This window comes from Duganella lactea, from assembly GCF_009857505.1.
Lineage (GTDB): Bacteria > Pseudomonadota > Gammaproteobacteria > Burkholderiales > Burkholderiaceae_D > Rugamonas > Rugamonas lactea.
The window spans coordinates 1-56731 of sequence record NZ_WWCP01000025.1; the positions used below are offsets into that span (position 1 = coordinate 1).

55 protein-coding genes and 2 tRNA genes (1 of these 57 cut by a window edge) are annotated in these 56731 nt (G+C 63.5%); 22 read left to right on the plus strand and 35 right to left on the minus strand.

Features of this window, described 5'->3' with window-relative positions; genetic code table 11:
* Positions 1-126 precede the first annotated feature (126 nt).
* The 9 genes from GTP44_RS18245 to GTP44_RS18285 form a co-directional block, all read right to left on the minus strand.
* Positions 127-1791, minus strand: coding sequence for a peptide chain release factor 3 (locus GTP44_RS18245; RefSeq protein WP_161020550.1), 1665 nt, complete (start codon positions 1789-1791; stop codon positions 127-129).
* Between the two features lie 57 nt (positions 1792-1848).
* On the minus strand, positions 1849-6426 hold the full coding sequence (locus tag GTP44_RS18250; RefSeq protein ID WP_161020551.1) for a pilus assembly protein: 4578 nt from the start codon (positions 6424-6426) through the stop codon (positions 1849-1851).
* Between the two features lie 9 nt (positions 6427-6435).
* Positions 6436-7014 carry a pilus assembly PilX family protein gene (locus GTP44_RS18255; RefSeq protein WP_161020552.1) on the minus strand — a complete coding sequence of 193 codons (579 nt, stop codon included), beginning with the start codon at positions 7012-7014 and terminating at the stop codon, positions 6436-6438.
* On the minus strand, positions 7011-8225 hold the full coding sequence (locus GTP44_RS18260) for a PilW family protein (RefSeq protein WP_161020553.1): 1215 nt from the start codon (positions 8223-8225) through the stop codon (positions 7011-7013). The genes GTP44_RS18255 and GTP44_RS18260 overlap by 4 nt, the downstream gene beginning before the upstream one ends.
* Positions 8226-8227: 2 nt before the next feature.
* Positions 8228-8653: a type IV pilus modification PilV family protein gene (locus GTP44_RS18265; RefSeq protein WP_161020554.1), complete on the minus strand. Its 426-nt coding sequence runs from the start codon at positions 8651-8653 to the stop codon at positions 8228-8230.
* Positions 8650-9276, minus strand: a complete 627-nt coding sequence (locus GTP44_RS18270) for a pilus assembly FimT family protein (RefSeq protein WP_161020555.1) — start codon at positions 9274-9276, stop codon at positions 8650-8652. Before GTP44_RS18270 ends, GTP44_RS18265 begins: the two co-directional genes overlap by 4 nt.
* A complete protein-coding gene (locus tag GTP44_RS18275) occupies positions 9264-9689 on the minus strand; it encodes a type IV pilin protein (RefSeq protein WP_160990168.1) in 426 nt (141 codons plus the stop codon). Before GTP44_RS18275 ends, GTP44_RS18270 begins: the two co-directional genes overlap by 13 nt.
* Before the next feature lie 101 nt (positions 9690-9790).
* Positions 9791-10777 (minus strand): sensor histidine kinase, encoded by a 987-nt coding sequence (locus GTP44_RS18280; RefSeq protein WP_161020556.1) that lies wholly within the window; start codon positions 10775-10777, stop codon positions 9791-9793.
* Complete coding sequence (locus GTP44_RS18285; protein WP_161020557.1) at positions 10774-11442, minus strand: response regulator; 669 nt, start codon at positions 11440-11442, stop codon at positions 10774-10776. Before GTP44_RS18285 ends, GTP44_RS18280 begins: the two co-directional genes overlap by 4 nt.
* 192 nt (positions 11443-11634) lie before the next feature.
* On the opposite strand from GTP44_RS18285, the gene GTP44_RS18290 reads away from it, so the two are divergent.
* Positions 11635-12414, plus strand: coding sequence for a Crp/Fnr family transcriptional regulator (locus GTP44_RS18290; RefSeq protein ID WP_160990165.1), 780 nt, complete (start codon positions 11635-11637; stop codon positions 12412-12414).
* On the opposite strand, the gene GTP44_RS18295 is transcribed toward GTP44_RS18290, so the two are convergent.
* The 12 genes from GTP44_RS18295 to GTP44_RS18350 form a co-directional block, all read right to left on the minus strand.
* On the minus strand, positions 12311-13915 hold the full coding sequence (locus GTP44_RS18295) for a CHASE3 domain-containing protein (protein WP_161020558.1): 1605 nt from the start codon (positions 13913-13915) through the stop codon (positions 12311-12313). The genes GTP44_RS18290 and GTP44_RS18295 overlap by 104 nt on opposite strands.
* A gap of 109 nt (positions 13916-14024) precedes the next feature.
* Positions 14025-14657, minus strand: a complete 633-nt coding sequence (locus GTP44_RS18300; protein WP_160990163.1) for a response regulator — start codon at positions 14655-14657, stop codon at positions 14025-14027.
* 175 nt (positions 14658-14832) lie between these two features.
* Positions 14833-15249, minus strand: a complete 417-nt coding sequence (locus GTP44_RS18305) for a MerR family transcriptional regulator (protein WP_161020559.1) — start codon at positions 15247-15249, stop codon at positions 14833-14835.
* 17 nt (positions 15250-15266) lie between these two features.
* Entirely contained in the window at positions 15267-15614 is a 348-nt protein-coding gene (locus GTP44_RS18310; protein ID WP_019919772.1) for an integration host factor subunit alpha, read from the minus strand.
* Between the two features lie 175 nt (positions 15615-15789).
* The gene (gene pheT / locus GTP44_RS18315) at positions 15790-18213 is read right to left on the minus strand and encodes a phenylalanine--tRNA ligase subunit beta (RefSeq protein ID WP_161020560.1); all 2424 of its coding nucleotides are present in this window, start codon (positions 18211-18213) and stop codon (positions 15790-15792) included.
* 32 nt (positions 18214-18245) lie between these two features.
* Positions 18246-19265 (minus strand): phenylalanine--tRNA ligase subunit alpha, encoded by a 1020-nt coding sequence (gene pheS / locus GTP44_RS18320; protein ID WP_160990160.1) that lies wholly within the window; start codon positions 19263-19265, stop codon positions 18246-18248.
* 81 nt (positions 19266-19346) lie between these two features.
* Positions 19347-19706: a 50S ribosomal protein L20 gene (gene rplT / locus GTP44_RS18325; protein WP_056156032.1), complete on the minus strand. Its 360-nt coding sequence runs from the start codon at positions 19704-19706 to the stop codon at positions 19347-19349.
* 25 nt (positions 19707-19731) lie between these two features.
* Positions 19732-19929: a 50S ribosomal protein L35 gene (rpmI, locus tag GTP44_RS18330; protein WP_056156036.1), complete on the minus strand. Its 198-nt coding sequence runs from the start codon at positions 19927-19929 to the stop codon at positions 19732-19734.
* A 195-nt stretch (positions 19930-20124) separates the two neighbouring features.
* Positions 20125-20667: a translation initiation factor IF-3 gene (gene infC / locus GTP44_RS18335; RefSeq protein WP_371867264.1), complete on the minus strand. Its 543-nt coding sequence runs from the start codon at positions 20665-20667 to the stop codon at positions 20125-20127.
* A 21-nt stretch (positions 20668-20688) separates the two neighbouring features.
* Positions 20689-22596: a threonine--tRNA ligase gene (thrS, locus tag GTP44_RS18340; protein WP_161020561.1), complete on the minus strand. Its 1908-nt coding sequence runs from the start codon at positions 22594-22596 to the stop codon at positions 20689-20691.
* 187 nt (positions 22597-22783) lie between these two features.
* Positions 22784-22860, minus strand: a tRNA-Val gene (locus tag GTP44_RS18345).
* Between the two features lie 31 nt (positions 22861-22891).
* Positions 22892-22968: transfer RNA gene (locus GTP44_RS18350), tRNA-Val, on the minus strand.
* A 148-nt stretch (positions 22969-23116) separates the two neighbouring features.
* Here GTP44_RS18350 and GTP44_RS18355 point away from each other — a divergent pair.
* Genes GTP44_RS18355 through GTP44_RS18365 form a run of 3 tightly spaced genes read left to right on the plus strand, consistent with a single transcriptional unit; the run spans position 23117 to position 25701 of the window.
* Entirely contained in the window at positions 23117-24046 is a 930-nt protein-coding gene (locus GTP44_RS18355; protein ID WP_161020562.1) for a cation diffusion facilitator family transporter, read from the plus strand.
* The gene (locus tag GTP44_RS18360) at positions 24043-25044 is read left to right on the plus strand and encodes a serine hydrolase domain-containing protein (RefSeq protein WP_202424138.1); all 1002 of its coding nucleotides are present in this window, start codon (positions 24043-24045) and stop codon (positions 25042-25044) included. The genes GTP44_RS18355 and GTP44_RS18360 overlap by 4 nt, the downstream gene beginning before the upstream one ends.
* 12 nt (positions 25045-25056) lie before the next feature.
* Positions 25057-25701, plus strand: coding sequence for a CatA-like O-acetyltransferase (locus GTP44_RS18365; protein ID WP_161020563.1), 645 nt, complete (start codon positions 25057-25059; stop codon positions 25699-25701).
* Here GTP44_RS18365 and GTP44_RS18370 read toward each other — a convergent pair.
* Positions 25696-26559, minus strand: coding sequence for a LysR family transcriptional regulator (locus GTP44_RS18370; protein ID WP_161020564.1), 864 nt, complete (start codon positions 26557-26559; stop codon positions 25696-25698). The two genes, GTP44_RS18365 and GTP44_RS18370, sit on opposite strands and share 6 nt — an antisense overlap.
* Positions 26560-26649: 90 nt before the next feature.
* Between GTP44_RS18370 and gstA the strand changes: the two genes are divergently transcribed.
* A complete protein-coding gene (gstA, locus tag GTP44_RS18375; protein ID WP_161020565.1) occupies positions 26650-27249 on the plus strand; it encodes a glutathione transferase GstA in 600 nt (199 codons plus the stop codon).
* 86 nt (positions 27250-27335) lie between these two features.
* Here the strand turns inward: gstA and GTP44_RS18380 are convergent, their stop codons facing one another.
* Genes GTP44_RS18380 through GTP44_RS18390 form a run of 3 tightly spaced genes read right to left on the minus strand, consistent with a single transcriptional unit; the run spans position 27336 to position 30839 of the window.
* Entirely contained in the window at positions 27336-29597 is a 2262-nt protein-coding gene (locus GTP44_RS18380) for a RelA/SpoT family protein (RefSeq protein ID WP_161020566.1), read from the minus strand.
* A gap of 7 nt (positions 29598-29604) precedes the next feature.
* Positions 29605-29955: a RidA family protein gene (locus GTP44_RS18385; RefSeq protein WP_160990153.1), complete on the minus strand. Its 351-nt coding sequence runs from the start codon at positions 29953-29955 to the stop codon at positions 29605-29607.
* Between the two features lie 5 nt (positions 29956-29960).
* On the minus strand, positions 29961-30839 hold the full coding sequence (locus GTP44_RS18390) for an alpha/beta fold hydrolase (RefSeq protein WP_161020567.1): 879 nt from the start codon (positions 30837-30839) through the stop codon (positions 29961-29963).
* Between the two features lie 105 nt (positions 30840-30944).
* Here GTP44_RS18390 and GTP44_RS18395 point away from each other — a divergent pair, with 105 nt between their 5' ends.
* From GTP44_RS18395 to GTP44_RS18405, 3 genes are all read left to right on the plus strand, one after another.
* The gene (locus GTP44_RS18395) at positions 30945-31739 is read left to right on the plus strand and encodes a 3-hydroxybutyrate dehydrogenase (protein ID WP_161020568.1); all 795 of its coding nucleotides are present in this window, start codon (positions 30945-30947) and stop codon (positions 31737-31739) included.
* Between the two features lie 131 nt (positions 31740-31870).
* Positions 31871-33178, plus strand: coding sequence for a dicarboxylate/amino acid:cation symporter (locus GTP44_RS18400; RefSeq protein WP_161020569.1), 1308 nt, complete (start codon positions 31871-31873; stop codon positions 33176-33178).
* Positions 33179-33342: 164 nt separating this feature from the next.
* A complete protein-coding gene (locus tag GTP44_RS18405; protein WP_161020570.1) occupies positions 33343-34392 on the plus strand; it encodes an HAF repeat-containing protein in 1050 nt (349 codons plus the stop codon).
* Here GTP44_RS18405 and GTP44_RS18410 read toward each other — a convergent pair.
* Positions 34367-35017, minus strand: a complete 651-nt coding sequence (locus GTP44_RS18410) for a CoA transferase subunit B (RefSeq protein ID WP_161020571.1) — start codon at positions 35015-35017, stop codon at positions 34367-34369. The genes GTP44_RS18405 and GTP44_RS18410 overlap by 26 nt on opposite strands.
* 20 nt (positions 35018-35037) lie before the next feature.
* Entirely contained in the window at positions 35038-35739 is a 702-nt protein-coding gene (locus tag GTP44_RS18415; RefSeq protein ID WP_161020572.1) for a CoA transferase subunit A, read from the minus strand.
* A gap of 136 nt (positions 35740-35875) precedes the next feature.
* Between GTP44_RS18415 and GTP44_RS18420 the strand changes: the two genes are divergently transcribed.
* On the plus strand, positions 35876-36436 hold the full coding sequence (locus tag GTP44_RS18420; RefSeq protein WP_161020573.1) for a PAS and helix-turn-helix domain-containing protein: 561 nt from the start codon (positions 35876-35878) through the stop codon (positions 36434-36436).
* Here GTP44_RS18420 and GTP44_RS18425 read toward each other — a convergent pair.
* Positions 36433-37209 (minus strand): SDR family oxidoreductase, encoded by a 777-nt coding sequence (locus GTP44_RS18425; RefSeq protein WP_161020574.1) that lies wholly within the window; start codon positions 37207-37209, stop codon positions 36433-36435. The genes GTP44_RS18420 and GTP44_RS18425 overlap by 4 nt on opposite strands.
* A 231-nt stretch (positions 37210-37440) precedes the next feature.
* Between GTP44_RS18425 and GTP44_RS18430 the strand changes: the two genes are divergently transcribed.
* The 3 genes from GTP44_RS18430 (at position 37441) to GTP44_RS18440 (ending at position 41262) form a co-directional block, all read left to right on the plus strand.
* Entirely contained in the window at positions 37441-39069 is a 1629-nt protein-coding gene (locus tag GTP44_RS18430; RefSeq protein WP_161020607.1) for an electron transfer flavoprotein-ubiquinone oxidoreductase, read from the plus strand.
* A gap of 253 nt (positions 39070-39322) precedes the next feature.
* On the plus strand, positions 39323-40207 hold the full coding sequence (locus tag GTP44_RS18435) for a flagellin N-terminal helical domain-containing protein (protein WP_161020575.1): 885 nt from the start codon (positions 39323-39325) through the stop codon (positions 40205-40207).
* A gap of 107 nt (positions 40208-40314) precedes the next feature.
* Positions 40315-41262, plus strand: coding sequence for a hypothetical protein (locus GTP44_RS18440; RefSeq protein ID WP_161020576.1), 948 nt, complete (start codon positions 40315-40317; stop codon positions 41260-41262).
* A gap of 30 nt (positions 41263-41292) precedes the next feature.
* Here GTP44_RS18440 and GTP44_RS18445 read toward each other — a convergent pair whose 3' ends face one another.
* The 7 genes from GTP44_RS18445 to GTP44_RS18475 are packed head-to-tail and all read right to left on the minus strand — an operon-like array spanning position 41293 to position 47690.
* Positions 41293-43359, minus strand: a complete 2067-nt coding sequence (locus tag GTP44_RS18445; protein ID WP_202412772.1) for a flagellar biosynthesis protein FlhA — start codon at positions 43357-43359, stop codon at positions 41293-41295.
* Positions 43360-43376: 17 nt separating this feature from the next.
* Positions 43377-44519 (minus strand): EscU/YscU/HrcU family type III secretion system export apparatus switch protein, encoded by a 1143-nt coding sequence (locus GTP44_RS18450; RefSeq protein WP_160990141.1) that lies wholly within the window; start codon positions 44517-44519, stop codon positions 43377-43379.
* Positions 44512-45303 (minus strand): flagellar biosynthetic protein FliR, encoded by a 792-nt coding sequence (fliR, locus tag GTP44_RS18455; RefSeq protein WP_160990140.1) that lies wholly within the window; start codon positions 45301-45303, stop codon positions 44512-44514. Before fliR ends, GTP44_RS18450 begins: the two co-directional genes overlap by 8 nt.
* Positions 45304-45309: 6 nt before the next feature.
* Positions 45310-45582 carry a flagellar biosynthesis protein FliQ gene (gene fliQ / locus GTP44_RS18460; protein ID WP_160990139.1) on the minus strand — a complete coding sequence of 91 codons (273 nt, stop codon included), beginning with the start codon at positions 45580-45582 and terminating at the stop codon, positions 45310-45312.
* A gap of 13 nt (positions 45583-45595) precedes the next feature.
* Positions 45596-46369: a flagellar type III secretion system pore protein FliP gene (fliP, locus tag GTP44_RS18465; protein ID WP_161020577.1), complete on the minus strand. Its 774-nt coding sequence runs from the start codon at positions 46367-46369 to the stop codon at positions 45596-45598.
* On the minus strand, positions 46366-46737 hold the full coding sequence (locus tag GTP44_RS18470) for a FliM/FliN family flagellar motor switch protein (protein WP_175472492.1): 372 nt from the start codon (positions 46735-46737) through the stop codon (positions 46366-46368). The genes fliP and GTP44_RS18470 overlap by 4 nt, the downstream gene beginning before the upstream one ends.
* Positions 46738-46739: 2 nt before the next feature.
* On the minus strand, positions 46740-47690 hold the full coding sequence (locus GTP44_RS18475) for a FliM/FliN family flagellar motor switch protein (protein WP_161020578.1): 951 nt from the start codon (positions 47688-47690) through the stop codon (positions 46740-46742).
* A gap of 596 nt (positions 47691-48286) precedes the next feature.
* On the opposite strand from GTP44_RS18475, the gene fliE reads away from it, so the two are divergent.
* The 10 genes from fliE to GTP44_RS18525 all read left to right on the plus strand — a co-directional run.
* Positions 48287-48637 carry a flagellar hook-basal body complex protein FliE gene (gene fliE, locus GTP44_RS18480; RefSeq protein ID WP_161020579.1) on the plus strand — a complete coding sequence of 117 codons (351 nt, stop codon included), beginning with the start codon at positions 48287-48289 and terminating at the stop codon, positions 48635-48637.
* 21 nt (positions 48638-48658) lie between these two features.
* On the plus strand, positions 48659-50431 hold the full coding sequence (gene fliF / locus GTP44_RS18485) for a flagellar basal-body MS-ring/collar protein FliF (protein ID WP_161020580.1): 1773 nt from the start codon (positions 48659-48661) through the stop codon (positions 50429-50431).
* Positions 50415-51455 carry a flagellar motor switch protein FliG gene (locus GTP44_RS18490; RefSeq protein ID WP_160990134.1) on the plus strand — a complete coding sequence of 347 codons (1041 nt, stop codon included), beginning with the start codon at positions 50415-50417 and terminating at the stop codon, positions 51453-51455. Before fliF ends, GTP44_RS18490 begins: the two co-directional genes overlap by 17 nt.
* Positions 51452-52168, plus strand: coding sequence for a flagellar assembly protein FliH (gene fliH, locus GTP44_RS18495; protein WP_160990133.1), 717 nt, complete (start codon positions 51452-51454; stop codon positions 52166-52168). Before GTP44_RS18490 ends, fliH begins: the two co-directional genes overlap by 4 nt.
* Positions 52165-53478, plus strand: coding sequence for a flagellar protein export ATPase FliI (gene fliI, locus GTP44_RS18500; protein ID WP_160990132.1), 1314 nt, complete (start codon positions 52165-52167; stop codon positions 53476-53478). Before fliH ends, fliI begins: the two co-directional genes overlap by 4 nt.
* A complete protein-coding gene (fliJ, locus tag GTP44_RS18505) occupies positions 53475-53906 on the plus strand; it encodes a flagellar export protein FliJ (RefSeq protein ID WP_160990131.1) in 432 nt (143 codons plus the stop codon). The genes fliI and fliJ overlap by 4 nt, the downstream gene beginning before the upstream one ends.
* A 99-nt stretch (positions 53907-54005) precedes the next feature.
* Positions 54006-55418, plus strand: a complete 1413-nt coding sequence (gene fliD / locus GTP44_RS18510; RefSeq protein WP_161020581.1) for a flagellar filament capping protein FliD — start codon at positions 54006-54008, stop codon at positions 55416-55418.
* 35 nt (positions 55419-55453) lie between these two features.
* On the plus strand, positions 55454-55846 hold the full coding sequence (gene fliS / locus GTP44_RS18515) for a flagellar export chaperone FliS (RefSeq protein ID WP_160990129.1): 393 nt from the start codon (positions 55454-55456) through the stop codon (positions 55844-55846).
* Positions 55839-56156, plus strand: coding sequence for a hypothetical protein (locus tag GTP44_RS18520; RefSeq protein WP_161020582.1), 318 nt, complete (start codon positions 55839-55841; stop codon positions 56154-56156). The genes fliS and GTP44_RS18520 overlap by 8 nt, the downstream gene beginning before the upstream one ends.
* Positions 56153-56731 carry the 5' end (the start) of a flagellar hook-length control protein FliK gene (locus tag GTP44_RS18525; protein ID WP_161020583.1) on the plus strand. Its footprint extends 981 nt past the window's final position, so only the first 579 of its 1560 coding nucleotides appear in the window; its start codon is at positions 56153-56155; its stop codon lies off the right edge, out of view. The genes GTP44_RS18520 and GTP44_RS18525 overlap by 4 nt, the downstream gene beginning before the upstream one ends.

Sequence of the window (56731 nt, forward strand, 5' to 3'; positions counted from 1 at the left end):
GTGATCAGTGCTGTCGTTCACAAACTGACGCATCTGATTTACGGTGTCATCCGTACTGGCAAGCCTTTCGACCCCAAATACTTATCGAAAAAGCTTGCCATTCAAGACGGTATCTGACACCGTTTTTTACAGCTTGGCGGAGTGCTCGCGGGTGGCGTGGAATTGCAGCTTCGGCCAGCGTTCTTGCGTCAGACGCAGGTTGACGCTGGATGTTGCCAGATAGGCCAGATTGCCGGCGGCGTCATAGGCGACGTTGTGGCCCAGCTGGTCTTCGAAATCCGACAGCGCTTTTTTGTCGTCGCTCGATACCCAGCGCGCGCTGCTGATGGTGGTGCTTTCGAAGACGGCGTCCACGCCGTATTCGTTCAGCAGACGGCTGGCCACCACTTCAAACTGCAGTACGCCGACCGCACCCAGTACCAGCTCGCCACCTTGCACCGGCTTGAAGACCTGTACCGCGCCCTCTTCGCCCAGCTGCTGCAAACCTTTGTGCAACTGCTTGATTTTCAGCGGGTTGCGAATCCGTACCTGGCGGAAGAAGTCCGGCGCGAAGAACGGGATGCCGGTGAACGTCAGTTGTTCGCCTTCGGTGAACGAGTCGCCGATTTGCATGTTGCCGTGGTTCGGCAGGCCGATGATGTCGCCGGCATACGCTTCTTCCACTTGCTCGCGGGTCGAGGCCATGAACGTCACCACCGACGACAGCTTGACTTCACGCCCCAGGCGCAGGTGCTTGACTTTCATGCCGCGCTCGAAGCGACCCGAGCACACGCGCAGGAAGGCGATGCGGTCGCGGTGCGCCGGGTCCATATTGGCCTGGATCTTGAACACGAAGCCGGAGAATGGTTCTTCCTTCGGATCGACCGCGCGCACGGTGGCGTCGCGCTCGCGCGGCGCCGGGGCCCAGTCGACCAGCGCCGACAAAATCTCGCGCACGCCGAAGTTGTTGATCGCCGAGCCGAAAAACACCGGCGTCTGAATGCCCGCCAGGAATTGCTCCAGGTCGAACGGGTGCGAGGCGCCCTTCACCAGTTCCACTTCCATGCGCAGCTGGTCCATCTCCAGCGGGAACATTTCCTGCAGGCGTGGATTGTCGATGCCTTCGATCAAATCGAATGCGCCGTCGGCCTTTTCTTCGCCGGCCTTGAACAGCATGATGGTGTCGTTCAGCAGGTGGTACACGCCGCGGAAGTTCTTGCCCATGCCGATCGGCCAGGTCACCGGCGCGCATTGGATCTTCAGCACCGATTCCAGCTCGTCCAACAGTTCCAGCGGGTCGCGGGTTTCGCGGTCCAGCTTGTTCATGAAGGTGACGATCGGCGTGTTGCGCATGCGGCAGACGTCGAGCAGCTTGATGGTCTGCGCTTCCACCCCCTTGGCGGCGTCGATCACCATCAGCGCCGAATCGACCGCGGTCAGCACACGGTAGGTGTCTTCCGAGAAGTCCTGGTGGCCGGGTGTGTCGAGCAGGTTGACCACGTGGTCGCGGAATTCAAACTGCATCACTGACGAGGCCACCGAGATGCCGCGCTGCTTCTCGATCTCCATCCAGTCCGAGGTGGCGTGACGGCCCGACTTACGGGCCTTGACGGTGCCGGCCATCTGGATCGCGCCCGAGAACAGCAGCAGCTTTTCGGTCAGCGTGGTTTTACCCGCATCCGGGTGGGAGATAATGCCGAAGGTGCGGCGGCGCTGGACTTCACGCGCGATCAGGGCCGGCGTCTTGGCGCTCGCGGCCGCGACGGCGTCGTCGTGATTCTCGGGGATTGTGTTTTCGGTATCGTTGACCATGTGTTCTGCGATCTGAGGCGGTTCTGCTAACCCTCGATTATACCGCCTCTTGCCGCTTTATTGTTGCCCCTTGATGCGGCGCCAGCCAACCCGGTGCGCCGCCGCCGTGTCCAGCTCCTTGGCTGCGCTGGTGACGTTGCTACCGTCGGCCAGCGTGGTGATCAGTTTCAGTTGCCCGCTCGGCAGCCGCACGATGATAAAGCCGACCGCCGCCGAGGTGCTGGACAGCGTGGCCCCGGCCGGATCGCCATTCACGCCCTGCCCGTTGCAGACGTCGATCTGGTACAGGTTGCTGGTGCCGCCCACCGAGCACGCCGACGAGGATGACGGCACGTTGGTGATGATGTTGGCCACGCCACTGACGATCTGCGGGTCGAGGTTCATCCGCTCACCCGGATTCAGGTTCCAGTTGAAGTACCAGCCGTCTTTTTGCGTCAGGTCGACCTGGTTGGCGCTGACCGCGTAAGTCGCGGCGTTGCTGGTGGCGCCGCGCACGCTGAGCACTTGCTGCACCATTTTGGTGGTCGGCAAGGCGCCGAGCGCCGTGCCGCTGTCCTTCACCGCGTACAGGCTCTGGACGTCGGTGTTGGCGGTGTCCGGCACGTCCAGCAGGCGGCCGCTGCCGAACAGCACCATGCGCGCCGCCGTGCCGCGCGTGCTGGTGACGCCGTTGGCGTCGGTACTGGTGACCGGCACGCCGCACAGCGTCACGTCCGGCCGGGTGGTGATCGGCTGGCTGGGGCCGACCGTGCCGATGCGCAGCACGCCGATCGGGCCGGTGGTGCCGGTCAGGTCGAAGCGCCACATCTGCCCCAGCACGTCGCCGCCGTAGATGTAGGTGACGCCGGGATCGGCCAGCGGGTCGTTGCTGATGGCGGTGATGCGCGCCAGCCCTGACGGCGTGGCGGTGTCGCCCGAGGTGGTGGCCTTGGCCAGCACCTCGCCGCTGCCGACATCGACCACGAACAGCGTGCCGACACCGCTGCCACCGGCCACGCCATCGGTGCCGGGCACGTTGTTGTAGCCCGAGGTCAGGAACACCACCCAGCGCCCGCGCCATTTGCCGAACTGCGGATTACCGAAGCTCAGGCCGAAATCGGCGTCGTTGTGCTGCGGGCAGGCCACCGGGTCGGCGCACAGTTCCCACAACACCTTGGGTTGGTCCGGCTCGGTGACGTCCAGCGCGTAGTAGCCGCGCCCGCCCGCGTTGAGGCCGGCCACCAGCACCGTGCGCCAGGCGCCGTTGAGTTGCACATCCGCCACCTCGGGCGAGCCGTCGGCGCTGAACTGGTGGTTGGTGGCATAGGTGGCGCTGGCCAGCGCCGCCATCTTGCGCATGACGATGCGCGGCACATAGGCCCAGCGCTCGGCGCCGGTCCGGGCGTCGAAAGCGTGCAGCATGCCGTCGTTGGCGCCGACAAATACCGTGCCGGCCCGGTTGGCGTAGTCGGCCTTGTACTGTGCGTAGGACAGGTCCGGGTAGCTGTTGTGCGGCTCGCGCACGTAGGCCGGCTTGGACGAGGCGATATCGCCGAGCACAATCGGCACGGTGTTGCCATTGGCGTCGGTCGTGGTCGTGTAGGCGCGGAACAGCTTGTCATCAGCATAGGTTTGCACGCCGCGTAGCCAGTTCACCAGGTTCACGCCGTTGTTGACAATGGCTTTGTCGGCCGCCGACAGCAGCGTGCATTGCGACAGCATCGCGCATTTGTTGGCGAACCAGCTTTGGGTGGTGGCGTCCATCAGGGCGTCGGTGAACAGGAAGTCGACCGGGTCGGCGCCGGGCGCCTGGTCCGGCTTCATCATTTTGATGCGGCGCGTGGCCAGCGCGCTGCCCACCGTGGTGTTGCTGCTCCACTGCGGCGTGTTGATGACCTGGCCGGTGGTGGTGTCGATCTTGCGGTCGGTCAGCTCGCCGTACCAGCGCACGGTGGTGAAGGTGGCGGAGAAAATGTCGTTGTCGGTCAGCGTGATGTTGGGCGTTGACGTGGCGGCTGCTGCCGCAGCGCCGGTGCGCACCTGCATATTGGACAAGGCCTCGCGCAGGCCGTTGACCACGTCTTTCGGGTCCTGCGCGCTGAAATATTTGCCGTGGCCGTTGATGGCGGCATGCCACAGATCGTCCACCCGCTCCTGCACGGTGCTGGCGGTGTTGGTCACGTCGGGATTGGGCCAGACGTAGGCGCCGCCGCCATTCCAAGGACAGCCGCTGGTCACTTGCGTGATCAGGTTGTAGAAGTCGCCGCCGGGCTTGGGCGCGGTGTCGTAGTTCGGCTCGTAGGTCATGATGCCGTCCACGCCCAACCCCAGCGTGTAGGTATTCATGTGCAGATGGGTGTTTTCGCCGGCCGCCGCCGGCACCGAGCCGGGCTTGCTGATGTCCGGTTCCAGCGACGGTCTCAACGAGACCGTACCGGTGCTGGAACCGCCGTTGTACCAGTGCAGCGCAACGTCGGCAATTGATGGCTGGCTCTGCGCGCGCTGGTCGACGCAGCCGGATGCCAGCGTGCAGAAGCGCGCCGGATTCGCGACGTTGTCGTTGTTGAGCACGTTGTTGGTGCTGCTGCCATTCCAGTAACCGTCGGTGGTCAATATCAGGAAGTTGGGCTGGCACGGGTGCTGCACCACTTCCTGTCCGGCGGCGTAGTTGTAGGGTGCGAGGTTGGCGAACATGCGGCCGACATTGTCCATCGCCGTGCGGATCGGCGTGGCGCCGGAGGTGGTGGTGGTGTACAGCGTGGCGTACCAGCCGGCGCGCGCGGCGCCGGTGAATTCCGCCGGTTTCATATCGACCGCGTTGCCGCCCCCGGCCGCCGACAGCTTGACGTAGCCGACCTTGTAGTTGGCGGTGATCGGCGAGAAGGCGATGCCGACCGACGTCTTCATCATTTGCAGCCGGCTCTTGTAGTACACATACCAGTTGGCGAAGTTGGTCATTTCTTCGGCATAGGTGCAGGCGAAGCCGGCGCAATCGACGCGCTCCGCCGATTTGGGATAGGTCTGTCCACTGACAATATTGACGCGCAAAAACGGATTCGGCGCAGCCTGGCCGGGCGTGATGGCGGCATACGTCAGCGGCACGGTATCGATCACCGCCGCCGCATTCACCCAGCTCAAGCTGCCGACATTGCTGACCGACAGCGCAATCGAACCGCCGCTGGACGCGCTGGTGCCGTCTATCAGGCACACGCTGGTGTTGCCCAGCGGCGACGGGCAGTTGCCGCTGCCGCCGATGTACGCGCGGCCGGAACTGTTGCCGGTGCCGATGCCGCTCACCACCGAGGCCGCCACCTGCGCCGCCGTGCGGTTGTTGCCCAGGTTGGCATTAAACAGCAAGACACTGCCGTTGAAGCTGAGGCTGATGCGCGCCGCGCCGCCGGTGGCGCCGCTGAACGTCAACGATGCGGGCGCTATACGCACCATGCTGGACGTGGCCGACAACGCCCACCCGCCCCGCGTGCCGTCGGTGTAGGGGGTGCAGTTGAGCACCGAGAAGCTGCCGGCGCAACTCAGCATCGGCACCACCGCCACGACGTTGTCGGCGCTGAGGTTGATGCCGAAGGCGCTGCAGGCCGGCACGCTGGCCTGTCCGGTCGGCGTGCGCACGCAGGCGTAGTACAGCCTTGCCGAGGCCGGGTTGCCGTTGAAGCTGGCGCTTGACGTGGCGATGATGTTGGCGGCCAGCGCGCTGACCATGATTTGCTGCTTGATGGCGCTGTTGGTGCCGGTGCTGGCCGTCACCGCACCGTTGCTGACGGTGACCACATTGTTGCCGGTGTCCGTCACCTGCACATTGCTGATGCTGAGCGAAGTGGCGGCACTCGACGCGCCGATGCCTATCGTACCGTAAGAAACCATGGCGCCGGCCGGCTGCGAATACGCCGGATAGATGTACGCCCCCACCCGCTTGCCCTGGCATTGGGTCAAGCTGCGGTCGCTGCACCAGCGCACCTTGACCGGCACCGGATAGCCGGCCGGCGCGGCGCCGCCAATGGTGGTCGATTTACAGCTGCGCATGGTCTCATCGGTGCAATACTGGCCGACGCCGATGGTGTAGTAATACGGTCCGGTGGTGATGTCCACCGGCGTGCGGTACGCAAGATCCGGATAGGTGTAGCTGGCGCTGTTGAAGACGCACGCGGAAGAATTGGACGGCTGGCACCATTTCAGGTCCGGAAAGCCGCTCACCAGATTGATGTTGTTGCTGCCGGTGCTAGCAAACAGGTCGGCCCTGCGCGCACCAAAGCCGTCGTTGCTGACCACGGTCCAGTTGCTGGTGTTGGCGGCGTTCTGTTCCGGGTAATACGTGCCGTCGGCCTTGATCGGCACCATGTAGCGAATCGCCGGATTGTAGTACTGCTTGTTGAAGTCCGGACTCATGAACGGCGGATGGCCGACGTTGCAGGCCATCACGCCCTGCGCCAGCGTCTGGCTGCTGCGGCACAGGTTGTCGTTGACGTAGTCCGGCGTGTAGGTCTGGTCCATCGAGCCGGAGTTATCGAACAACAGCATCAGGTTGGGCTTGACGGTGCCGGTGCCGGTGATGTTGAGCAGCGGCACTTGGGCGATCTGCGTGGTCGCCGCCATCGCCGGCAGAACTGTCAGCAAGACCAGCGTGGTTATGGGCTTCTTCATGATGATCTCCTATGGCCCTTTCATGATGACGGCCTGCGTCACCACACCGCCGCCGCGCGGCCCGAACACGCGCGCCGTCACCACGTAATGCAGCTGCGGCGCGCTGGCCAGATTGGGCGCATCGACGCGCAAGGTTTCGCCCAGCGCGCGCGGCCCGGTGGCGCCGGGGCGCGGCGAGGTGGTCTGGCATTTGTTGTTATTCGCGTCGAACGGGCCAGCGAAATTGCACATGCGATGAATGACGTACTCGACCCGGTTGCCGTCGCCATCGGCGGGCAGCGTGAGCGAACCCAGCCAGAAGTTGGGCGTGCTGGCGGTCCATGCCGGCGACAACGTGGCCACGTAGCCGGCCGCCGGCTGGTCCGCCAGCAGGTCGGCTTTGGTGGCCAGGTTGCGCAGGTAGGTGAAGCCGGCGTGCAGACCGGCGTCGGCCGCTTTGGTCAAAGCGGCGTCGTAGGCCAGGTTGCTGGTGGTGAGCGTGGTCGAGGTGCTGGCCCTCAGCAGATAAATGCTGCTGACCATCATCACCGCCAGCATGATCAGCATGATGGGCAAGGCGATGCCGCGCTGGAAAGTGTAGGTGCTCATGGCCGGTACTGTGCGTTGACGATGGGGACGATGGTTTCGAACACACGGTAGCGATAGCACTTCCAACTCAGCGTGTCGCCGGCAACCGCGACGTTGACCTGCACTGGCACCGCCTGCACGCCGCTCGGCACGCTGGTGCCGAACACGGTCGGCATGACGGCGGTGGCCGTGCATGCGCCGCCGGGACGCGGCCGCTCGACGGTCTTGCTGCGCGCCACCACGGCGATGCGCACGGCGGCGATGCGCTGGTAGTCACCGAGGCCGCCAGTGACGCCATCGCCGTCGGCATCGATCATGGCGCCGCTCCAGGCGCCGATCTGCATGCCGCCGTTGGCGGTCGGCAGCAGCTGCTTGCCGTTGTAGGCCGGATTCGGGTCGTAGCCGGCCAGCACCCGCGTATCAAACCCGTACTGCGCCTTGATCGAGACGATGTTGTCGGTCACCGACACGCCCGCCGCCTCGGCTCCTGCCAGGTCGGCGGCGCGCAGCAGCAGCACGCCGTTGTTGACCAACCAGGTATGGAAATGCAGCTGGTCCGGCCGGCCCAGGTTGTACAGATACGTGACATTCATCGCGTAGTTCTGCGTCATGCCGGCGGCAACGTTGTAGCGGTACTGGCTGCCTCCCTGCAACAGCATTTCCGCGCCGCGGCCACTGGCGGGATTGAAGCCGGCGATCTGCATCACCGTGCAAGGCCGGTCCGGCGTCTGCGGCGCGACCACCAGCACATCGCCGGCGCTGTAGCCGTAGGGCATGCTCTCGGCGGCCACCACATAGCTTTCGCCGGTGTAGTTGGCCTTCATCAGCGTGGAGGCGACGCCAGCGTTCGAACTGCCGCTGTTGAACGAAATCACGTCCGGGTTGGCGCCGTTGGATTGAATCACCACCGCCGCCAGCGGCGTAATGCTGACGCCATCGCGCTGGGCCGTCAGCAACTGGTAGCCGCGCTGGTCGCTGAAGTTCGCGCCGCAGCCGGCCACGGCGCGGTCATTCAGGCCCCAGCCGGCGATGGCGGCGTCGCCACTGAGCTGGAACATCGCCAACATGCCGTTTTGCATCGAATCGCCGCCGCCGACCGCCGCATCCTTGTTGGTCTCGCCGCTGACCACCAGCCGCGTGGCGAACAACAACGCCAGCAGGCCGATCACCACGCTGATCATCAACTCCACCAGCGAGAAGCCGGGCGCGCGGCGTTTAAGCAAGGTCTCCATGGTCAACGCGCGATGTAGGCGATGACGCGATGCCGGTTGGCCTCGCTGCGCGCCTTGCGCTGCCAGCGAATCGCAACCCCGACCTGATAGCGATTGGCCGCTGGCTGGTCCGCCACCGCCACCGACAGCACGGCGCCGGGGATGGCCTCCATGGTTTCCGTGACCCATGGCGTCAGGCGCGCGTTGGGCGCGGCGTTTTCGGCCAGATGGTACTGGCCGATGTTGGCGACGTCGGCGGTCATCACGCCGATCAGTTTTTCCGCCGCCAGCGTGGCCTCGGCGCGCATGCCGGCGTCCGACAGCGCAGAATAGGCGCGCGCCTGCAGGCCCACCGTGCCCAGCAGGCCAATGCCGAGCAGGACAATGGCCAGCATCGCCTCCAGCAAGGCGATGCCGCTGTGACGGCGCGGGCGACGCATGGCTTTCATGGCGGGCAGGCCCGGCTATCGGGGCCGGACACGGTCGGATCGCACTTGGTGACCATGCCCGCCAGCGTGATGCTCAGCGCCAGCGCCGGCGTGTCGTTGGCGTATTTGCCGGCAGGTGTCAGCCGCAACTGCGCCAGCCGCTCGGCAAAGGCGGTGTTGACCCAGCCTAGCGCCGTGTAATACACCTGCGACGCGCCATCCGGCCGCGCGCTCGGCCGCAACTGCTCGGCCGATGGCAGACTGCCGGCCGAGCGGAACACCGAGCGGTAGCCGCCGGCGCCCAGCGGATCATTGGCCGCCGGCGCGTCGGTGGTGGACCAGCCTTCCTGGCCCGGCAAGCATTGCGTGTCGGCGCCGGGGTAGCACAAATCGACCTGCCAATCCAACTGGCCACTGTCGGTGTTCGGCGTCAGCGAGATGCGGCTGGCGGTGTTGTGGGCGATCGCCTCGCGCCGCGCCATGCCGAAGCCTTCCGCGTAAAACTCGCCGACGCCGCGCGCCCGATTGGCCAGCAGCCAGCCGCCGGCATTGGGGATGCCGATCGCCAGCATGATGCCGAACACGGCAATGGTCACCATCAGCTCGACCAGCGTGAATCCGGCGTGGCGGCCTACTCGGTACATGCGCCACCCTTGTGGTCTACCCAGCAGCGGGTGCTGGTACCCCAGCCGCTCGGGCTGGCGGTGGTGGCGCGGGTGCCGCTTTCGTTGATGGTGTAGGCGAAGCCGGCCGCCTTGGCGCGGCCGGTGGCGGTGATGGTGTAGGTGGCACTGGTGGCGTTGCTCAACGCATAGGTGAAGTTGGGCGAGGCTTGCGGAAAGCCGGCCGAGGCGTCGAAGCCGGCGTAGCTGCGGTTGTTGGCCCAGAACTGTTCGGCCGCCGGTTGCGCCCCGCCGAGGCCGGTGAAGGCCTCGTTCAGCCGGCCGCGTGTGACGTAATCGCCATACGCGGGCACCGCCACCGCCAGCAGAATGCCGACAATGGCCACCGTGACCAGCACTTCGATCAGTGTAAAGCCCCGCTGGATGCGCCGCATGGCCATGCTCCCCGCTGAGTCATCTCCTGAGGAACAGTGTACGCTTGCCTTCTTGCAATACCCTGAGGGAAGCCTGACAAATCGCTGACAAACGCACAGATTCAGCGAAATTTCACCGTGAACAACGCGCCCTGGCCACCGGACGGTTCGGAAATGCTCAGCTTGGCGTCGTGCACCAGCGCGATGTCGCGCACGATAGCCAGCCCGAGGCCGCTGCCATGGGTCTTGTCGTTCAGGCGGACATAGCGGTTGAAGACGTGCGCGCGCTTCGCCGGTGGGATGCCGGGACCGTTGTCTTCCACCGTCAGCAGACCGGGGCTGACGCTCACCGTTACCGCGCCGCCTGGCGGCGTGTAGCGGATGGCGTTGTCGATCAGATTGTCGATGAGGTCGCGCAGCAGGAAGCGGTCGCCGGTGATGGTGGCCGGCTGGAGGTCGAAGCCGATGTCGATCTGTTTCAGCGTGGCCTGGTCGACGAAGGATTGCACCGCCCCGGCCACCAGCGCGTCCAGCGCCAGCGGCTCCAGCCGGTTTTTTTCGAAGTGATGCGGCTCGGCACGCGCCAGCGATAGCAGTTGGTTGGTCTGCCGTATCATGCGTTCGGTGGTGGACAGCATCAGCCCGATAGACTGCGCGGTGTCCGGCGCGGCATGGCGCGCGCCCAGCCACTCCAGCTGCGTTTTCAGGCCGGCCAGCGGCGTGCGCAGCTGGTGCGCAACGTTCGCCAGAAAGTCCTGCCGCGCCTGCGCGCCCTCGCCGACCTTGGCTAGCAGACCGTTGAAGGCCGAGACCACCGGTTCCAGCTCGTAAGGCACGTCGTCCGCCGCGATGGGGGCGAGGTCGTCGCCTTCGCGCTGGTTCAGTTCGGCGCGCAGGCGGCTCAGTGGCCGCAGCCCGCTGCTGACCGAAAACCAGATCAGCGCCACGCACGCCAGCGCCAGCACAATCTCCAGCAGCACCAGCGTGCGCAGCACCGCTTCGCGCAAGGCCGGCGGCGCCAGCACGTAGGCCAGGGCGCCGGCGCCCAGGTTCATCAGCAGGATGGGCGGGATCAGCCACTTCAGCAGACGCAATCGGATGCTGCTCACGCGACCGGCTCCAGCCTGTAGCCGAAGCCGCGAATGGTGCGAATGGCGACGTCGGCATCGGCGATCTTCAGCCGCAGGCGCGAGATGTAGACCTCCACCGCGTTGAGGCTCAGGTCGTCACCCCAGGGCAGGATGGCGTCGATGATCTGCTGCTTGGAGACCACGCGCGACGCATGCTGCAACAGGTATTCCAGCACCGCCCACTCGCGCACCGACAGCTCGACCAGCCGGCCGCCGACACAGGCGCGTTTGGTGGCAGAGTCCAGCGTCAGATCGCGCAGCGACAGCGCGGCGGGCTTGGCGCCATGGCGGCGCGCCAGCGCCTTGACCCGCGCAACCAGCTCGGCGGTGGCGAACGGTTTGACCAGATAATCATCGGCGCCCTGCTCCAGGCCGCGCACGCGGTCCTCGATGGCGTCGCGCGCGGTCAGCAGCAGCACCGGTACGGTGGCGCCGCGCGCGCGCAGCCGGCACATCACCTCAAAGCCGTCCAGACCGGGCAGGCCGATGTCCAGCACCACCACCTCGACGGACACCGGCCCTTGCAGCAGCAGGTCGGCTTGCGCGCCGTTATCCAGCACCATGACCTGCATGCCGTGGCCGCCCAGCGCGCGGCTGAGGCCGTCTGCCAACACTGCGTCGTCTTCGACCACCAGTAATTGCATATTCGTGCGCCCTGTTAGCGGGATGTGTGCCATTATGCACCTGCCTCAGTAGGAAAGACAGTGACCCTGTAGGAGCAGGACTACATCTGTGCCTGTTCCACACCTACATTTGCGCGTCCCCTCCTCTTATGTTCGCCAATTAACATTCCTCATACAGTTACACCAACACGTAACTAGCTTTTGAGGAACACCATGAACAACACCCAAGTCACCGCAATCACCAAGAATACCTACAAGACTATTGCGTCACGGCCTGCGGTCACCTACAGCGGCGCGCAGCAAAATGAGCTGCTGGGCGCGCTGCCGCGCGAGGTTCTCGAATCGCTGTTTGAGCATCTGGAACTGGTACAACTGCCGTTCGGCAAGCAGGTGTTTGAATTCGGCGCGGCCATGGAATACGTGCACTTCCCCACCACCGCCATCGTTTCGCTGCTGTACGTCATGGAAGACGGCGCGACCACCGAGATCGCCGTGGTCGGCCATGAAGGTGTGGTCGGCGTGTCCTTGTTTGAAGGTGAGCGCGCCATGTGCAGCGCGGTGGTGCAGGCGGCCGGCTATGGCTACCGCATGAAGGCCGAGCATCTGCGCGCCGCGTTCGCCAAAGGCGGCGCCCTGCCGGCGCTGCTGATGCGCTACAACACCGCGCTGTTCGCGCAGATGGCGCAGAACGCCGTCGGTGGCCGTCACAGCTCGATCGAACAGAAACTGTGCCGCTGGCTGCTGGACCGCCTCGACCGCTCGCCATCGAACTCGCTGAAAGTGACCCAGGAAATGATCGCCATCATGCTGGGCGTGCGCCGCGAAAGCATCACCGCCGCCGCCGGCAAGCTGCAGGACGAGGGCCTGATCACCTACCGCCGCGGCAACATCACTGTACTTGATCGCTCAGGCTTGGAGGCGTATGCGGGTGAGTGCTATAAGGTGGCGAAGACGGAATTTGACCGTCTGCGCCTGGATGTAGCGCGTTGCTGATCACTTCGCTGATGGATGGCGGCAGGACGGTGATGGTGGACGGCGCCGCCGAAGCAAACGGCGTCGTTCCCCTGCGCTCCTGACCCGGCGATTCCGGCGGCGGCGCCATGCCCTCGCTGCCACGCAGCGGAATCGCCACTTCGATGCAGGTGCCGGTGTCGCCACGGCCGCGGCGGATGTTCATGGCGCCACCCAATTGCAGCGCGCGCTCGCGCATGCCGAGCAGACCATGCGACATCGGCTTGATGATGGTGTCCGGCGCGATGCCGATGCCGTCATCGATAATCCGCAGCATCAATCCTTCCTGCGTGCGGGTCAGCGTGACCGTCACGAGCGTGGCCTTGGCGTACTTGCGGATATTGGTCAGCGATTCCTGCACGATGCGGAACAAGGCAATCGACAAGTCCCCCGAATGCCGGCTCAGCCCCTCCATCTCGGCCGCCACATTGCAGTCGCAGCGCACCTGTGACAGCCGGCTGAACTCCTGGCAGTAGCTGTCGATCGCCGCGCACAGGCCGAGGTTGTCCAGCAAGCTCGGCCGCAAATTCTCGACGATGCGGCGTTTCATTTCCACCGTTTCCACCAGCGTGCCACGGGCGCGCTTGAGTTGCTCGGCCAGTTCCGGATGGGTGTTGCGCAGCTGCTGGGTGACGGCGGCGATGTCCATGCTGATCGAAGTCAGGTTGGCGCCCAGCTCGTCGTGCAGCTCGCGCGACAGCCGCACCTTCTCCTCCTCGCTGATGCTGATCAGCCGGCGCGACAACACCGACAGTTGCTCGGTACGTTGCTGGACCGTGGTTTCCAGGTTTTCGTTGGTGCTTTGCAGCGCGTACTCGACCGCCGCGCGGTGGGCAAAGCTGCGCCGCACCAGCTGGTAGAACATGATCAGCACCATGATGGCCAGCGCATTGATGCTCACGCCTAGCCACACGGCTTTCTGGTATTCCTGATAGAACATGGCACTGCGCGTGTTGAGCGTCTCGTTCTGCTCCTGCTCCATGATGACGACCAGCAGACGGATTTCGTCCATGCTGGCGCGGTCGTCGCTGAGCTTGGCGATCTTGACGATTTCCTGCAAGCCGCCGTCGCGATAGACGTCGATCGCCTGATTCATGATGCTCAAGCGGCGGCGCACCAGCGTATGCAACTGGGCCAGATTCCTCAGTTGCGACGGATTATCAGCCAGCAGTTTTTCCAACTCGCGAAACTCGGTTTCGCTGTCATTCAGTACGGTGCGGGTCGGGCCAAGGTAGGCATCGCGGTCGGACAGGAAATAGCTGCGCATGCTGCTTTCGGCATCCAGCACCAGCACGTTCAGATATTGCAGACGGTCGGCCACACGCGCGGTCTGGCCAAGCAGGACCTGGGCACCGCGCAACGCCTGCAAATTATGGAACAGGCTAAAACCGTTGACGATCAGCAGCAACGCGCAGGTCACGCACAAGACGGTCTTGTACAGCGGCATGCGGTGGTTGGGCGCTGTTTCTGCGGTGAAATACATCCGTTTCCTTCAAAAATGGGGCTTGGGCCGTAAAAAGCCCAATCTACCAATTATAGACCGGAAGAAAAACGAATGTGACTGTGCGCACACCTACGGTGCGCACATATTGCTATTCGAGAAGATTATTCTTCATGGCGTAGTAGGTCAGGTCCGAATTGGACTGCATGCCCATTTTTTCCATGATGCGGGTGCGGTAGGTGGACACCGTTTTAATGCTCAACGACAAAGCCACACCGATGTCCGACACGGTGGCGCCGCGCGCCAGACGCAGAAACACCTGGAACTCGCGGTCCGACAGCTCGGTATGCGGCGCCTTGTTGGGGTCGCGGTCAAAGCTCTGCGCCAGCAGCTCGCCCACTTGCGAACTGACATAGCGACGCCCCTGAAACACCGTGCGTACAGCGGTGATCAGTTCGTCGGCCTCGCATTCCTTGTTCAGATAGCCGTTGGCGCCCATCTTGAACAGGTTGAGCGCGTACTGCTGCGCCGGATAGCCGGACAGGATCAGCACCGGCAAATCGGGCTGTCCCTGGCGGATGGTGCGCAGGGTATCGATACCACTCTGATCCGGCATGGCGATATCGAGCAACAGCACATCGCAAATTTCGCGGCGGGCGATATCCAGCGCCTCACGGCCGGTACCGGCTTCCGCCACCACCTCGAAGTCATCCGAGGACGAAAAAATCTGTTTGAAGCCTGCTCTTACAATTTGATGGTCGTCACAAATGGCAACGCGTATCATTGTTTCCTCTCGTTGTGTCCGGTATAGACCCGGACTGTCCGCCACCGTGCATCAGCTTTCAGCGCTGATAATCGAATAATATTAAAAGTATAGCAGCAATCAAACGCCAGCCGCGCTGCGCGCCAGCAGTGCGCGCAGCGGTTCTGCCGATGGTGAGCCGATGGTCAACCAATACTCAGCCGATAGTCAGCAAGTCGCGGATGGCCAGCAATTCGTTGCGGATGAAATCACGGTCCAGCGGGGGAATAACGGCTGCGGGTGATGCGCCGTTGACCGCTGAGGCATCATCATACTCCGCGGCGGCGCTGTCATAGCCGCGACTGTCCAGTTTATTGCGCGCGCCGCTGATGGTGAAACCCTGCTCGTACAGCAGTTCACGAATGCGGCGGATCAGCAGCACCTCATGGTGCTGGTAATAGCGGCGGTTGCCGCGGCGCTTGACCGGCTTGAGCTGGGTGAATTCCTGCTCCCAGTAACGCAGCACATGCGGCTTCACGCCGCACAGCTCGCTAACTTCGCCGATGGTGAAGTAACGCTTGGCCGGGATCGGTGGCAACACCGTCCGCTCGGGCTTGACGAGACGCTCGTTCATTACGACTCAGCTCCCGGTCAGGCGGCGCGCGCCATCGGATTGCTCTCTTCCACCATGCCTTTGAGCTTCTGGCTGGCGTGGAAGGTCACGACGCGGCGCGCCGTGATCGGGATTTCCTCGCCGGTTTTCGGATTGCGACCGGGACGCTGCGGCTTGTCGCGCAGCTGGAAGTTGCCGAAACCGGACAGTTTGACGGCTTCGCCGCGCTCCAGCGCGTTGCGGATCTCGTCAAAGAAGGTCTCCACCATGTCCTTGGCCTCGCGCTTGTTCAGTCCGACCTGCTCAAACAACAGTTCGGCCAGCTCCGCCTTGGTCAGCGTGGGCAAATCTTTTTCCGCATCCTGGCGCACCTTGGCAACCTGCATGGCCCGGTGCAAATCGGCAGCCAATGCGGATTGGAGTACGGCGGAATCAACGTCGTTATTATTAATTTTCCAGCCCTGCCTTTATCAAAAATGAACAAGTCCGGCACAGGCCGGACTCCTATAACCGCCATCTTAGCGCGGACTCCCGCCTTCGCGGCAGTGATGAGCGTGCTAATTAACGCAGACGTGCACCGTGCTTTTGCTTGGCGGCCTCGCTGGCGGCGGCCATGACAGCCTCCACAACGTCGTCCTGCAGCGTGTTTTGAGTATCTTGCAAGCTAAAGCGGAAAGCAAGCGATTTCTCGTCCGCCTCCAGCCCTTTACCACGATATTCATCAAACAAAACAATAGCTTGCACAATCTTGCCTTGTGGAATAGCTTGTGCGGCGGCATGGAATGCGTCCAGCAAATCTTGCGCCGGCACCACTTGTTTGACGACCACCGCCAGGTCACGGGTAGCGCCCGGGAACTTGGAGATCTCATCATACTTTGGTACAGGCCGTTGCTGCAATGCAAGAGCGTCAAGTTCGAACACAATCGGTGCGTTCGGCAGCTCGTATTTCTGCAGCCAGCGTGGGTGCAGCTCGCCGAGGAAGCCGATCACCTTGCCGTCCAGCAGCACGTGCGCCGAGCGGCCCGGGTGCAGCGCCGGGTGTTCCGCCTTGACGAAGCGCAGTTGCAGCGGCGCGAACAGGTGCTCCAGATCGGCCTTGACGTCGAAGAAGTCGACGGCGCGGGTGTCCAGTCCCCACTGCTCGTCGGCCACCGGACCGTAGGCGATGCCGGCCACACGTTTTGGCTGGTGGTAACCGGCCACGGTCAGCGGACCATCGGCCACGCTGGCGTCGCGCTGGTAGATGGCGCCGATTTCGAACGCGCGCACGCGGCTGACCTTGCGGTTCAGGTTGTAGCGGACGTTGGCCACCAGGCTGCCGACCAGCGTCGAGCGCATCACGCTCAGCTGGCTGGCGATCGGGTTCTGCAGCTTGATCGGCTGGTCGTTGCCGGCGAAGTCCTGCTCCCACGCGGCTTCCACGAAGCTCATGTTGACCACTTCCTGGTAACCCAGGTCGGCCAGCTGGTGACGCACCGCGAACAGCGAGCGGGTGTCTTCCGGCGCGATGATCATGGTGTTGGCGGCCACCGGCGCCACAGTCGGGATGTTCTCGAAGCCGTAGACGCGCGCCACTTCCTCGATCAGGTCTTCCTCGATTTCGATGTCGAAGCGGTACGACGGCGAAGTCACCGAGAACACGCCATCGGCCAGCGTGAACGGCAGCGCCAGACGGGTGAAGATGTCGGCGATGAGCTGGTCGTCCAGCGCCACGCCGATGACCTTCCGGGCCCGGGCGGTGCGCATGGTCACGGGCTGACGCCGCGGCACATTGACGGTCTGATCATCGACCGGGCCGACCTTGGTGGTCGCGGTGCCACAGATTTCAAGCAGCAGCGCGGTGATGCGCTCGATGTGCTCGACAGTGGTGGCGTAGTCGACACCGCGCTCGAAGCGGTGCGCCGCGTCGGTCGAGAAGTTGTACTTGCGGGCGCGGCCCTGGATGGCGCTCGGCCACCAGAACGCGGCTTCCAGGTAGATGTTTTCGGTGTCCAGCGAGACGGCGGTGGCATCGCCGCCCATGATGCCGGCCAGCGATTCGATTTCGTGGTCGTCGGCGATCACGCCCACCCATTCGTCCACCGCCACGGTGTTACCGTTCAACAGCTTCAGCGATTCGCCTTGCCGGCCCCAGCGCACGTCGAGGCCGCCGTGGATTTTATCCAGGTCAAACACGTGGCTCGGGCGACCCAGTTCCAGCATGACGTAGTTGGAGATGTCCACCAGCGCCGACACCGACCGCTGGCCGCTGCGCTCCAGGCGCTGCTTCATCCAGTCCGGCGTGGCGGCCTTGGCGTTCAGGCCACGGATCACGCGGCCCGAGAACCGGCCGCACAGGTCCGGCGCCGAAATTTTCACCGGCAGTTTTTCATCCAGGTTGACGGCGACGGGGCGGAAGGCCGGCGCGTGCAGCGGCACGCCGGTCAGCGCCGACACTTCGCGCGCCACGCCCAGCACCGACAGGCAGTCCGCCTTGTTCGGGGTCAGCTTGATGGTGAACTTGAGATCGTTCAGCGCGTAATAGTCGCGGAAGTTTTTGCCGATCGGCGCGTCGTCCGGCAGTTCCAGCAGGCCGCTGCCCTCTTCCGACAATTTCAGTTCCTTGGCCGAGCACAGCATGCCTTGCGACTCGACGCCGCGCAGCTGGCCCACCTTGATGTGGAACGGTTTGCCGTCGGCGCCCGGCGGCAGCACGGCGCCGGCCATCGCGCAGACGACCTTCAGGCCGGGGCGCACGTTCGGCGCGCCGCAAACGATGGTCAGCAGCGTGCCGGTGCCGACGTCTACCTGGCAGACGTTCAGGCGGTCGGCGTTGGGGTGCTTGGCCATGTCGCGCACGTGGCCGACGACCACGTTGGAGAACGGTGGCGCGACCGGTTCCACTTCTTCCACTTCCAGGCCGGACATCGTCAGCAGATGGGCCAGTTCGTCCGAAGTCATCGTCGGATCGACCATGGTACGCAGCCAATTTTCAGAGAATTGCATATTCGTTCGACTTTCTTGTTATCGGTGCCGTATTAGTTGAACTGCTTCAGGAAACGCAGGTCGCCTTCGTAGAACAGGCGCAAATCGTTGATCCCGTAGCGCAGCATGGTCAGGCGCTCCAGGCCGGAGCCGAACGCGAAACCGATGTACTTCTCCGGGTCCAGCCCGAAGTTGCGCACCACCGACGGGTGCACCTGGCCCGAGCCGGACACTTCCAGCCAGCGGCCCTTCAGCGGACCGCTGCCAAACGCGATGTCGATCTCGGCCGACGGTTCGGTGAACGGGAAGTACGACGGACGGAAGCGCACCTGCAGGTCGTCAGTCTCGAAGAAGGCCTTGACGAAGTTGAGGTACACGCCCTTCAGGTCGGCGAAACTGATGTTCTCGGCGATCCACAGACCTTCCACCTGGTGGAACATCGGCGAGTGGGTGGCGTCGCTGTCGACGCGGTAGGTGCGGCCCGGCGCGATCACCTTGATCGGCGGCGTATGGCTGCGCGCGTAGCGCACCTGCATCGGCGAGGTATGGGTGCGCAGCAGCAGCGGCTTGCCTTGCGTGTCGTTGCCCTCGATGTAGAAGGTGTCCTGCATCGAGCGGGCGGGATGGTTTTCCGGACTGTTGAGCGCGGTAAAGTTGGTCCAGTCGTTTTCGATTTCCGGGCCGTCGGCCACGTCGAAACCGATGGAGCGGAAGATTTCCTCCACACGTTCCCAGGTACGCATCACCGGGTGGATGCCACCGCCGGCGCGGCCGCGGCCTGGCAAGGTGACATCGATCGCTTCCGCGTTCAGGCGGGCTTGCAGCTGGGCTTCGGCCAGCGCATCACGGCGCGCGGTCAGCGCGGCTTCGATCTGCTGCTTGGCGGCGTTGATCAGCGCGCCCTGCGCCTTCTTGGCGTCCGGGTCGAGCTTGCCCAGGCCCTTCATCAATTCGGTAATCTGGCCGGTCTTGCCGAGGTATTTGGCTTTGGCGTTTTCCAGTGCGGCGGCGTCATCTTTGGCGGCGTCGAAATCCTGCACTGCTGAGGCGACGAGTTGTTCCAGGGAGTCCATGCGTTTTTCTTATCCTTGAATCAAAAACGGGGCACAGGTATGACCCTTGCCCCGTTCTCTTGCGTAAATCAGCGCTTGAAATTAAGCGGCGATTTTAGCTTTAACGACGTTGACAATCGCAGCGAACGCTGGCTTGTCCATCACTGCCATATCGGCCAGGACTTTACGGTCCAGTTCGATTGCAGCTTTCTTCAGACCGTTCATGAATACGCTGTAGGTAACGCCGTGCTCACGGGAAGCGGCGTTGATACGGGCGATCCACAGGCGGCGGAAGACGCGCTTCTTGTTACGACGGTCGCGGTATGCGTACTGGCCAGCGCGCATGACTGCTTGCTTGGCGATACGGTATACCTTGCTACGACGACCGCGGTAGCCTTTGGCAAGATTCAGTACTTTTTTATGACGGGCACGCGCAGTAACCCCACGTTTTACTCGAGGCATATTAGCTCCTTAATTGAGTGTGAGATTAAGCGGATGGCATCATTGCGTAGACGCGCTGGACGTCGGTCGCATCGATGTTACGGGTGCCGCGCAGTTGACGCTTGTTCTTCGTCGTCTTCTTGGTCAGGATGTGGCGTTTGAAAGCCATACCCGATTTAACGGTACCACCTGGACGCACGCGAAAACGTTTTTTCGCCGAGCTCTTGGTTTTCATTTTTGGCATAGATATTCTGCCCTCTCGGACAGCTCCTATTAAACAGGATTACAGGTGGCAACACTACGTCGCTCTTAGATGCCTGCTCTCACTTGTTTGTGCAGCGGATGCGAGTCCACTACATTTACTACAGCCGACAATTATAGCCCATAAAATGAAAAAGGGCACTATCCGTGCCCTTTTTATCTGCTGTTTAACGCGGGATTACTTCTTTTTCTTCGGCGCCAGCACCATGATCATCTGGCGGCCTTCCATTTTCGGGAATTGTTCGACCTGACCATGCGGCTCCAGATCGGCCTTCAGACGTTCCAGCATACGGAAGCCAATATCCTGGTGCGCCATCTCGCGACCACGGAAGCGCAGGGTGATCTTGGTTTTATCGCCCTCTTCCAGGAACTTGATCAGGTTACGCAGCTTGATATTGTAGTCGCCATCATCGGTACCCGGACGGAATTTGACTTCCTTCACGGAGATGACTTTCTGCTTCAATTTCGCTTCGTGAGCCTTTTTCTGCTCCGAATACTTGAACTTACCGTAGTCCATCAAACGGCAAACCGGTGGAACCGCGTTGGGCGCGATCTCGACCAGGTCGACGTTTGCCTCTTCCGCCAGGCGGAAGGCTTCGGCCAAACTCACGATACCGAGCGGCTCGTTATCGACCCCGGATAAACGCATTTCAGGGGCAGTGATTTCGCCATTGATGCGATGCGACGACTTGTCAGTAGCTATGGTGATTCCTTTTAAAATCTGATGATATGCCAGTGCGTTTTAGGCTTTCGTGGCGACGTCTTGCTGAAGTCGCTCTATCAGGGCATCGACGGACATGACGCCCAGATCGACATTGCCCCGCGCCCGCACGGCGACGGTGTTGGCATCCCGTTCCTTGTCGCCCACCACGAGGATGTACGGCAGTTTTTGGACGGAATGTTCACGTATTTTATAGTTTATTTTCTCGTTGCGCAAATCGGTCTGTACGCGGAACCCGCTGCGGCGCAGCTTTTCAGCCACTTGTTGCACATATTCGGCCTGCGCGTCCGAGATGTTCAGGACAGACACCTGCACCGGCGCCAGCCATGCCGGCAGCGCGCCAGCATAGTTTTCGATCAGGATGCCGATGAAACGCTCCATCGAGCCGACGATCGCACGGTGCAGCATCACCGGCACCTGACGGCTGTTATCGGCCGCCACGTACTCGGCGCCCAGGCGCTCCGGCATGAAGAAGTCGACCTGCATGGTGCCGACCTGCCATGGGCGGCCCAGCGAATCCTTCAGGTGGTACTCGATCTTCGGACCGTAGAACGCGCCCTCGCCCGGCAGCTCGGTCCAGGTCACGCCACAGGCGCGCAGACCCGAACGCAGCGCCTCTTCCGCCTCATCCCAGATCGCATCGCTACCGATGCGGTTATCAGGGCGCAGCGCCAGCTTGACATCGATATTATGGAAGTGGAAATCTTTATAGACTTCCATCGCCTGCGTGTGGAAGGACACCACTTCCGGCTCGATCTGCTCATGGGTGCAGAAGATGTGGCCGTCATCCTGGGTGAAGCCGCGCACGCGCATGATGCCGTGCAGCGCGCCCGACGGCTCGTTGCGATGACACTGGCCAAACTCGCCGTAGCGCAGCGGCAGGTCGCGGTACGAACGCATATTGCTGTTGAAGATCTGCACGTGACCCGGGCAGTTCATCGGCTTCAGCGCATACGAGCGGTTTTCCGACTCGGTAACGAACATGTTTTCGCGGTAGTTGTCCCAGTGACCGGTTTTACCCCACAGGCTGGCGTCCAGAATCTGCGGCGCCTTCACTTCCTGATAGCCGTTGACCTGGTACTTGTTGCGCATGTACTGCTCCACCTGCTGCCAGATGGTCCAACCTTTCGGATGCCAGAACACCAGGCCCGGCGCCTCGTCCTGGAAGTGGAAGAAGTCCAGCTGCTTGCCCAGCTTGCGGTGATCGCGCTTTTCCGCCTCTTCCAGCATGTGCAGGTATTGCTCCTGGTCTTCCTTCTTCGCCCAGGCGGTGCCGTAGACACGCTGCAGCATCTCGTTCTTGCTGTCGCCGCGCCAGTAGGCGCCGGCCAGCTTCATCAGCTTGAAGACTTTCAGCTTGCCGGTCGACGGCACGTGCGGGCCGCGGCACAGGTCGGTGAAATTACCCTCGCTGTACAGCGACACGTCCTGGTCGGCGGGAATCGACGCGATGATCTCGGCCTTGTAGGCTTCGCCGATCGACTTGAAGTACGCCACGGCCTCGTCGCGCGGCAGCACCTTGCGGGTGACCGGCTCATCCTTCTTGGCCAGCTCGGCCATTTTCTTCTCGATGGCGATCAGGTCGTCCGGAGTGAACGGGCGCTTGTACGAGAAGTCGTAGTAGAAGCCGTTTTCGATGACCGGGCCGATGGTCACTTGCGCATCCGGGAACAGCTCTTTGACGGCATAGGCCAGCAAGTGGGCGGTCGAGTGACGGATCACGTCGAGACCTTCCGGGTCCTTGTCGGTGACGATGGCCAGATCGACGTTCTTGTCGATCAGGTAGGAGGTATCGACGACTTTACCGTCAACCTTGCCGGCCAGCGCGGCCTTGCCCAGGCTGGAGGCAATGCTGGACGCCACTTGAGCGACGGTGACTGGACCGTCAAATTCGCGGGCGGAACCATCTGGAAGGCGAACTGAAATCATGGTGATCTCCAATGTCGGCGCGCAGGCCGGTTTGAATTTAAAAAATACGGACGAAAAAAAACGCGGACTAGCCGCGTTTTCTCTTTTTTTCAAGCAAAAGAATCCCGTTCGACTAGCGTCACTCCCAAAACTTGGTAGTAGTTCGCGGTGTCATAACCGTGATTGCCTTTCTCGCTCTTACATATTCTGGTGGGCGGTGAGGAATTCGAATCCCCGACCCCTTGGATGTCGACCAAGTATTCTAACCAGCTGAACTAACCGCCCGTGGGTACTGCATAAATTGTACTGCGTAATCTGGTGGGCGGTGAGGAATTCGAATCCCCGACCCCTTGGATGTCGACCAAGTATTCTAACCAGCTGAACTAACCGCCCGAAGACCAGCATTATAGAGAGCGATTCGGAGAAAAACAAGGGTAATCATGGGAAACATTTCTATTTCCCCTATGAAGATGCAAAAGCGTGGCGTTCTGGCTTACATTACACTGTCGCCATTCATCTACTCATCCTCAACAACAAGCCCATGCAAGCAGACACCACCTCGCCTTCCGCCCACCTGCACGAACACCGCGCCGGCGACGCCCACTACAAACATTACACGGTGCAGCGCAGCCAATCGGTGCTGGCGTGGTCGCTGGCGCTGACGCTGGGCTTCGCGGTGGTGGAGGTGGTGACCGGCTTCATGTCCAATTCGCTGGCGCTGATTTCAGACGCCGGCCACATGGTCACCGACGCCGCCGCGCTCGGACTGGCGCTGTTGGCGCAGCTGATCGCCAAACGCCCGCCTTCGGCGCGCCACTCGTTCGGCTTTGGCCGCGCCGAGGCGCTGGCGGCGTTTGTGAACAGCCTGGTGTTGTTCGCGCTGGTGGGCTGGATCACCTATGAAGCGATCTCGCGCTTCGCCCACCCGGAGCAAGTGCACGGCGCCACCGTGTTCATCGTCGCCGCGCTGGGCCTGCTGATCAATCTGCTGCTGGCGTGGCTGCTATCGCGCGGCGACAGCAATATGAACACCCGCGCGGCGCTGGTCAACGTGCTGGGCGACCTGCTGGGCTCGGTGGCGGCGCTGGTGTCGGGCGCGGTGATTTACTACACCGGCTGGATGCAGATCGACCCGCTGCTGTCGCTGTTCGTGGCGCTGCTGATTCTGAAATCCACGGTCGGCGTGCTGCGCGAGTCCTACCACTTCCTGATGGGCGGCGTGCCGGAGGAGATCAACTACCTCAGCGTCGGCGCCGACCTGGAGCAAATCGACGGCGTCTGCTCGGTGCACGACCTGCATGTGTGGGACATGTCGCCCGGCCAGCCGGCGCTGATCGGCCATATCGAGATCACCGAACTGGAGCGCTGGCCGGCGATCCTGCACGCTATCAAGGCCATGCTGCTGGAAAAACACGGCATTGACCACATCACGCTGCAAGCGGAAGTCGCGGCCGCGCCGCGCCTGCCATGAAACTTGTTCTGTGCGCGCTGCTGATGGTTGCCAGCCAGGCGCCGGCGCAACCGCTAAGCGAAGCGCTGGCGCGCCGCGACAGTGACGAGCATCGCGACCTGCGCAGCGTATTGGTGATGCGTGAGGGCGCCATCGTCGCCGAACGCTACTACAACGGCGAACAGGCCGACACACTGCACGACATCCGCTCGGCCGGCAAGAGCATCACCGCCCTGCTGGCCGGCGCCGCCGCCGATCGCGGCAAGCTCAGCGCGCAGGACCGCATCGACCGGCTGTGGCCAGCCGCCAAGGGCACAGCGCTGGCGGGTGTCACGCTGGACCAGGTGCTGACCATGCGCTCCGGCCTGGCCGCCGTCGACGACGATCCCGCCTCGCCGGGCAATGAGGACAAAATGGACGACGCCGCCGATCCGGTGGCGTTCGCGCTGGCCACGCCGGCCGCGACCGTGCCCGGCACGCGCTATCGTTACAATTCGCTGACCGCCTACATCGCCGGCATCACGGTCGAGCAAGCCACCGGCGAGGATCTGGAGGACTTCGCGCGCACGGCACTGTTCGCGCCGCTTGGCATCCGGCACTGGAAATGGCTGCGCGACGCCACCAACCATCCAAAGGGCCAGGGCAACCTCTTCCTGCGCACGCGCGACCTGGCCAGCATCGGACAGATGGTGCTGGACCAGGGCGTGTTCAAAGGCCGCCGCGTCATCAGCGCCGGCTGGCTGGAGGCCGCGCTGGCGCCGCGCGTGCTGCTCGCCGGCCTTGATCCCTATGCCGACCATTACGGCTATTTCTGGTATCAGAAAAGCCACCACGTCGGCGACCGCGATATCGTGGTCCACTTCGCCTCGGGCAACGGCGGCAACAAGATTTATGTAATACCGGCATTGAAGTCGGTGGTCGTCATTACCTCCAGCGCCTACGGCAAGGGCTACGGCCAAAGGCGCTCTGCGGCTATCCTGGAAGACATTCTGGCTATAATGTTGGCGCCCATAAAATAAGCCGCCTATCTGATGCAGAATTTTGAAAAACGCCGCGACCGATACAACGCCTTTGCGTCGTTCGAAAACCCGCTGGTCAACCTCAGCTTCGAACTGGAAGTGCCGGATTTCCGGCCGTATTGCAAGCAGCACAAGCTGCCGAGCTTCCACTTCTTCCTGTACCACGTGCTGCACGCGCTCAAAGGCATCGACAATTATATGTACCGCATCTACCAGGGTGAGGTCATCAAGATTGACGATTTCTGGGCGTCTTACACCGTCATCAACCAGGACCAGAACCTGAATTTCGCGCGCTTTGTCATGACCGACGATCTGCGGGAATTCATCGCGCGCAGCGTGGCGTCGGCCAAGGAGGCCGAAACCACCATCCAACTGATCAACACCGCCGAAGACCTCGACGACTACCAGCAGCGCCGCAATATTTACATCACCTGCATGCCGTGGCTGAAGCTGTCGGCGATCGAGCATCCGATCTACGAGCACAAGAGCTACGACATCCCGTCGCTGGCGTGGGGGCGCTACAGCGCACCGCGCCCCGACGGCAAGCTCAGCCTGACAATGGCGGTGCAAGCGCATCATGGCTTCATCGACGGCTACCACGTCCACCTGCTGGCACAGGCCATCGCCCAGCGCATCAGTCAGACGATGGCGTCATAACTCCCGCAGAAACGCCTGCACCGCCGGCGATGCGCGGCCGGTCCGGGAACACACCAGGCCAAACTCGCGGTACACGGGCGGCTGCAACGACATCACCCGCAGGCCACGCTGGTCCTCAGGCAGCGCGGACTGCGGTATCACCGCCACGCCCAGCCCCTCGCGAACCAGCACTGCCGCGCTGGCCAAATCCCGTACCGTCACCCGGATATTGGATAGCGTCACACCCTGCTCCGCCGCCAGACTCTGCGCGTGCACCGTGCAGCCGCCGGTGGCGAGCACGAACGGCTCGTCGGCCAACTGGGCCAGCGTCACTCCCTGCCCGCTGGACTGCCGGCCCAGTCGATGCCGCGACGGCAGCACCGCCACCCAGGAATCACGGCCGATAATCAAGGCCCCGCGTTCCGGCGCGGGATTCAGCACCACGCCCAACTCGATCGTCTCCTCGGCAAGCCAGGTTTCAACCTCGTCGTCCGTGGCTTCCAGCGCCACCACATCGATGCCGGGATGGCGGCGCTTGAATGCCGACAGCATCGGCGGCAACAGCGTTCCCAGCACCGACGGAAAAGTGGCCAGGCGGATGCGCCCGGTATTCAATCCCCGCCCAGCGTCGGCCAGCGCACGAATCGCCTCGAACTGCGTCAGCATCGCGCGCGCGTGTCGCAAGACCTGCTCACCAAACGCGGTGACCACAACGTCACGCCGCGCCCGCACAAACAGCTGGCCGCCCAGCGCCGTCTCGATCTGCGCGATGGCCTGGCTGGCGCCGGACTGCGATATGCCGACATGATCGGCCGCGCGCGAAATATTCCGCAAGTCGGCCACCGCGATCAGCAACCGCCAGTGGGATAAATTCATCATTAGATAAACTGATAGCTCGTTTCTTGAGCATTAATTTTACAGTGTACCGAGGCGGGCATACAGTGTCGGCTCACCCATCAAGGAGCCGCCATGAAGTTGTATTACGCACCGCACACCTGTTCACTGTCACCGCTGATCGTGCTGAAAGAGCTGGAACTGCCGCACCAACTGATCAAGGTCGACAACCAGACCAAACGTACTGCGGACGACCGCGATTTCCGCGCCATCAATCCAAAAGGCTACGTTGCCGCGCTGGAGCTGGATAACGGCGAGGTGCTGACCGAAGGCCCCGCCATCATCCAATATCTGGCGGACTTGAAACCGTCGGCGGGACTGGCGCCGCCGGCCGGAACGTGGCCGCGCGTGCGACTGCAAGAGATGCTGAACTTCATCACCAGCGAGATCCACGCCGGCGTGGCGCCGCTGTTCAATCGGGACTTGCCGGAGTCGGCGCAGACCATCTTCCGCGAACGCCTGTTCCGGCGCATGGCCGTACTGGAAGAAACGCTACGCGAACGCGCCAACCTGCTTGGCGCGGCGTACACCGTTGCCGATGCCTATCTGTACACCGTGTTGGGATGGTTCAGCTTCTTCGCCATTGAAACAAGCCGATGGCCGGCCGTTGCGGCCTACCAACAACGGATCGCCCAGCGGCCCGCCGTACAAGCCGCCCTGCAAGCACACGTCTAATTCCGGTGTCAGGTCTGCCATTCGCACACAGGCTCAACTGCTCCGCAGTTGAGCCTGTGTGCGAATGGCAGACCTGACACCCGTTTTTAAGCGCGGCGGGCTTCCTGGACGCCGGTGACTTCGGCGATGGCGTTCAGGGCTTTTTGTAACTGCGCGGTCGCGCCGATTTCGGCCGTGAAGGTCATGCGCGCATAGCCTTTGGCCGATTGCGTGTTGACGCCGATGACGTTGATCTTTTCGCGCGAGAAGACTTCGGAAATGTCGCGCAGCAGCCCCTGACGGTCGTTGGCCAGGATGAAGATGTCGACCGGGTAGACGGTGTCGGCACCGGCGCGGCCCCATTCGGTGACGATGACCCGCTCCGGCGCCTTGGCGCGCATCTCGGCGAAGTTCTTGCACGTGGCGCGGTGGATCGACACGCCTTTGCCGCGCGTGACGAAGCCGACGATGCCGTCCGGCGGCGCCGGCTTGCAGCACTTGGCCAGTTGGGTCATCAAACCATCCGTGCCCACCACCAGCACGCCCGACTTGGCGCCCTGCTCCACGCTCGACGCGCGGCTCTTGCCGAGGAATACCTCGTCCACTGGCTCGGCCGGCTCGCCGCTGTCGTGCAGCGCCTGTTCGATATGACGCAGGCTGAATTCGTCCTTGCCGACCGACAGGAACAGGTCGTCCACCTTGGCGAAGCCGAGCTTGTTGGCCAGTGCTTCGAGGTTGACCGCCGTCTTGCCTTCGCGCTGCAGCGTTTTCTCGACCATGGCGCGGCCATGCGACAGCGTTTCCTGCATATCGATGGCGTGGAACCAGGCGCGGATCTTGGAGCGCGTGCGCGCCGCCACCGTGTATTCGTCGCTGAGCCAGTCGCGCGACGGGCCAGCCGTGCCGGGCGCGCCCTTGGCGGTGATGATTTCGCAGGTCTGGCCGTTTTTCAGCGGCGTGTTCAGCGGCACCATGATGCCGTCCACCCGCGCGCCGCGGCAGCGGTGGCCGACATCGCTGTGCAGGTGATAGGCGAAGTCGATCGGCGTGGCGCCGACCGGCAACTCGATCACGCGCGCCTGCGGCGTCAGCACGAAGATGCGGTCGTCCAGCGCGGCGGCCTTGAGCTTTTCAACCCATTCGCGCTGCTGTTCTTCCTGGCCGACCACGGCGTCGGCGACGTCGGTTTTCCACGCCAGCAACTGACGCAGCCAGGCGATTTTTTCGTCGTACTTCTGCCCTTGGAAGTTGGAGCCGCCCTCTTCCTTGTAGCGCCAGTGCGCGGCCACGCCGTATTCGGCGAAGCTGTGCATTTCCTGGGTGCGGATCTGCACTTCCAGCGGCCGGCCATCCTCGGCCGTCACCACCGTGTGCAGCGAGCGGTAGCCGTTCGGCTTGGGACGCGAGATGTAGTCGTCGAATTCTTTCGGGATCGGCGTCCAGATGTTGTGCACCACGCCCAGCACGGTGTAGCAGGTCTTGACGTCGGCGACGATGACGCGGAAGGCGCGCACATCGTACAAATCGGTGAAGTCGAGCTCCTTGCCTTTCATCTTGCTCCAGATGGAGTAGATGTGCTTGGGCCGGCCAAACACCTCGGCCTGAATGCCCGCCGCCGCCATTTCTGATTGCAGCCGGGCGATGGCGTTGGTGACGAAGCCTTCGCGCATCATGCGCTTTTCTTCCAGCATCTTGGCGATGCGCTTGTAGGTTTCCGGCTCGATGAAGCGGAACGACAAGTCTTCCAGCTCCCACTTCAGTTGCCAGATGCCGAGGCGGTTGGCCAGCGGCGCGTACAGGTCCAGCGTTTCGCGCCCGTAGGCGCAGGTGACGTCGTTGAACAGCTTGATGTCGGCAAAGTAGCGCAGCGTGGTCACGCACGAGGCCAGCCGCACCAGCACCACGCGCATGTCGGAGGCCATCGCCAGCAACATCTTGCGCAGCGTTTCGACTTGCGCGACGGCCATCTGTTGGGCGTTGCGGCCACGCCCCGGCCCGGCGGCGCCAGCGGCGGCGCTCTGATGCTGCGTCAGCTCGCGCAGACGGATCAGCTGGCGCACGCCGGACACCAGTTCGTTGACGCCGGCGCCGAAGCGCGGCTCGATCACCGCCGCCTGGTCGGTATCGAGCACGGTCAGCTCGAACAGCAGGCCGGCGATGCGGGTTTCGATGTCGGTGCTGAGAAAGGCCAGCGTGCTGGCCACGCCGACGGCGAAGTCGAGCGCGCCCTGGCCACTGCTGCATTGCTTGTCGGCGTAGGCGGTGCTGGCAAACTCCAGCGCCGCCAGCATGCGGGCGCTTTCGTCGGGCGTGAGTCCCTGGACCAGTTGCTCCGAGGTGGCACTGGTCAGCGAGGTGGTCGATACCATGATGCTCCTAGCGCTGCGCGGCGGTGACGACGATCTCCACCAGCCACTGCGGATCGGCCAGCTGGGCCTGCACGGTGGCGCGCGGTGGCGTGTGGCCTTGGGGTACCCAGGCGTCCCACGCCTCGTTCATGCCGGCGAAGTCGGCCAGGTCCTTGAGGTAGATCTGGCAGCTGAGGATGCAGGTCTTGTCGCTGCCGGCTTCGGCCAGCAGACGGTCGATGTGGCCCAGCACCTCGAGGGTCTGGCCCTGGATGTCGGCGTCGCTCTGTTCGGCCACCTGGCCGGCCAGGTACACGGTGTTGTTGTGAATCGCCACCTCGGACAGGCGCTTGCCCACATGCAGTCGTTTGATTTCCATACGTATTAACCTAACAGGAATTGCTTTGCTATTTGAATCTGATCGTCGTGGACGAAGGTCGGCGCGTGGCCGACCTTCGGAATTTCGACCAGTTGCGCCTTGGGACCGCGCTGCGTCATCGCCAGCGCGGTGTCGCGCGACAGCAAGTCGGACTCGGCGCCGCGCACCAGCAGCGTCGGACAGCGAATGGCGTCATACGCCGCCCACAGCATGGCCTGGTCGGCGGCGGCGCGCTCCGGCGTGACGGCGCGGAACGGCGCGGCCAGCCCCATATCGTAATGGCGCCCCCACTTGCCGTCCTTGTCCTGGCGCAAAACATCGGCGGCCAGTTTGCGCCATTCCTCGGGCGTGTGCTCGCCAAACGAGACCGAGACGTCGCGCACGAACTGCGCGCCGGCCTCGAAACTGTCGAAGCGCAGGTCCTGGCCGATGTAGTCGCCGATGCGCTGCATGGCTTGCGGCGCCAGCGTCGGGCCGATGTCGTTCAGCACCAGCTTGCGGATCGGGTTGTCCGGCAGCGAGGCCAGGCCCATGCCGATCAGCCCCCCCATCGAGGTGCCGAACCAGTCGACCTTCTGACTTTCGGGATCTGGCAGCACGCGTGCGAGCAAGGTTACGATATCACTGACATACTGTGGGATGACGTAGAGCTGGGGATTCTTCAGCCAGTCGGAGCGGCCGCGGCCGACGATGTCGGGCGCGATCACGCGGTAGTCGGCGGCCAGCGCGCGGGCCATGGTGTCGAAGTCGTCGCCGACGCGGGTCACGCCATGCACGCACAGCAGCACGTTGGGATTGCTCGCATCGCCCCATTCTTTGTACGACATGCGGTGCAAGCCGGCCAGCGACAGGCATTGAACAGACTTTATTTTGGCTTCAAGCATGCGACTTCCTTGATGTGCAGAAACGCCATTTTACCGCGTAGTGGTTAAAATTCTATTAAAGTGTAGCGCAGCGCACCTTCGATCATCAACCCTGTAGAGGACAGTATGGCAAACAAGACTTTGAGCGGTAAAACCGCGTTGGTTACCGGTTCCACATCCGGCATCGGTTTGGGCATCGCCCGCGCGCTGGCGGCCGAGGGCGCCAACCTGGTGCTGAACGGCTTTGGCGACGCCAAGGAGATCGAACAGTTGCAGCTCGACCTGGCCAGGGAATTCGGCGTGCAGGTCACTTATCACAACGCCGACATGACCAAGCCGGCGCAAATAGAGGCCATGATCCAGTTCGCTGGCGACAAGTTCGGCGGCGTCGATGTGCTGGTCAATAACGCCGGCATCCAGTTCGTCGCCAATGTCGAGGAATTCCCGGTCGAGAAATGGGACGCGATCATCGCCATCAACCTGACCTCGGCCTTCCACACGTCGCGCCTGGTGCTGCCGCGCATGCGCGCGCAGAACTGGGGTCGCATCATCAATCTGGCCTCGACCCACGGTCTGGTGGCCTCGGCCGGCAAGTCGGCCTATGTCGCCGCCAAGCACGGCCTGCTCGGCCTGACCAAGGCCAACGCGCTGGAAACCGCCACCACCGGCGTCACCGTCAACGCCATCTGCCCCGGTTTCGTGCTGACGCCGCTGGTGCAGAAGCAGGTGGACGATCGCGCCGCCAAGGATGGCATCTCCAACGAGCAGGCCAAAAAAGCGCTGCTGGCCGACAAACAGCCGTCCGGCGAGTTCGTCACGCCGGAGGAACTGGGCGCGCTGGCGGTGTTCCTGTGCTCCGACGCCGCCAAGCAGGTGCGCGGCGTGGCGTGGAATATGGACGGCGGCTGGGTTGCTCAATAAACAATTATAAGTAGTATCCCTTACCCAAGACAGATATCACTGGCGCGAATTTGCGGGTTTCCACAATAGTGATATCTGTCCGCCTGCGCGATGATGCACTCCTCAGACGAACCACGACACGAGGAGACCCCGTGAAAAAACCATTCTATAAAGTCCTGTACATACAGGTCCTGTTCGCCATTGTCTGCGGCGTGTTGCTGGGCGTGTACCTGCCCACCGACGCCGTGGCCATGAAACCGCTAGGTGATGGCTTCATCAAACTGATCAAAATGATCATCGCGCCGGTGATCTTCTGCACCGTCGTGGCCGGTATCGCCGGCATGCAGGACGTCAAAAAAATCGGCCGCGTCGGCGGCAAAGCGCTGCTGTACTTCGAAATCGTCTCGACCATCGCCCTGGCCATCGGCCTGGTGGTCGCCAACGTGCTGAAACCGGGCGCCGGCTTCAACGCCGATCCCGCCCACCTGGACACCAAGGCGATCGCGCAGTACACCCACGCCGAAGGCCTGACTACCATCGACTTCCTGATGAACATCATTCCGAAGACCTTCGTGGATGCGTTCGCCAAGGGTGACATTCTGCAAGTGCTGCTGATCGCCATCCTGTTCGGCTTCTCGCTGTCGCTGATGGGTGAGCGCGGCCGTCCGATCACCAAGTTCATCGACGATATCTCGCACGTGATCTTCGGTGTCGTGAACATCATCATGAAAGCCGCGCCGATCGGTGCGTTCGGCGCGATGGCCTTCACCATCGGTAAATATGGCCTGGCGTCGCTGATCCCGCTGGCCAAGCTGATGGGTTCGTTCTACCTGACCTGCTTCCTGTTCGTCTTCATCGTGCTGGGCATGATCGCCAAGTACACCGGCTTCTCGATCATCAAGTTCATCAAGTACATCAAGGAAGAACTACTGATCGTGCTGGGCACCAGCTCGTCGGAATCGGCGCTGCCTTCGCTGATGACCAAACTGGAACGCCTGGGCTGCTCCAAGCCGGTCGTGGGTCTGGTGGTGCCAACCGGCTACTCGTTCAACCTGGACGGCACCAACATCTACATGACCATGGCCGCCCTGTTCGTTGCGCAAGCCACCAACACCGAGCTGACGCTGTGGCAGGAACTGACCATCCTCGGCGTGGCGATGCTGACCTCGAAAGGCGCGTCCGGCATCACCGGCGCCGGCTTCATCACCCTGGCGGCGACGCTGGCCGTGGTGCCGACGATTCCAGTGGCCGGCATGGCGCTGATCCTGGGCATCGACCGCTTCATGAGCGAATGCCGCGCGCTGACCAACTTCGTCGGCAACGGCGTCGCCACCGTGGTCGTCTCCAGCTGGGAAAAAGAGCTGGACCGCGACAAGCTGAACGCCGAGCTGAACAATCCAGGCTCGACCGTCACCGCGGCTGAGCTGGAACCGATGGACCCGGCGGCCGCCGTCCGCTAAGTCCGGCCTCACCCAACCAAAAGCCCCGCGCAGCGATGCCGGGGCTTTTGTTCATTTACGGACAGCGCCGGCGTTCATTTCCGCACACTTTGCCGCTGCTCAGGCGCACAATACCGGTGGCACGGGAGTTGCAGTTCTTCTTATATTTGATATCGGGAGGCAGCATGGCGGATCTGACATTGGGAGCGCGCGGCGACGAAGAAAGCATCGCCGTCGACATCAACGCACGCGGACAGATGACCGGCATTATCGTCGAAGACAGTGGCCGCCAGCGCGCGGTGCTGTACGACGGACGCCCGGTCGAACTGGGCACGCTGGGCGGCAGCGACAGCTACAGCCGGGACATCAATCAGCACGGCGATGTGGTCGGCACGGCACAGAACGCCGCCGGCCATTGGCGCGCCTTCGTCGTCCCGCATGGCGGCGTCATGCGCGACCTCGGCACGCTGGGCGGCAACAGCAGCTACGGCGCCGCCATCAATGATCGCGGCCAGGTGGCCGGCTACGCCGACACCAGCGACGGTTATTACCGCGCCTTCCGCAGTGACGGCGGCGGCGACGCGGTCGATCTCGGCACGCTGGGTGGCAAGATCAGCTACGCGGCCGGTATCAACGCACACGGTGACATTGTCGGCACCGCCGCCCTGCCCGATGGCTATCGTCACGCCTTCCTGTATCAAAACGGCGCCATGCGGGATCTCGGCACGCTGGGCGGAAGGCTGAGCGGCGCCAGCGCCGTCAACGACCACGGCGTGGTGGTGGGCGCGGCGGAAACCGCCGGACGGCGCTGGCACGCGTTCGTATGGGAGCGCGGCCGCATGACCGACCTCGGCGTGCTGATCGGCTACGGCGACAGCTTCGCCACCGCCGTCAACAACGCCGGCCACGTGGTTGGCAGCATCCGCATCGGCGAGGAACGCCGCGCGTTTGTCTACCGGGATGGGAAAATGACGGTGCACCCGGGCGGCTACGGCCTGTATCTGGTGAACGCCATCAACAACCAGGAACTGGTGATCGGCGCCCGCTACTCCGCCAAGAAATTTTCCGCCGCGACCATGATCTCCAGCCAGCCGGCGGTGCAAACGCATGGCGGCCAGGATTTGCTGACCGCCGCCGTGGTAGTCATCCTGGTCGCCACGGCGGTGGTGGTCTACAAGCGCCGCTATCGCGGCATCTCGCTGATGACGCTTACAGCGCCGAGAAGTCGAGTTTGACGCCGGTGGCGGCCTGGATCTGCTCCTTGCTCACGCCCGGCGCCAGCTCGGTCACCTTGAGGCCGCCATCGGTCACCTCCATGACGCCCAGGTCGGTGATGACCAGATCGACCACGCCAACGCCGGTCAGCGGCAGGTCGCACTTCGGCAGCAGCTTGTGCGAGGTGCTGCCGTCCTTGGCGGTGGCCACGTGCTCCATCAGCACCACCACTTTTTTCACGCCGGCCACCAGGTCCATCGCGCCACCCATGCCCTTGACCATTTTGCCCGGGATCATCCAGTTGGCCAGGTCGCCGTGTTCCGACACCTGCATCGCGCCCAGGATGGCCAGGTTGATCTTGCCGCCGCGGATCATGCCGAACGAGTCGGCCGAGCTAAAGTAGGCGGCGCCCGGCAGCGCCGTCACGGTCTGCTTGCCGGCGTTGATCAGGTCGGCGTCGATGTCCGTCTCGGTCGGGAACGGGCCGATGCCGAGCAAGCCGTTTTCCGATTGCAGGAACACTTCCATGCCTTGCGGCACGTAGTTGGCCACCAGCGTCGGCAGGCCGATGCCCAGGTTGACGTAATATCCGTCCTGCAGTTCCTGCGCCGCGCGCGCGGCCATTTCATCACGAGTCCATGCCATGATTTGTGTCTCCGATATGCTTAGTGGGCGGCGCGGATGGTGCGCTGCTCGATGCGTTTTTCCGGCGTGGCGTTGACCACGATGCGATGCACGTAGATGCTCGGCAGATGCACGTGGTCCGGATCGATCTCGCCGGTCTCGACCAGTTGCTCGACTTCGACGATGCAGACCTTGCCGGCCATGGCCGCGTTGGGATTGAAGTTGCGCGCGGTTTTGCGGAACACCAGGTTGCCGGCCTTGTCGGCCTTCCACGCCTTGACCAGCGCCACATCGGCCACCAGCGCCCGCTCCATCACGTATTGCTCGCCGTCGAATTCACGGATTTCCTTGCCGTCGGCGACGATGGTGCCGACGCCGGTCTTGGTGAAGAAGGCAGGAATACCGGCGCCACCGGCGCGCAGCTTCTCGGCCAGCGTGCCCTGCGGCGTGAATTCCAGCTCCAGCTCGCCGGCCAGGTATTGGCGCGCGAATTCCTTGTTCTCGCCCACATAGGAGGCGATCATTTTTTTGATCTGGCGGGTTTCCAGCAACTGGCCGAGGCCGAAGCCGTCGACGCCGGCGTTGTTGGAGATGGCGGTCAGGCCGGTGACGCCGGACTCGCGCAAGGCGCCGATCAGCGCTTCCGGGATGCCGCACAGGCCGAAGCCGCCGACGGCGATGGTTTGGCCGTTTTGCACGACGCCGGCCAGGGCGGCGGCGGCGTCAGGATAGATCTTGTTCATAGCTGTCCCTTATGTTTATGTTGCGTGTGCTCTGCCAACGTTGTTAAATACGTCAGCGATACGGCGATCCAGCATAGAATACGCCCGTCAAAAGTTCAATACCGTAGAAATACCTGCCCTCACCGCTCATCCATTCATGCCCGCCCAGCCGATCATTGATTATGAAGCGATTTTCCTGCATGCGCCGGTCGGCATGTGCATTTCGGAAAACCGCACCATCCAGACCTGCAACGAGGCCTTGGCCGCCATGTTCGGCTACACGCGCGCGCAGCTGGACGGGCTGTCGTTCCTGGCACTGTATCCGACGCTGGACGAATTCCTGCGCACCGGTGACCGCATCATCCCCATCATGAACGCCAAGGGGCGCTATTCCGACGAGCGCATCATGCGCCGCGCCGACGGCGAGCTGTTCTGGTGCCACGTCACCGGCCACGCGATGCAGGCCGGCGTGCCGCTCGGTGCCGGCATCTGGACCTTCGAGGATGTCAGCGAAAAGCGTCCGGTCACCGCCGAGCTGACGCCGCGCGAGCGCGAAATCGCCGCGCTGCTGGTCGAGGGTAAAACCAGCAAGACCATCGCGCGCCAGGTGGACCTGAGCCCGCGCACGGTGGAAATGCACCGCGCCAGACTGATGCGCAAATTCTCGGCCGCCACCTCGTCCGAGCTGGTGCACAAGCTGGCGGGCGTGCAACGCTAGGTCGCCGTCATGCCGTCGTCGGCGGAAATGATGGCGCCGTTAATGAAGTTGGCGTCCTCGCCGGCCAGCAGCAACAGCAGGCCGTCCAGGTCTTCCGGCTTGCCGGGACGCTTGCGCGGCAGCATGGCGACCAGCTTCTGGCCCTGCTCGGTGGCGAAATATTCCTCGTTGATCTCGGTCGAAATATAGCCGGGGCAGATGGCGTTGGTGTTGATGCCGTACTTGCCCCACTCCACCGCCATCGCCTTGGTCATCTGCACCACGCCGGCCTTGCTCATGCAGTACACGCCGATCTGCGGCAGCACGCGCAGCCCGGCCACCGAGGCGATATTGATGATGCGGTGCGCCTTGGTCGGATCGCCCTTGGCGCGGGCGATCATGCGCTTGGCGGTTTCCTGCGCGACGAAAAACGCGCCGCGCAGATTGGTGTCCATGATGAAGTTGTAGTCTTCCGGCGTCACATCGACCAGCCGCTGGGTGGTCGACACGCCGGAATTGTTGACCAGGATGTCGATCGGGCCGGCCTCGGTCTCGGTATGGGCGATGGCCGACTTGATGCTGGCGTAGTCGGTCACGTCCAGGTTGACCACATGCGCGGCGCCGCCCTCGGCCTCGATTTCGGCGCGCAGCTCCTTGAGCCGCTCGCTGCGACGCGAGGCCAGCACCACCTGTGCGCCGGCCTGCGCCAGCACCTTGGCGAAACGGGCCCCGAGGCCGCTCGAAGCGCCGGTCACCAGCGCGATCTTTCCTTCAAAATTGACTTCTATGCCCACGGACTGCTCCCTGTGTTACGGATTGAGGTGTCTAAACATAATGATTACACAAATCTCCAGTATTAGATTGCGGTGTCTAATAATGTCGAAGACAATGGCGCCACAATTGCATTCCTGACGAAAAAGAAGCACACTCGTGCTAAAATTTTTCTCATTCACCAAACACCACTATAACAACAGACCATGACTCAGCCCCAAACCCTAGTAGAACAGTACGGCCCGCGCGACGCGATGGAATACGACGTCGTGATCGTCGGCGGCGGCCCGGCAGGCTTGTCGGCGGCGATCAAGATCAAGCAGCTGGCCGCTGAACAAGGCCGCGAAGTCTCGGTCGTCGTGCTGGAAAAAGGCGGCGAACTGGGCGCGCACATCCTGTCCGGCGCGGTGATGGACCCGCAAGCGCTGACCGAGCTGATTCCGGACTGGAAGGAAAAAGGCGCGCCGCTGAACACCCCGGTCACCGAGGACCGCGTACTGTTCCTGACCGAAACCGGGTCTCTGAAAACCCCGAACATGCTGCTGCCGAAGTGCTTCGAGAACCACGGCAACTACGTGATCTCGCTGGGCAACGTGGTGCGCTGGCTGGGCCAGCAGGCCGAAGCGCTGGGCGTCGAGATCTTCCCCGGCTTCGCCGCCGCCGAGATTCTTTACACCGACGACGGCCAGGTCAAAGGCATCGCCACCGGCAATATGGGCGTCAAACGCGACGGCACAGCCGGCCCGGAATTCCAGCTCGGCATGGAGCTGCACGGCAAATACACACTGTTCGCCGAAGGCGCCCGCGGCCACCTCGGCAAGCAGCTGATGGCCAAGTTCGACCTGAACAAGGGCAAAGACCCGCAATCGTACGGCATCGGCATCAAGGAACTGTGGGAAATCGATCCGGCCAAGCACCAGCCGGGCCTGGTGATCCACACCACCGGCTGGCCGCTGGACAGCCACACCTACGGCGGCTCCTTCCTGTACCACCTGGAAAACAACCAGGTGATGGTCGGCTATGTGGTTGGCCTGAACTACGAAAATCCTTACCTGTCGCCGTATGAGGAATTCCAGCGCTACAAGACCCACCCGGAAATCCGTCCCTTCCTGGAGGGCGGCAAGCGTATTTCCTACGGCGCGCGGGCGATCACCGCCGGCGGCCTGCAATCGCTGCCGAAGCTGGTGTTCCCGGGCGGCGCGCTGATCGGCTGCGACGCCGGCTTCCTCAACATGAGCCGCATCAAGGGCTCGCACGCCGCGATCAAGTCCGGCATGCTGGCCGCCGAGTCGGTGTTCGAGGCGCTGGGCGCCGGCCGTCAGGGCGATGAGCTGGCGTCCTACCCGGTCGCGTTTGAACAGTCGTGGCTGCACGAGGAGCTGCACGTCGCGCGCAACGTCAAGCCGTGGCTGAACAAAGGCCTGTATCTGGGCTCGCTGATGGTGGGCATCGACCAGATCGTCTTCCGCGGCAAGGCGCCGTGGACGCTGCGCCACTCGCACGCCGACCACGAGTGCCTGAAGCCGGCCGCGCAGTTCGCGCCGATCACCTACCCTAAACCGGATGGCAAGCTGACCTTCGACCGGCTGTCGTCGGTGTTTATCTCCAACACCAACCACGCGGAAGACCAGCCGATCCATCTGACGCTGAAAAACCCGAGCGTGCCGGTGGACGTCAACCTGCAGCAGTATGCCGGTCCGGAGGCGCGCTACTGTCCGGCCGGGGTGTATGAATTCGTCAAGCAGGACGACGGCGGCGACCGGCTGCAGATCAACGCGCAGAACTGCGTCCACTGCAAGACCTGCGACATCAAGGACCCGACCCAGAACATCGTCTGGGTGACGCCGGAGGGCGGCGGCGGTCCGAACTACCCAAATATGTAAGAAAGCAACTTCCCAGACAGCGCGGCCCGCCAGCCGCGCTGTTTTTATTTGCTCCCCAGCGGCAACTGGCCGATAATCGGTCCCTAAGCGGTGGTGGGAAAGGCGCCCGGTGCGACGTTCAGCGCGGTTACAAATTATTTTCAATAAATTTCCATAAAGCATTTAATGTCCTCCCGGATACGGTCGTCTTGTACTTGGGAGAGCGAAAAAGATTCGTTGCTCCGAACTGAATCCACCTACCAGGAGTTATTTCATGCTGAGCCTTCACACCAATTCCGCGGCCCTTTCCGCACAAAGCTCGATCTCGCGCACCCAATCGGCTCTGTCGACCTCGCAGACCCGCCTGAGCACCGGCTTCCGTGTCAATTCGGCGATGGACGATGCTGCAGGCCTGCAGATCGCCACCCGTCTGAAAGCACAAACCAGCGGCATGGCCATGGCCATGCGCAACACCCAGAATTCGATCTCGCTGCTGCAAACCGGCGAAGGCGCCCTGGACGAAACCACCACCATCCTGACCCGCATGAAGGATCTGGCGACCCAGGCAGCTGATGCATCGTCGACCGCCGATGACCAAACCGCGATGCAGGCTGAATTCAACGCACTGACCAACGAACTGTCTAACATCATCGGCAACACCTCGTTCGGCGGCTCCAAACTGTTCTCCGGTGCGGCAGACGGCGGCAGCACGCTGCAAAACACCAAGCTGACCTTCCAGATCGGCGCCTCGTCCGAAGAGAAAATGGAAGTCAACCTGAGCGGCGCGATTGATAAGATGACCGCCTCGGTGCTGGCCTCAGCCACCGGTTTTGTTTCCGATGGTACCGCCGGCGCTTCCGTAGGCACCGCATTGAGCGATGACCCGAACGGCACGATCAATCTGCTGAAAACCGCGATCGACGACGTCGGCGCGCTGCGTTCGCAACTGGGCGCGGTGGCTAACCGTCTGGACCACGTTTATAACAACCTGCAAAACGTCTCGGGCAACACCAAGTCCGCGACCGGCCGCATCATGGACACCGACTTCGCTACCGAATCGTCGAACATGACCCAATCGCAGATGCTGCTGCAAGCCGGCACCGCGATGCTGAAGCAGTCGAACAGCACCTCGTCGCTGGTTATGTCCCTGCTGCAGTAATCGTAGTACTATCCGGATATGTATGCATATCCGGATGCGACCAAGGGCCAACCGGAAGACTTCGGTTGGCTTTTTTTATACCCGTAAAATGACAGAAAGCGAGCTTGATGGCAGTAGATCGTATCGGAGCGGCGGCGCGTCCGCTGAGCGTTCCTGACCGGCCGCTGGCACAGCCAGGCCAGGTCACGCGCGTGCCGGGCAGCGAAGGCCCGCTCGATATCGATTTCCCCATCGGTCCGCTCGCCCCCGGCGGTCCCAACGGCACCAACGGCCCGAACTCGGTCGGCGCCATCCTCGACGCGCCCGAAGGCCGGCAACTGCCGCCCGGCGCCGCCGAAGCGCTGGCCAGCGCGCTGGCCGAGGTGGCCGACGGTGGCGACGCGGCCGCCATGCGCCCCAACCAGGTCTTCCTGTCGCGTCAGCTGGTCTGGCAGCCGCCCGACACCAGTCTGATGGCCGCCTCGTGGCAAGTGATGGTGCGCACCTACGCCGAGCAACGCGCCGCGTGGCTGGAGCAAGCCACCGGCCAGCACCTGCCGGCCAGCCTGTTCATGGCCGACCAGTCGCCGCGCGACGCCCGTCCCGGCATGCCGCTGGTGACCGAAATGGAACCCTGGCGTTTCGCCGTGTTTGCCTGGGGCGCCGAGCGCCTGGTGTTGAAAGTGGTGGTCAAGGACGACGAAGAATACGACCGCAACCGCCGGCGCCGTTCGCGCGTGGCCTTGCGGCTGGAATTGATGCTGCCCGGCATAGGCCGGGTGGTGATACAACTGGAGCCTGCCAGCGGCAACAGCGTGGTGATGGAAATCGGCGCCGCCCAGACCTCGGCCATGCAGCACATGCGCGACATCCTGCCGCAGCTGGCGGCGGTGGTGGGTCGCGCCGGTCTGACCATCCTGCGCTGCCGCTTGCGGCGCGAACTGCCGGCGCCGGCCGGCGAGCACGCACAGCCGAGCCGGCTGCACACGGCGGCCTTGACGCTATCGCTGTTCAAAGCGATGGCCGAAGTGGCGACCCTGCTGTCGCAACCCATGCTGGCCGACGAGCCGCAATAAAAAACCCGGTGTCAGGTCTGACACCGGGTTTTAGCCGACCGTGCCGATGATGCTGACTTCGCGGTTCTCCGGGATTTCGTTGTAAGAGAGAACGTGCAGACCCGGCGCGAACAGGCGGGCGTAGCGCGCCAGCAGCGGCCGGATCTGCGGCAGCACCAGCAGCAGCGGCGGCGTCGCCTGCTGTTTCATCTGCTCGCGCGCCACCGGCATGTTGACCTGTAACTGCGCCAGCAGATGCGGGTCGATCGGGTAGTTGTCCAGCACCACCTTGCCGCTCTGGCGCGCCTGATTCAACGATCCCAGCAGCATGTTTTCCAGGTCGCCGCCCAGGTTGAAGGCTTGCATCTCGGTCTTCTGGCCGAACAGCGCGGTGACGATCTGGCGCCGCAGCGCGCAGCGCACTTCGGCCGCCAGCAGGATCGGGTCCTTGGTGGTCTCCGAGCTGTCCACCAGCGTGGTGGCGATCGGCACGATGTCTTTCAGCGAGACGTTTTCCGCCAGCAGCACGCGGAACACCCGCAGCAGCTGCGTATGGGTCAGCGCCTTGTCCAGCGCCGCCGCCAGCTTGGGCGCCTGCGCCGTCAGCCGGTCCAGCAGCGCCGGCACGTCTTCGTGACGGAACAGCTCCGGCAGGTATTCGCGGATCAGCTTGGACAGGTGGGTGGCGATCGCGCTCGGTGTTTCCACCACCTGGTAGCCCAGCCCCAGCGCGTTGGCCTTTTCGCTGGTTTCGATCCACGTCACCGGCATGCCGTAGGCCGGCTCGATGCCGGGGATGCCGTCGATCTGGCCGTACACATTGGGCGATGGAATCGCCATCAGGCGGTCGGCGAACACCTCGGCCTGCGACACCACGCTGCCCGACAGAATCACCGAGTACTGCGTCGGCTTCAGGCCGAGGTCGTCGCGCACGGTGATCGGCGGCAGCAACAGGCCCATGGCTTCGGAGATGCTCTGCCGCACGCCCTTGACGCGCTTGCTCAGCGGCTCGCCGTGCGCCTTGTCGATCAGCGTCACCAGCTTGTAGCCGACCGCCACCTGCAGCGGCTGCACCAGCGGCAGGCTGTGCCAGTCAAGCTCGGGCTGGCGGTCGTCGCGCAGCGCCGCTTCGATGGCGTCGATATTCGAGGTGTCGGGCACCAGCACCCGGCCGCGCAGCCTCCAGCCAACATACGCCAGCACCAGCGCGAACGGCACGAACATCTGCCATGGCATGCCCGGCACCATCGCCAGAATCATCATCATGCCGGCCGCGCTGAACATCACGCTCGGCGAGGTCAGCACCTGGCTGCCGACCTGCTGCTCGAAGTCGCCCGAGTCCGAAATCCGGGTGACCAGGATCGCCGCCGCCGCCGACAGCAGCAGCGCCGGGATCTGCGCCACCAGGCCGTCGCCGATGGTCAGCAGCGCGTACTGTTTAAAGGCGTCGGCGAACGACATGTCCTGCATCAGCGCGCCAATCGCCACACCGCCGACCATGTTGATGATCAGGATCAGGATCGAGGCCACGGCGTCGCCGCGCACGAACTTGGAGGCGCCGTCCATGGCGCCGTAGAAGTCGGCCTCGGTGGCGACGTCCATGCGCCGCTGCTGGGCCTTTTCTTGATTGATCAGGCCGGCGTTGAGGTCGGCGTCGATCGCCATCTGCTTGCCCGGCAGCGCGTCCAGCGTGAAGCGCGCCGACACCTCGGAAATCCGCTCGGCGCCCTTGGTCACCACCATGAAGTTGATGATCATCAGGATCACGAACACCACGATGCCGACCACGTAATTGCCGCCGACCACCACGTTGCCGAAGGCCTCGATCACATGACCGGCCGCCGCCGTGCCCTCATGGCCGTGCAGCAGCACCACCCGGGTCGACGCCACGTTCAGCGTCAGCCGCAGCATGGTGGTGGCCAGGATCACCGTCGGGAACACCGAGAAGTCCAGCGGCCGCTTGGCCGACACCGACACCAGGATGACGATCAGCGCCACCACGATGTTGAACGTGAACATCACGTCCAGCAATATCGGCGGCAGCGGCAGGATGATCATCGCCAGGATGATCAACAGGAATGCCGGCGTGGCGAATTTGTGGCGACCGGCTTCCGCCATCAGCGTTTTGAAAAAATTCACTGCTTAACCTCGCTCATGGATGTGGGCACAACGACTTCACTTTCTCTTGGACGCGGCGGCTCGGCGTTGCGCCGGCCGGCGCGGAAGGCCTGCAGCTGCAGCACGTAGTTCAGCACCTGCGACACCGCCTGGTACAGTTGCACCGGGATCTGCTGGTTGACCTGGGCGGTGTTGTAGATGGCGCGCGCCAGCGGCGGCAGCTCCATCACCTCGATCTTGAATTCATAGGCCAGCGCCTTGATGTACAGCGCGATCTCGTCGACGCCCTTGGCCACCACATACGGCGCGGCGGCGCGCCCGGCGTCGTACTTCAGCGCCACCGCGTAGTGCTCCGGGTTGACGATCACCACGTCGGCGGTCGGCACGCTCTTGCGCGCGCTGCGCCGCGCCATGGCCCGCTGCAACTGGCGGATGCGGCCCTTGACCTCGGGCCGGCCCTCGGTCGACTTGTGCTCTTCCTTCTGGTCCTGCTTGGACATGCGCTGGTTGCGGGCGAAGAACCAGGCCTGCGCCGGCACGTCGATCAGCGCGAAGATGACAAACACCGCCACCAGCGACATCAGGCCATCCAGCATCAGGTGCGAGCCCGACAGCAGCGCCTGGCCCAACGGCAGCATCTGCAGCTGCGTGTAGTCCGGCACCATCGAGCGCGCCACGTGGATCAGTACGGCGATCAGCACGCCGGCCTTGCCGATCGAGATCAGCAGCTCGAAGGCGTGCTTGCCGCTGAACAGGCGGCCGATGTTGGCAACCGGGCTCATGCGAGACAGCTTGGGCGCCATGTTCTTCGTCGAGATCACCCAGCCGCCCGGCACCATCGCGCCCAGCACGATGAACAGCGGCACCACGAACAGCGGCAGCAACATCTTGATCAGCAGCACCATCGAGGTGCTGAACACGATCGACAGGGCGTTGTCGATGGCGCCGTCGCCGTCCAGCGGCGCGAAGCTCTGGTGGAACACCTCGTTGAACTCGCCCAGATAGGTCGGCAGCATGTAGACGAACAGCTTCAGGCTGACCAGGATGCCGATCGCGGTCGACAGGTCGCGCGAGCGCACCACCTGCCCTTCCTGGCGGGATTTCTTCAGCTTCTGCTGTGAAGCCTTTTCTGTTTTATCGCCAGTGCTGTCGTCAGCCATGCGCCACCTGCATTTGCTGACGGATCAGCTCCAACACCATGTTCGTCATGCGCACATAGTGTTCGGGAATGAAGCGCACCACCTGGGCCAGCATCAGCAGGCCGAAGATGGTGATCACCGAAAAGCCCAGCGCGAACAGGTTCAGGCTGGGCGCCACGCGGTTGAGGAAGCCGAAGCCGATCTGCACCACCATGGTGGCGAACACCACCGGCAGCGCCAGCAGCATGGCGGCCGAGAAGATCCAGGCGACGTTGTAGGCCACCGCCTCCAGCAGCGGGTTGCCGAAGCCGTGACCCAGCGGCCAGGCCTTGAAGCTCTGGCCGAGGACGTTGGCGATCACCAGGTGGCCGTCGATGGCGAAGAAGACGATGATGGACAGCGTCGACAGCAGCGCCGAGGTGACGTCCGACGACTGTCCGTTCATCGGGTCGTTCATCACCGCCATCGACAGCCCCATCTGCGACGACACCATGAAGCCCAGCACGCCGATCACCGACATGGCGAAGTGGAACGCCAGCCCCAGCACAAAGCCGATCAGCGCCTGCTCGATGGTCGCCACCACGCCGTGCAGCGAGAACGGATTGATCGCCGCCGGGCCCCAGTCGACGCCACTGGTCAGCGGCAGCATCAGCACCGCCAGCACCAGCGCGATCAGGATGCGCACGGTGGTCGGCGTCACCGCCTCGCCCAGCACCGGCGCGCCGATGAACATCGCCAGGATGCGGCAGAACGGCCACCAGATGGCGGTCAGCAGCGGCAGCAACTGGGACAGGATCGGTTCCATCGGGGCTTAGCCGACCAGGGTGGCGGCGCGGGTAAAGATGGACACGCAGAAGTCCATCAGATAGGTCGACATCCAGCGCCCGGCCAGGATGATGGCCAGCAGCGTCACCAGCAGCCTGGGCAGGAAGCTCAGCGTTTGCTCGTTGATCTGCGTGGCGGCCTGGAACAGCGCCACCAGCAGGCCGACGATCAGGCCGGGCACGACCAGCACCACCACCAGCAGCATGACGATGTGCAGCGACTCGACCACCAGATCGACGGCAATTTCGGGGGTCAGCATCGGCGTCGCTCCCTCAGTAGGCCTGGATGCTCGTGACGAGCGTGTTGACGGTCAGCGTCCAGCCATCGACCAGCACGAACAGCAACAGCTTGAACGGCAAGGAAATCACCAGCGGCGACAGCATCATCATCCCCATCGCCATCAGCACCGACGACACCACCAGGTCGATCACCAGGAACGGGATGAACAGCATGCAGCCGATCTGGAACGCGGTCTTCAGCTCCGACAGCACGAACGCGGCCAGCTTGACGGTGAACGCGTGCTGGGTCGGGTCGGTGATCTTGTCCTCGCCGGCCAGGTGGGCGATCTGTTGCAGCGCCGCCTTGCTGGTCTGCGCCAGCATGAAGCGCGCCACCGGCTGCTCGGCGATCCGCAGCGCGGTTTCCAGGCCGATCTTGTCCTGGTCGTAGGGCACGAAGGCCTCGGTCCAGATCTGGTCGCCGATCGGCCGCATCACCAGCAGCGTCAGGATCAGCGCCACGCCGGTGATCACCCGGTTGGGCAAGCCCTGCTGCAAGCCCAGGGCCTGGCGCAGCAGCGACAGCACGATGACGAAGCGGGTAAAGCTGGTCATCATCATGACCATCACCGGGAGCAAGCCCAGCAAGGTCATGATGATCAGGATTTGCATCTTGACCGTCAGTTCGGTCTTCGCTCCCGGCACCACATTGGCCAGCAGGTCGACCGCCTGGGCCGGCGCGCAGGCGGCGCCGAGGCCCAGCAAGGCCATCACCGGCGCGGCCGCCAGCAGGCGACGCCGCCAGTGCGCGTTCATGCCCACGGTCATGGGGTCATCATGTCCAGATTCAGGCCATCCAGGTCGATCACTTTGAGGCCATAGTTTTCGCCCGCCACCACCACCTCGGCGCGGCCGATGGCGGTGCCGTTGACCTTGATCACCAGCGGCTCGCCGGCCAGCACGTCGAGCTCCACCACGCTGTCGGCGCCGATGTTCATCAGCTCTTCCAGCGAAATGCGGGCCGAGCCGACCTCCAGCGTCAGCGTCACCGGAATCTTGCGCATCATGGCCGGCAGGTCGCGGCGCGGCGCGGCGGCCGGCAGATCGGTCAGCTCGGCGCCAGGCTGGTCGATGATCATCTCTTCCGACAGGTCTTCCAGCAGGGCGTCGCTTGGGTTGGCTACGTTCATGTTCATCATTATTCTGCGTCTTCAAAAGAGGTTAAACAGAGTTTGCCTTTATGCTCGGTGACCGCGGCGGTGAACAGCCGCGATTCTTCGAGCAACACGTCCGCTCTGGACAGGCTGATCGGGATCACGTCGCCCACCTGCAAATCGTACAAGCTGCCCAGCGACACTTCCTTGCTAGCCAGGCGGCCCACCAGACCCACCTGCAGGCGCTGCGCCAGCGGCGCCGCACTCTTGATTTTTTTCCCGGTGTCGCGGTCGCGCAGCAAGCCGCGCAGCACGCTGGCCATCAGCGGCTTATCGAGCGCGAACCAGTAGCGGCCGCTGGCGCCGCTGGCCACGTCGGCCACGGTGACGGTGATCACCCACGTGCCCTTGGGCGGCTGCGAGCCGGGCGCGGGCTTGAATTCGGTGTCGGCGGCGGCGCCCTCGCCGTCGGCGGCCGGCTTGTCGCTGGCGGGCAGGTTGAGCTCGATGCGGCCGGCCAGCGTGCCGCATAACTGTTGCCCCAACACCACAGCCAGACGCTCCTCGGTGGCGGTCACGCGCACCGTGCTCTCGTCGACCAGCGCGGCGGCCTCGGGTTTGACCTCGGCTTTGACCTCGGGATGGTCACCGGCCGCGGCGTCCGCCTTCGGCGCGCTTTTGGGCTCGCTCTTGCCGCCGCTGCCGTAGCGGTAGTTGAGCACGCTGAGCAACACCTTGCGCTCCATCGAGAAGGCGATCTGGCCGGCCGGCGCGGCAAAGCTGAGCCAGCGGCCACGGGTCTCGCTGCCGTCCAGGCGGCTGAAGGCGACGTCGTCGACCCGGAAGCCGCCCCAGTAGCGGCGGTTCATGTTCAGGCGCATGGACTGCGCCAGATCGTCGCGCAACTGGGCCGCAAAGATATGCAGCAGGTGTACCGGACGGCCCAGCAGGCACGGGTCCAGCACTTGATGTTGCGTCTGTTTTGTCGTTGTCATGTATCGGCCATGGCGGTTAATTCTTCCTACGTCTGCATCATCGCACTATCCAGCCAAAAACTGCTTACTTCCCGCGCAATTTTTTCACAACGTAGGACGATCTCGGTAGCAGCATACCTGAAAATTCACATTATTGCTAACCAACAATATTCTGGTGAAAAATTTCCTTCCGGACAAATTTCGCTTTACAAGAATATTGCCATTCGGTAAGCTTAGTTCAGATTGTAGGGTTCTTACGCTGCTCCGCAACATACCTCAACAAGCGACGCTTAGTAAATGATTTATAACGAGATTTGCTCCAGGATAACTGTTTCAAGCGCCGTTCCGCAGCGCGCCGCGGAGAATTGACATTCAACAATTCACCAACCATGCGACACCGGCCGTGCCGGGCCGCTGCGGAGCGGGCGCGTCCGATTTAGTCCGACATCCATACGCTAGCTTTTTGACAAGAGTGTGACATGCACAATGGATGTGTCGCAGGTTAGCGATAGAACGTCACATATTCTGCCATTGGACTTGCTGCTTTTCGGCAATCTCGCTATGGTAGGCATCTGGATTCAAAGCGGCCACAACGCCGCAATAACGGGGGTAGCAAGATGAGTAACGGATTCTCCAGCCTGATACAGGCCGACCTGGCGTCGTTGACCAACGCGGCGCAAAACCTGGCCGCTCAACACACGCAGATCGCCGCCGCCAACCAGTTCGGCCCGCAGGCGGCGCAACCGGCCGCCTCGTTTGCGCAGTCGATGCAAAACGCCATCGACGGCGTCAACCGCCAGGACGCGGCGGCCGGCCAGCAAATGGCCGATGTCGACGCCGGCAACAGCGACGACCTGGTCGGCGCCATGCTGGCCAGCCAGGAGGCCGGCCTGTCCTTCTCGATGTTGATGCAAGTGCGCAACAAAGTCATGGGCGGCCTCGACGAACTGATCAAATTACCGCTGTAAGCCTGCGCGAAAGCATTCACCGTGATTAACACCTTCAAGTCCGCCTTCGACCGCTGGCGCGCCAACCCGTCGGCGCCGGCGCTGCCGCCCGCCCTGCTCAAAACGCTGTACCCGCTGCTGATCCTGGCGATCGGCCTGACGGCGCTGGTGCTGATGTATATGTGGAGCAACCAGTCCAGCTACAAGCCGGTGTTCGGCGCGCGCGAGAAAGTCTCGGCGCCCGACATGATGGCCGTGCTCGACGGCGAACACGTGCCCTACCGCGTCCACCCGGACAGCGGCCAGGTGCTGGTGCCGGACTCGATGCTGGGCAAGGTGCGCATGCTGCTGGCCGCAAAGGGCGTGACCGCGCAGTTGCCGGCCGGCCTGGAACTGATGGACAAGAACGACCCGCTGGGCGTGTCGCAGTTCGTGCAGGATGTGCGCTTCCGCCGCGGCCTCGAAGGCGAGCTGGCGCAATCGATCATGACCCTGGACGCGATTTCACACGCGCGCGTGCACCTGTCGATCGCCAAGTCGACCTCGTTCGTGTCGGCGGACGGCGACAAGTCGTCGGCCTCGGTGGTGGTGCAGCTCAAGCCGGGCGCCACGCTGCCGCCGGAAGCGATCGCCGCCGTCATCAACATGGTGGCCGGCAGCGTCGCCAGCCTGACGCCGGCGCGCGTCAGCCTGGTGGATCAGGCCGGCAACCTGCTGTCGGCCCATATCGACCTGGCCGACGGCTTTGACGCCGGCACCAGCGGCAACGACGCCGCCAAACGTTACCAGGAACAGGTCAAGGCCAACATCAAGGGCCTGCTCGGTCCGGTCATCGGCGACGACAACTACCACATGTCGGTGGCGGCCGATGTCGACAACGACCGGGTCGAAGAAACCGTGGAGAAATACGGCGCCGACCCGAAAGTCACCAGCGAGGCAATGCGCGAGGAACAGGACCGCAACCGCATGGTGATGGGCGTGCCGGGCACGCTGTCGAACCGGCCGCCGCCAGCCAACGCCAACCCGGCCGCCGCCGCCCAGCAGACCGCCGGCGGCGCCAGCGATCCGAACGCCCAGCAGCCGGACGGCAGCGCCCGCAAGAACGCCACCACCCGTCAGTACGCCTATGACCGCAGCATCATCCAGACCAAGCGCAGCCGCGGCCGCCTGGAGAAACTGAGCGTGGCGGTGGTGCTGGCGCAAGCGGCGGCGCCGACGCCGAAAACCGGCTGGAGCGCCGCCGACATCGCCAACATCGACAAGATCCTGCGCAACGGCCTGGGCATCAGTGCCGCGCGCGGCGACCAACTGGTGGTGTCGGCCATGAACTTCCCGGCCAAGGCCGCGCCGGTGGCGTGGTGGGAAGAGCGCGACAACATCGTCGACATCAGCAAATACGCGATCTACGCCGTCGCCGCCCTGCTCGGCTATCTGCTGATCCTGCGTCCGCTGATGCGCCTGGTCACGATGCGCTTCACGCCGGACCCGAAAGAAGCCGCCCGCATCACCGCCGAGCGCCGCAGCGCCGAACAGGCGGCCGTGGCCGCCGCCAGGGAAGCCAAGGAAGCGGCCGCCAAGGAACAGGCGGTGCTGGCCGACGGCGCCTCCCCGGCCGTGGCCGGCGCGCTGGGCAACAGCGCCGCCGGTCAGGCGGGCATGCCGGTGGTGCCGCTGCTGGAAAACTACGATCTGCCGCCACCGGGCTCGGCGGTCGACGTCATGGTCGACCACCTGAAAGTGCTGGCCGCGAAAGAACCGGAACGCGTAGCCGAAGTCGTCAAACAATGGATGCAGAAAAATGGCCGAACTCAATAACATGGATGATGATGGCGGCGAATACGCCATGCCCACCAAGCTGACGCCGGTGGAACAGGCGGCGATTGTGCTGCTGAGCATCGGCGAGGAGCCGGCCGCCGCCGTGCTGCGCTGCCTGACGCGCGAGGAATTGCTGGAAGTGACGCAGGTGATGTCGCGCATGAGCGGCATCAAGGTCGAGTCGGTCAAGAACGCGATGCAGAAGTTCTTCGACGACTACCGCGAACAGTCCGGCGTGCATGGCGCCTCGCGCTCCTACCTGAAGCGCTCGCTGGACCTGGCGCTCGGCGGCGACCTCGCCAACACCGTGCTCAACAACATCTACGGCGACGAGCTGCGGCCGAAAATGGCGCGCCTGCAGTGGGCCTCGCCGAAGTGGCTGGCCGACTACATCTCCAACGAACACGTGCAGATGCAGGCGGTGTTCGTGGCCTTCCTGCCGGCCGCGCTGGCCGGCCAGATCATCGACGGCCTGCCGCAGGACACGCGCGACCTGGTGCTGCTGAACCTGGCGCGCATGGAGGAAGTCGACGCCGACCTGCTGCAGGAGCTCGACGAGCTGGTGGACCGCTGCCTGAGCTCCTTCGATTCGCAGGGCACCAGCGTCGAGGGCATCCGCCAGACCGCCGAGATCCTCAACCGCCTGCCGAGCAACCGCGCGCAGATGGTGGAACTGCTGCGCGCGCACGACCCGGAGGTGGTGTCCAAGATCGAGCTGTCGATGTACGACTTCTTCATCCTCGGCAACCAGACCGAACAGGCCGTCACCCGCATCCTCGAAGACGTGCCGCTGGAACAGTGGGCGATCGCGCTCAAGGGCGCCGACATCTCGGTGCGCGACGCCATCCTCAAGACCATGCCGAAACGCCAGGCGCAAGCCTTCGAGGACATGATGCGCCGCGCCGGTCCGGTGCCGATGTCGCGGATCGAACAGACACGCCAGGAAATCATGGCCACCGTCAAGGCGCTGGCCGACGCCGGCGAAGTCGAGATCCAGCTGTTCGCCGAACAGGTGGTGGAATGAAGCAGTTCCGCTCTTACCGCTTTCCGCCGCTGGCGCAGTTCACCACCCAGCGCGCGGCCGCCGCCGCCGCGCAGGGCCATGCTCACGGCCATGGCGGCGATGGTGGCGCGCAGTGGGCGGCCTCGGTCAGCGAGGGCTTTGAACAGGGCCAGCGCGACGGTTACGAAATCGGCCTCGCGCGCGGCCAGGAAGACGGCTTTGAGGCCGGCCGCCTGTCCGGCCAGGAACAGGGCCGCGAAGAAGGCCGCCACGAAACCCTGGTGGCCTACGATCAGATGGCGCGCCCGGTCGACGCCATGCTGAAAAGCCTGAAGAAACTGCGCTCGGACTACCGCGCCGCGCAACGCAAGGAAGTGGTCGATCTGGTGGCGAAAGTGGCGCGTCAGGTGATCCGCGCCGAACTGGCGCTGCAACCGGTGCAACTGATGGCGCTGGTCGAGGAGACGCTGGCGTCGATGCCGCCGACCCGCGACGAAATCGATGTCTTCCTGAATCCGGAAGAACTCAAGCGCATCGCCGAGCTGGACCCGAAACGTTCCAAGCGCTGGAACCTGATCCCCGACGCCCGCCTGGAAGTCGGCGAATGCCGCATCAAAGCGGGTGACAATGAAGTCGATGCCGGCTGCCATCAACGGCTTGCCGCCGTCATGGAACAGGTCGATAATCAACTGCAGATCGCCGACAGCGGCGATGAACCGGAGGGCGAAGAGTGATCGCCGATGCCTTACGCAATCTCGAACTGGGTTCGGTACCCATGGCGACCCCGACGGGCCGCCTGGTGGGCGCGTCCGGTTTGTTGCTTGAGGCGGTTGGCTGCCCGCTACACACCGGTCAGCGTTGCCAGATTGAGACAGTCGGCGGCGACTGGCTGGACGCGCAAGTAGTCGGTTTCCGCGAAAAAGTCTCGTACCTGATGCCGTTCAAGAAAGCGGTCGGCCTGACCACCGGCGCGCGCGTGCTGCCGTCGCCGGAAAAAGTCAGCCTGCAGATCGGCTCCGGCTGGCTGGGGCGCATGGTCAACGGCCTCGGCGAGCCGATCGACGGCCTTGGCAAGCTCAGCGGCGATTTCCCGCTGGAGTCACAGCCGCCGCGCGTGCATCCGCTGCGCAAAAAACCCGTCACCGAACCGCTCGACGTCGGCGTGCGCGCCATCAATGCCATGCTGACGCTGGGCAAAGGCCAGCGGGTCGGCCTGATGGCCGGCTCCGGCGTCGGCAAATCCGTGCTGCTCGGCCTGATGACGCGCCAGACCGTGGCCGATGTCGTCGTGGTCGGCCTGATCGGCGAGCGGTCGCGCGAGGTGCGCGAGTTTGTCGACATGTCGCTGGGCAAAGAGGGGCTGCAAAAAGCCGTGCTGGTGATCGCGCCGGCCGACGAGAGCCCGCTGATGCGCGTCATGGCCACCGAGCTGTGCCACGCGATCGCGGCGCACTACCGCGACCAGGGCAAGAACGTGCTGCTGCTGGTCGACTCGCTGACCCGCTACGCCATGGCGCTGCGCGAAGTCGCGCTGGCGCTGGGCGAGCCGCCGGCCACCAAGGGCTATCCGCCGTCGGTGTTCTCCAACCTGCCGCAGCTGATCGAATCGGCCGGCAACGGCGAGAACCAGACCGGCAGCATGAGCGCCATCTACACCGTGCTGGCCGAGGGCGATGACCAGCAGGACCCGGTGGTGGACACCGCGCGCGCCATTCTCGACGGCCACATTGTGCTGACCCGCGAGCTAGCCGAGCGCGGCCACTATCCGGCGATCGATATCGCGGCCTCGATCAGCCGTTGCATGATGCAAGTGATCGACCACACCCACCAGATGGCGTCGCGCGCGCTCAAGGCCAGCATGGCCCGCCACGAGCGCGTGCGCGACCTGATCCCGCTCGGCGCCTATGTGCCCGGCGCCGACCCGGTCACCGACAAGGCGGTGCAGCTGCACCCGAGGGTGGAAGAGTTTTTGTGCCAGGGCACCAAGGAAGCGGCGCCCATTGCCGATTGCATTGCGCAACTTGAGAAGCTGATGACACCATGAGCCAACAGAAAATCCGCAACCTGACCACCCTGGTCGCCCTGCGCAACACGGAAGTCGAGCGCCTGCAGACCGAGATGGCGGAAAAGACCCATCTGCGCGAGCGCTACCAGAAAAATCTGGACCGCCTGACCAGCCTGTACACCAACAGCGGCGCCAGCGGCAACCTGCACCCGGCCTTGGCCGGCAACTGCGGCAACTACAAGCAGGCGGTGATGGCGATGGCCGACAGCCACCGGCTCGACCTCCATATGCACGAGGCCGATATGGCGGTTTCGCAACAGGCGCTCAACGCCGCCTGGGTCCGGCGCGAGGTGCTGGGCAAGGTGCTGGACAAGACGCAAAAGGCAGTCACCCAAGAGCTGAACGTCAAAGAGCGCAAGCAACATGACGATCTGGCAACGCAACTATGGTTGCGCGGCCAAAAATAAGCGCCGCTGCAGAAATTTGCGTTAAATATTTTTCATATGGAAACGATTAAGGTCGCCTTATAACAGGGTACACTTGATCATCCCCCCAGGAGCACGACCATGGCAGTTATCACCAGCCCGACTTACGATCCGAAAACCACCGCCGAGAACCTGGCCAACAGCTATGTGGCATCCAGGAAGGCCATATTGGATCAGCAGACCGCCGCCGCCACCGCCACCGCCACCGGGCTGAGCAAGCTGGGGTCGGCACTGAGCGCGTTCCAGTCGACACTGGCGAGCCTGGCCTCGGGCAGCAGTTCGGTCACCGCCACCAAGGCAGCGTTCAGCAACACGGCCATCGGCAATGCCAGCGCCAGCGCAGCGGCGCAGGCCGGCAGCTATGCGTTTTATGTGCAACAGTTGGCCACGTCCGGCCAGGTCTCATACAACGTCGCCGACAGCGCCGCCACCGGCGGCAGCATGAAGATTGTGCTGGCCAACGGCGCCGAATTCGACGTGGACCTGTCCAGCGCCGACACCAACAAGGACAATACGCTGAGCGCCAAGGAAATTGCAGCCGCCATCAATGCCTCCGCCACCAATAAATCGCAGATCACCGCGTCGACCATGACCATCGGCAACCAGACGCGCCTGGTGTTGACATCCAACGCCACCGGCGAGGGCAACATCGTCCAGTCGGTCCAGACCACCGGTGTGGACCCGGCGCTGGACAGCGCGATGGCGGATGCCAACCAGACGGTACTGGCGGTCGCCAACGACGCGATCGTCCGCATCGGCAGCAAGACCGGCACCGAAGTCAAGCAGGCATCGAACACCTTCAGCATCGTCGACGACGTCAAATTCACGATTACCCAGGCCCAGGGCGCCAACGACGCCCCGGTCACGCTGACCATCAGCCCGGACAACAGCGGCACCGCCGCCAATGTGCAAAAGTTCGTGGACGCTTACAACGCGCTGCTGGGCTCGATCAAGACGTTGACCGCCGCCGGCGACCACTCGCTCACCTCGGCCACCGGCACCAGCACCGCCACGCCAGACGCCGCGTTCTACAACGACGCCGGCGTGCTCAGCCTTCGCGACCGCCTGAACAGCATCCTGCGCGATGCCAGCGGCGGTCAGTCGCTGATCAGTTACGGCATCAGCGCCACCAAGGACGGCACGCTGACGCTGAACGCCGACCGCCTGAACAAAGCCATCGCCGCCAATCCGGACGGACTGGACAAGCTGTTCGGCCGCTCCGGCATCGGCGTCGACAGCGGTGTGCTGGGCGCGATGAACAAGCAGACCACACTGTGGACCAGCGGCGTTGGCGGCCTGATCACGCAGCGCCGCACACAAAACGACCGCCTGCAAAGCGACCTGTCCAACCGCCAGACAACCGTGCAGAACCAGTTCGACAATGCCTACAAACGCTATCTGGCGCAGTTCACCGCGCTCCAACAGCTGCAGTCGACCATGACCAACACCTCCAATATGTTCACCGCGATGTTCGCGTCGAACAGCAGCAGCTAAGCAACAACCAGCATTTTTTGACCGAACGGTGATTTATGATGAACCACGAAGCCTACAGCAGCTACCATTCCACCAATCTCGACGCCCAGGTCGCCCGTGCCTCGCCGATCGAGCTGGTGCTGGTGCTGACCGATGGCCTGCTTGAGGAACTGGCGCGCGCGCGCGGCCATATCGTCGGCAAGCGCTACGAGCTGAAGGCAAAAAGCTTGAACAAATGCACCGATATCATCAACGGTCTGTCGAGTTCGCTCGACTTCGACAACGGTGGCGAGGTGGTGGAAAACCTCGGCCGCCTGTATGAATACTGCGCCGGCCGCCTGTACACGGCCGGCGTCAGCCTGGACCCGGCCATCATCGACGAAGTGACCACGCTGCTGACCACGATCAAAAAGGGCTGGCTGGGCGTCCAGGCCAAGACCCATGGATAGACAACGCACCCTGCTGCAATTGACGCAGAAAATGAGCGCCGCCATCGTTTCCGAGGACTGGAAGACGCTGGCGGCGATTAACACCTTATTGGCGACCACGCTGCCGCAGATGGCGGCCCAGGGCGCGTGGAGCGCGCCCGAACTGGCCGCGCTGTCGGCGTTGCGCCAGATGCACGAACAAGCAGTCAAACGCTGCAACCAGGCCGCCGGGGAACTCGGCCGCCGGCTGCAAGAGATGCAATCCAACCGAGAGGGCTTCGTGGCCTACGCCCTCGAAAGTGAAACAGCAGAAAACGGAATCCAAGCATGAGCACGACACTCTCCAGCGCCACGGCCGCGGCCAAGACCGCGCAAGCCGACCTGATCGCACCGGTCGCCGCCAATCCCGCCAGTGCGCTCGCGGCTGGCGGCCGCGGCGCGGCCACGGTCGCCAACGCCAAACCGTCCAATAACAGCGCCGGCACGGCAGCTTCGACCGGCAATGACAAGGCCCAGGGCGGACAATCACCAGCCGCCGCTCAGCCAGCGGCCCGCGACAACAACACCGCGCCGTCGGCGCCAGTCGCGCAACAGGCCGCCAATACTGCCAATGTCGCGAATGTCGCCGCCGCCGCGCCGCTGTTCGCGCAACTGCTGAACGTGGCCGGCGTGACCACCGCCGTCAACGACGACAGCACCGACACCGACACTGGCGACGGCAAGCAGAGCGGCAGCGACGACGCCACCGTCGCCGACAGCGCCGCCACCGGCAACGTGTTGCCCGCGATGATCACTTCGATGCTGAATGTGGCGCCACCAGCGCAACCCGCGCAGACCGCCGCCGACGCCGAGACGGTGCGTGTCGACGCCGTCAGCGCCGCCGCCAACCTGAACGCCAGCGCCACC

Excerpts from the sequence above, each read along its gene's own strand:
- GTP44_RS18245 (WP_161020550.1), bottom strand. The coding sequence starts at position 1,791 with ATGGTCAACGATACCGAAAACACAATCCCCGAGAATCACGACGACGCC.
- GTP44_RS18250 (WP_161020551.1), bottom strand. The coding sequence starts at position 6,426 with ATGAAGAAGCCCATAACCACGCTGGTCTTGCTGACAGTTCTGCCGGCG.
- GTP44_RS18255 (WP_161020552.1), bottom strand. The coding sequence starts at position 7,014 with ATGAGCACCTACACTTTCCAGCGCGGCATCGCCTTGCCCATCATGCTG.
- GTP44_RS18260 (WP_161020553.1), bottom strand. The coding sequence starts at position 8,225 with ATGGAGACCTTGCTTAAACGCCGCGCGCCCGGCTTCTCGCTGGTGGAG.
- GTP44_RS18265 (WP_161020554.1), bottom strand. The coding sequence starts at position 8,653 with ATGAAAGCCATGCGTCGCCCGCGCCGTCACAGCGGCATCGCCTTGCTG.
- GTP44_RS18270 (WP_161020555.1), bottom strand. The coding sequence starts at position 9,276 with ATGTACCGAGTAGGCCGCCACGCCGGATTCACGCTGGTCGAGCTGATG.
- GTP44_RS18275 (WP_160990168.1), bottom strand. The coding sequence starts at position 9,689 with ATGCGGCGCATCCAGCGGGGCTTTACACTGATCGAAGTGCTGGTCACG.
- GTP44_RS18285 (WP_161020557.1), bottom strand. The coding sequence starts at position 11,442 with ATGCAATTACTGGTGGTCGAAGACGACGCAGTGTTGGCAGACGGCCTC.
- GTP44_RS18290 (WP_160990165.1), top strand. The coding sequence starts at position 11,635 with ATGAACAACACCCAAGTCACCGCAATCACCAAGAATACCTACAAGACT.
- GTP44_RS18295 (WP_161020558.1), bottom strand. The coding sequence starts at position 13,915 with ATGTATTTCACCGCAGAAACAGCGCCCAACCACCGCATGCCGCTGTAC.
- GTP44_RS18300 (WP_160990163.1), bottom strand. The coding sequence starts at position 14,657 with ATGATACGCGTTGCCATTTGTGACGACCATCAAATTGTAAGAGCAGGC.
- GTP44_RS18305 (WP_161020559.1), bottom strand. The coding sequence starts at position 15,249 with ATGAACGAGCGTCTCGTCAAGCCCGAGCGGACGGTGTTGCCACCGATC.
- GTP44_RS18310 (WP_019919772.1), bottom strand. The coding sequence starts at position 15,614 with ATGCAGGTTGCCAAGGTGCGCCAGGATGCGGAAAAAGATTTGCCCACG.
- pheT (WP_161020560.1), bottom strand. The coding sequence starts at position 18,213 with ATGCAATTCTCTGAAAATTGGCTGCGTACCATGGTCGATCCGACGATG.
- pheS (WP_160990160.1), bottom strand. The coding sequence starts at position 19,265 with ATGGACTCCCTGGAACAACTCGTCGCCTCAGCAGTGCAGGATTTCGAC.
- rplT (WP_056156032.1), bottom strand. The coding sequence starts at position 19,706 with ATGCCTCGAGTAAAACGTGGGGTTACTGCGCGTGCCCGTCATAAAAAA.
- rpmI (WP_056156036.1), bottom strand. The coding sequence starts at position 19,929 with ATGCCAAAAATGAAAACCAAGAGCTCGGCGAAAAAACGTTTTCGCGTG.
- thrS (WP_161020561.1), bottom strand. The coding sequence starts at position 22,596 with ATGATTTCAGTTCGCCTTCCAGATGGTTCCGCCCGCGAATTTGACGGT.
- GTP44_RS18355 (WP_161020562.1), top strand. The coding sequence starts at position 23,117 with ATGCAAGCAGACACCACCTCGCCTTCCGCCCACCTGCACGAACACCGC.
- GTP44_RS18360 (WP_202424138.1), top strand. The coding sequence starts at position 24,043 with ATGAAACTTGTTCTGTGCGCGCTGCTGATGGTTGCCAGCCAGGCGCCG.
- GTP44_RS18365 (WP_161020563.1), top strand. The coding sequence starts at position 25,057 with ATGCAGAATTTTGAAAAACGCCGCGACCGATACAACGCCTTTGCGTCG.
- GTP44_RS18370 (WP_161020564.1), bottom strand. The coding sequence starts at position 26,559 with ATGATGAATTTATCCCACTGGCGGTTGCTGATCGCGGTGGCCGACTTG.
- gstA (WP_161020565.1), top strand. The coding sequence starts at position 26,650 with ATGAAGTTGTATTACGCACCGCACACCTGTTCACTGTCACCGCTGATC.
- GTP44_RS18380 (WP_161020566.1), bottom strand. The coding sequence starts at position 29,597 with ATGGTATCGACCACCTCGCTGACCAGTGCCACCTCGGAGCAACTGGTC.
- GTP44_RS18385 (WP_160990153.1), bottom strand. The coding sequence starts at position 29,955 with ATGGAAATCAAACGACTGCATGTGGGCAAGCGCCTGTCCGAGGTGGCG.
- GTP44_RS18390 (WP_161020567.1), bottom strand. The coding sequence starts at position 30,839 with ATGCTTGAAGCCAAAATAAAGTCTGTTCAATGCCTGTCGCTGGCCGGC.
- GTP44_RS18395 (WP_161020568.1), top strand. The coding sequence starts at position 30,945 with ATGGCAAACAAGACTTTGAGCGGTAAAACCGCGTTGGTTACCGGTTCC.
- GTP44_RS18405 (WP_161020570.1), top strand. The coding sequence starts at position 33,343 with ATGGCGGATCTGACATTGGGAGCGCGCGGCGACGAAGAAAGCATCGCC.
- GTP44_RS18410 (WP_161020571.1), bottom strand. The coding sequence starts at position 35,017 with ATGGCATGGACTCGTGATGAAATGGCCGCGCGCGCGGCGCAGGAACTG.
- GTP44_RS18415 (WP_161020572.1), bottom strand. The coding sequence starts at position 35,739 with ATGAACAAGATCTATCCTGACGCCGCCGCCGCCCTGGCCGGCGTCGTG.
- GTP44_RS18420 (WP_161020573.1), top strand. The coding sequence starts at position 35,876 with ATGCCCGCCCAGCCGATCATTGATTATGAAGCGATTTTCCTGCATGCG.
- GTP44_RS18430 (WP_161020607.1), top strand. The coding sequence starts at position 37,441 with ATGGAATACGACGTCGTGATCGTCGGCGGCGGCCCGGCAGGCTTGTCG.
- GTP44_RS18435 (WP_161020575.1), top strand. The coding sequence starts at position 39,323 with ATGCTGAGCCTTCACACCAATTCCGCGGCCCTTTCCGCACAAAGCTCG.
- GTP44_RS18440 (WP_161020576.1), top strand. The coding sequence starts at position 40,315 with ATGGCAGTAGATCGTATCGGAGCGGCGGCGCGTCCGCTGAGCGTTCCT.
- GTP44_RS18445 (WP_202412772.1), bottom strand. The coding sequence starts at position 43,359 with ATGGCGGAAGCCGGTCGCCACAAATTCGCCACGCCGGCATTCCTGTTG.
- GTP44_RS18450 (WP_160990141.1), bottom strand. The coding sequence starts at position 44,519 with ATGGCTGACGACAGCACTGGCGATAAAACAGAAAAGGCTTCACAGCAG.
- fliR (WP_160990140.1), bottom strand. The coding sequence starts at position 45,303 with ATGGAACCGATCCTGTCCCAGTTGCTGCCGCTGCTGACCGCCATCTGG.
- fliQ (WP_160990139.1), bottom strand. The coding sequence starts at position 45,582 with ATGCTGACCCCCGAAATTGCCGTCGATCTGGTGGTCGAGTCGCTGCAC.
- fliP (WP_161020577.1), bottom strand. The coding sequence starts at position 46,369 with ATGACCGTGGGCATGAACGCGCACTGGCGGCGTCGCCTGCTGGCGGCC.
- GTP44_RS18470 (WP_175472492.1), bottom strand. The coding sequence starts at position 46,737 with ATGAACATGAACGTAGCCAACCCAAGCGACGCCCTGCTGGAAGACCTG.
- GTP44_RS18475 (WP_161020578.1), bottom strand. The coding sequence starts at position 47,690 with ATGACAACGACAAAACAGACGCAACATCAAGTGCTGGACCCGTGCCTG.
- fliE (WP_161020579.1), top strand. The coding sequence starts at position 48,287 with ATGAGTAACGGATTCTCCAGCCTGATACAGGCCGACCTGGCGTCGTTG.
- GTP44_RS18490 (WP_160990134.1), top strand. The coding sequence starts at position 50,415 with ATGGCCGAACTCAATAACATGGATGATGATGGCGGCGAATACGCCATG.
- fliH (WP_160990133.1), top strand. The coding sequence starts at position 51,452 with ATGAAGCAGTTCCGCTCTTACCGCTTTCCGCCGCTGGCGCAGTTCACC.
- fliJ (WP_160990131.1), top strand. The coding sequence starts at position 53,475 with ATGAGCCAACAGAAAATCCGCAACCTGACCACCCTGGTCGCCCTGCGC.
- fliD (WP_161020581.1), top strand. The coding sequence starts at position 54,006 with ATGGCAGTTATCACCAGCCCGACTTACGATCCGAAAACCACCGCCGAG.
- fliS (WP_160990129.1), top strand. The coding sequence starts at position 55,454 with ATGATGAACCACGAAGCCTACAGCAGCTACCATTCCACCAATCTCGAC.
- GTP44_RS18520 (WP_161020582.1), top strand. The coding sequence starts at position 55,839 with ATGGATAGACAACGCACCCTGCTGCAATTGACGCAGAAAATGAGCGCC.